Here is a 57671-nt window from a genome sequence, read left to right on the forward strand (position 1 = left end):
AGATTTATATAATAAGTACACAAACAAGATGACAATCGAATAACTAAAAATAGTTAGCCCTAATACTACAGTGCCATTTCCATACATGGCTTCGAGTTCGGCTCGATAATCGTCTGAAGCAAAATAAGGATAGCTATTTACTAGGACCCAAAATATAAGCTCTGCAATACTTATGTAAAATAATGTTTTAACGATGGAAGATGATTTCTTATGCATCATAGGATAAATCTCCTTGCTGGATAATTGGACCTCTTCTCTCGAACCACCAGACTGCCAGTCTTTTTTTAATAATTCTAATTCATCCATAGGTTTACGGATTTAATATTGTTTTTAATTTTTTCTTTACCCTATTCATTTTTACACGAGCATTAACTTCAGTAATACCAAGGGTTTCGCTTATTTCGCTATAATTCTTGTCTTCTAAATATAAAAACACCAAAGCTTTTTCAATATCATTCAACTGGTGTACCGCTTTGTACAGTAATTTGAGTTGTTGCTCTTCAGTATCGTCATAATCTTCAGACTTAATTTTAAATGAAACACTCTCAAATTCTTGTGTTCTGATGCTGCGTTTTGATTTTCTGTATAATGTAATTGCGGTATTTAAACCTACACGATACATCCAGGTGCTAAACTTAGCATCACCTCGAAATTTTGGATATGCTTTCCATAATTGTATGGTTATCTCTTGAAACAAATCATTATGCGCATCCTGATTATTGGTATATAATCTACAGACCTTATGCACAATGTTTTGATGCTTCTCAAGCAATTCGACAAAACTATGTTCGAGTTCTTTATTCAATGTTTTGATTAGTTAGTTGCCTATAAGTAGCATTATAATTTAAAATGTTACACTGCTATAAAATTTAATTCAAAAATACAGTTAAAAGCACTGTAAGTCGTATTTTTGTAATTATCATATTAAGCGGCTTTCTATATGAATATTCCTGAACCTAATGTCCCAAGAATTGTTATTATTGGCGGCGGATTTGCAGGTGTGAATTTAGCAAAATCACTGGCAAACAGCAACTTGCAGATTGTTTTGCTCGATAAGCACAACTATCATACATTTCAACCCTTACTCTATCAGGTATCAAGCTCAGGTTTAGAACCCGACTCCATTGCCTATCCGCTTAGAAAAATACTAAAAAAGCATAAAAATTCTTTTTTTAGAATGGCAGATGTCGAACAAATCGATGCCACACATAATCAAATCACTACTAGTATTGGTAAACTGCATTATGATTATCTAGTCATTGCAACCGGAACTACAACCAATTTTTTCGGAAACGCATCCATAGAAGCCAATAGTATGCCTATGAAAAGTGTGCCTCAGGCGCTTAATATCAGAAGTCTTATCCTTCAAAATTTTGAAAAAGCTGCCATTGCTAATTCTGAAGAAGCCCGAAAAGCCTACCTTAATTTTGTTATAGTTGGAGGAGGACCAACAGGTGTTGAATTGGCTGGAGCCATTGCAGAACTTAAAAACCATATCTTACCCAGAGAGTACCATGATTTAAATAGTGAGCATATGCAAATTCATCTTTTAGAAGGAGCAGACCGCGTACTTCCTCCTATGAGTAAGCATGCTTCAACAAAAGCAGAAGCTTTCCTCAAAAGCCTTGGTGTTAAGATACATACTAATGTGTTTGTTAAAAATTATGATGGAATAGAGGTGACGACCAATTCTGATTTGGTGCTAAAAACGGAAACCGTAATCTGGGCTGCAGGCGTTACTGGTGCACCAATTAATGGGCTTAATCCCGATTCTATTAAAGATAAAACCAATAGATATATCGTCAACCGATGTAATCAGGTTAAGGGCTATGATACCATTTTTGCTATTGGTGATATTGCTTATATGGCAACCGAAAATTTTCCTAACGGACATCCTCAGGTAGCACAACCTGCCATACAACAGGGTAAACTTCTAGGGAAAAACCTCATACGAATGACTACAAACCAGACGCCTAAACCTTTTACATATCACGATAAAGGTTCTATGGCAACTATTGGTCGCAATAAAGCCGTTGTCGATTTAAAACATTTTAAATTTGGAGGCTTTTTTGCTTGGTTCATTTGGATGTTTATTCACCTAATGTCGCTCGTTGGCTTTCGAAATCGTGTGATTGTCTTTTTCAACTGGACCTATAACTACATTAATTTTGATAAAGCTGCCCGACTTATTATTAGGCCTTTTAAAAAATAGGTTTTGGGCGTTTCCTTCCGCTGCGCTTCAGGCCAGGCTGTACACTATATCTTTTGTGAACTTTCAGTAGTCACAAAAGGATGCCGTTTCCATCCTTAACGCGATGTTTCGGCTAGCTTCAAAATTCCTAAAACAATCCCATATTGGGCTAAAGCATACGTAAGCATAATACTAATGTCTGAATAAGCTAATGGTGCATAAAATTTATTCAATGCCAGAATACTATCCGAAATCATAAATAAAAGGGCACCAAAAAATACAAGCAAGTAACTCCATTTAGGTACAGCTCCTTTGCGTAATAAAGCTGTAGTAGACATACTCAAAATAGCAATCATATACACTATTACTGGGAGTAACATATCTTTTAAACCATCTTTTAACAGGTAAAACAAACCCAAGGCATATAGTAACAAAATAATGATGAAAGTCAACGGGTTTACTGCCTTATTTCGATGTTTTAAGAAGGCGAATATATACATGATATGTGCTATTAAAAAAGCTACAAGTCCCAACATAAAGTAATGAGGAGAGTGATTTACAAACATGAGTAAAATATCACCTGCTAAAGAACATATAAGCGCTAAAGCAACCAGATATCGTAACACTGGCTTAATTGTTTTGCTTTGTATCCAAAAAAAGATTAGTAACGATAGTACAATAGCTGGTTTAGAAAAGTAATGTAGGTGTTCTAAAGCTGCTAAAGAACCACAAATCAGTTCTGCAATCACTAAAATAAAAAAGAGTACACTGAATGTTTTTTCTGAAGCGTTGAGCATAATTCATGAGGTTTTTTCAAAAATATGCAATTCGGTAATGATTTTTGACAATTCGGTAAAATAGAATTTCAGAAGCATCACATCTTACGCATCTTTGACCTATCAAAAAACGAACAGTTAATTCATCAACCATGACACATCTATTACAATACACATCAATGACGACTAAAAAGCGTCTCTTAAGCTCCCTTTTTAGAAAAGCAAACCTTAAAAAACTGAAGGTTCTAACCACCATTCTTATCTTTTTGGTTTCGACACTTGCGTTTGCTCAAACTACAATTAGAGGTAAAGTCACCGATACTAAAGGGCAGGCTATTATTGGAGCAAATGTGTATCTCGATGGTACCTATGATGGTGATACTACAGACGAGAATGGAGACTTTGATTTTTCCACCGAAGAAACAGGAACACAAGCCTTAATCATTTCCTATTTGTCTTACGAAACTAAAACTATGGTAGGCGATGTGTCAACGTTTTACAATCTTCAAATCAAATTAAAAGAAGATATGGAAGCTTTAGATGCTGTAGTTATCTCAGCTGGAACTTTTGAAGCTAATGACAATAGTAAGGTGTCTGTTTTAAATTCTTTAGATGTAGTGACAACAGCAAGTGCCTTAGGTGATTTTGTTGGTGCTTTGCAAACACTGCCAGGAACTTCAACAGTTGCCGAAGATGGCCGACTGTTTGTTAGAGGTGGAGATGCAAATGAAGCACAAATATTTATTGATGGTATTCGCGTGTTTACGCCGTATTCGCCTACGACGAATAATATTCCGACACGCGGACGCTATTCGCCATTTCTCTTTGATGGCATCACTTTTTCAACGGGTGGTTACTCTGCCGAATATGGTAATGCACTTTCAAGTGTGCTGCTTTTAAATACGATTGATGAGCCTGATCAAAACAAAACCGATATTGGGATTATGACTGTTGGTGGTAGTTTGGGACATACAAAAAAATGGGACAAAACATCTTTAAGTGTTAATGCGTCTTACATCAATTTAGCGCCTTACTTAGCTGTGTTTTCAGATCGTAACGATTGGCATAAGCCTTACGAAGGTGCACAAGGAGAAGCGGTATTCCGTCAGAAATTCACAAATGGAATGCTTAAGTTTTATGCAGCTTTTGATATTTCTAATTTCGACTTAACACAAGAGGATATTAATATTTCAGAGGGTGTGCGATTTAAGCTAAACAATAAAAACTTTTATGCAAATACATCCTATAAAGGTGTATTGGGTAATGGCTGGTCTCTACATTCAGGATTGAGTTATACCATTGCGAAAACGGATATAAATGTCATCGACAACGCTATTGAAGATGATGAAAATTCGGCGCACATCAAGTTGAAATTAAAAAAACGGTTTAATAGCCGATTTAAATTGAGTTTTGGTGCAGAGCATTTTGTAACTAAATTTGATGAATCATTTGCTACTGAAGGTTTTAATGCAGCATACGGATTTACAAATAATAATACTGCTGCTTTCGCTGAGTCTGATATTGTATTTAGTAAAGATTTAGCACTTAAACTAGGTGTTAGAGCGGATAACTATGTACTTTCAGATGAATTTAAAATTTCACCTCGAGTTTCTCTAGCTTATAAAACGTCAAAAAACGGACAACTTTCACTGGCTTACGGAAATTTTTATCAGAACGCTAATAATAACATTTTGAAGTTCAATTCTGATGTGAGAACACAAAGCACAAAGCACTACATTATGAACTATCAGCATGTCTCTGACGGACGCATATTTAGAGCTGAGGTATACAGAAAAGACTATGATAATTTAGTCAAGTTTGATACTCAAATGGAAAGTTTTAATTCTAATTATGATAATTCAGGTTCTGGTTTTGCTCAAGGCTTCGATATGTTTTGGAGAGATAATAAAAGCATTAAAAATGTCGATTACTGGTTGAGTTATTCATTTTTGGATACCGAGCGTGATTATCGTAATTATCCAACAGCTGCACAGCCTAATTTTGCAAACACACATAATTTGTCAGCTGTTGCAAAATACTGGATAGATGATTTAAAAAGTCAGGTAGGGTTTTCATATACTTTCGCCTCTGGAAGACCTTATGATAATCCAAATACTAATGAGTTTCTTGGTGAAATGACAAAAAGTTACAATAGTATTAGTCTTAACTGGGCGTATCTAATCAGTCAACAAAAGATTTTATACCTTTCTGTAAACAATGTTTTAGGGTTTAGAAATGTTAATGGGTATCAGTATGCAAATACTCCTGATGCCAGTGGGAATTTTAATCGACGCACATTACGACCAGCAGCAGATCAATTCTTTTTTGTTGGATTCTTTTGGACAATCAGTGATAATGGTACAGATAACCAGTTAGATAACCTGTAAATAGAAAACGAGTAGTGATTTGAGTTTTAAATCCAAATCACTACTCATTTATTTTTTAATTTTTATAGCCTCGTCCAGGAGTGTAAGGTGCTCCAGATGCCACAAGTTGCTCTTCTAATTGTTTTAAATCAATATTGTAAACACTTTCAGCTTGTTTTTTAATGGCTGAAATATCAGCTTTTGCTATGGCATAGCTGTCTTTATGTGTTTGCGTAGGAGCAGAGGTCGAATATTTTTGTTCGTAACTAATGATTCCTATTCTGGCTGCCGGACTTTTTGGTTGACTTATGTCTAATTCATTTTTAACAGGATCACCGTAAAGCGACATATTAATAGCTTTAAGTTTGTTTTCAATATCTAAAACAGCCTTTGAAAGTGGTGCGTATGGTAATTCAGAACGTTTTATAGCTGCTTTAATGTAGTCTAGCTTATTAGTTGCTTCACTGACAATTTTCTGGCAGGCTTGTAAATCGGCTTCAAGTTGTGACACTTGCTTTTGAAAAGCGACTTTAGCGGCTCTATTTTCAGCAGGCATTACAGTATTATTCAAACCTTCAACTTCAAATGCTACAGGACTAACAAGAGAACTTACTTCTCCATTGCGGTACAGTGTCATTTCTACAGTATAGGTTCCAGGCTCTACCAATGTGCCTTCGTCAACAGGTTCCCACGGATTATAAAATGAAGATGTACTCAAATCGACCGGATTAGGTAGCGTATAACGTAAATCCCAATGGAAACGTTGTAAACCTTCTTTAGGGGATTTAAATTCTTTTTTCACGACGAGTCCGTCACTGTTTTTTATAGTAAATACTAATGATGGCTCTTCTTCGTTCATTTCAGCTTTTAAGGCATCATAACTCGGATAATTTGCATCTTTTTTATTCTCGATGAGCTCCTTTTCTTTTTTAGAACGCTTGTCTTTTAAAGAAGTATAAGTGTCATTGTAATAATAGGTAATCATCGCTTCAGGTCCGAGATTAGGAGCTGTATAAAAATTATCACCCTGAAATGCTTTTCCTGGCAGTCCTAAAGGAAGACTCTTTTCCCATGATAATGCTTTACGAATCGGATATATTTTTGCTGTTTCGGATGGCATCGTATTTTCAATAGTTCTCAAGGCTGAATAATCATCCATAATGTAGAATCCTCTACCAAAGGTTCCTAGAACTAAATCATTTTCTCGTTCCTGTATAGCAATATCTCTAACAGCTATAGTAGGTAAACCAGCATTAAGTTGTTTCCAACGACCACCTTTATTTGGAGAGAAAAATGCGCCAAATTCAGTACCACAGAAAATTAAATCCTTATCGATATGATCTTCTTCAATAGCATAAACACTTCCTCTTTCTGGTAAGTTAGAACTTATAGAAACCCAGGTTTTTCCTTTGTCGTTAGATTTAAAAATGTAAGGTTTGAAATCACCGTATTTATGATGATTAAATGCTACATAAATCACATTGACGTCATGTTTTGAAAGATACACGCTATTAACATACGATTGATTTGGGACTCCTGAGATTTGTTTAATTGATCGCCAGGTTGCGCCTCCATTTTCAGTGATTTGTACAAGTCCGTCATCTGTACCAATTGCAATAAGATTTTCATCAATCGGAGATTCTGATAAAGCTACTATACTTCCATAAAGTGATGTAGAGCCATTTTTAGCTACAGCATCTATACTCACCACACGATCATAAACTTTAAGTTTGTTTCGGTCAATTTGCTGTGTTAAATCATCACTAATAACTTCCCAGCTATTACCATAATCGTTTGAACGAAAGACTTTATTAGCGGCAAAATACAAACGGCCAGAGGCGTGTTTGCTTACAGCCAGAGGTGCATCCCAATTAAATCGATAGCTATTTTCATTTTCACGCTCACTAGGTTGAATTCCAACTATTTCACCACTTTTCTTATCATAACGCACTAAAAAGCCATACTGGGATTGGGCATAAACAATATCTGGATTTTCAGGATCTACCTGAGATTCAAATCCGTCACCACCATTTGTGATAAACCAATCAAAATTGGTAATTCCATGACCAGTAAGTACTCTTGAAGGTCCACCAATACTAAAATTATCTTGAGTTCCTCCGTACACATTGTAAAACGGGTAATCATTATCAACAGCAACTTTATAAAACTGAGTAACCGGTATATTTTCTTTAAAATCCCATGTTTTTGCAGCATCAAAGGTTTCATACACACCACCATCACATCCAACCAGCCAATGGCTGTTATTTTTGGGGTCTATCCACATACAATGGTTGTCGACATGCTTGGTGACTTCTCCTACCATTTCAAATGTTTTTCCTCCATCATGGCTCACAGACATCCATGTGTCCATTGAATAAATGGTGTTTTCATCAACCGGATCTGCAATAATTTCCTGATAATAATTGCCACTGGTTTTATGATTGCCTCGTCTTTCCCAGCTTGCGCCTCTGTTGGTAGAAGCGTAAAATCCGCCTTTTCCATCTGCAGCTTCGACGATAGCATAAATGAGTTCAGGGTTAGCAGGAGAAATAGCCAGTCCTATACGACCTAACTCGGTTTTTGGTAGTCCTGTATTTATTTCTGTCCATGTATCTCCTCCGTCGGTACTTTTGTGCATTCCAGAACCTGGTCCGCCTCCAACATAAGTAAAAACATGTCTTCTACGTTGAAAAGTAGACGCATATAAAACGTCTGGGTTTCTGGGATCCATTTGTATGTCATTTACACCAGTATGCTCATCTATCGTAAGAACAGCTTTCCATGTGTCACCACCATCAGTGGTTTTGTATAATCCTCTATCACCTCCTTTACTCCATAATGGACCAATGGCTGCAACATAGACAATATCAGAATTATCAGGATGTACGATAATTCGTCCAATATGTTCTGAAGTTTTTAATCCCATATGTTTCCATGTGCTACCACCATCGAGAGATTTATAAATCCCATCTCCATACGATACAGAGCGCTGGTTATTGTTTTCTCCAGTACCAACCCATACAACATTTGAATTATTAGGATCAAGAGTAATGCATCCAATAGAGTAGGAGCCTTCATTGTCAAATATTGGCTGGTAATCTATTCCTGCATTAATAGTTTTCCAGACACCTCCAGCCGATGAAGCGACATAATATTCAAAAGGGTTATTAGGATTTACAGCAATGTCAGAAATTCTGCCAGAAGTTAAAGATGGTCCAATAGTTCGCCATTTGAGTCCGTCAATTTTAATTTTGTCTAAAGGTTGTGAGTCTTCTTTCTTAGATTTTTGGGCTTGAATACATTGAAAGCCTATCAGAAAGATAGCGAATAAAAGAATGGTTGATTTCTTCATGTGAAGTGGTGTTAATTAGTGATAAAAAATACATCAGAAAGTAGTATAAAATAATTTATGCCTACATAATATGGTTATGCTGTTGTGAACTCAGACGAAGGTCGTCAATTATATTGATAAAATCAAGTGTTTTAAATTTTCAAATAAAACACTATCAGCTTATAATCCACCATTGTATTGACTCAATTCTAATAGCTCCTGACTGTTAGAACTGTCAAGCATAAACGTTATAGCTTTATTTTTATCTTCAGCATCGTTATAGAATTTTTCACAGATTTTAAAACCCATAAAATAGCCTAAGTCTGGAGGTATGTCGTTTCGGTCGTAATTGTAAAACCAATCGGTTTTAATATACTTATAATTGATGTCTAAATCGGTTTGGAATTTAATCCATAATTTAGCTTCATTGGCTTCTCCATAAGCATAGGTTTCCCTAAGTGAAGATGGAAATTTACCCGTTTGTAAATACATTAAAAAATCTGCTGAGCCTTCACAAATCGATTTTGATAGTAATGTTCTGGTATTAATGTTTTTCTGGTTGACATGTACTTGTTCATGAATCACTAACGGAATTAAAGAGGTATGGTCGTTGAGGTTGTTGAGTTGATCTATACTAAAAAGAAATGCAGACTTGGTATGCTCACTTTTTGCATTTTTTTCAAGTTCAATAATCATACTACTGTCAATTACAGTGCCAGCGCGTTTAAATTGTCCTATAACAAAATAGATGTCATTAAATGTTGCCTTTGGATACAATTGTGTGAAATCACGTAAATGTTTTCTAATTTTTAATGTGTCTTTTTTAGCATCTAAAGTCACCTGTTTAATAGAATTAAAAAATACAGTGTCCTTTAAGAACGTCGCATAATCTGCCGCAGTTAGTTTATCTTTTTTGATGAGTAATTTTAAGCCTTTACTACTTTGATCAATATAATCTTTTTGAATAATTTTAGTTCGCTCAGCATGACTTTGGATTGATTTTATTTTGTCATAGACTTTCCAGAAATTATCAATATCTGAAAAATGCATTTCAATGGTATCACTGTCTTTTGAAGTAGTATCACAGCTAGCTAAGCACAAGAATATTAAAAAAAAGAGGCTTAGTTTGAGACGTGATTTCATAGGCTGACTTTGAATACTAACGATAAGCTTTATTAATTATTTTAGTGTTACTTATTTCCATTTGATGTTACAACCAATACTCGGTTTTTGAATGTCTGAAATAGGCTTGTCGTTTAATAAATTTTCTAAAACACCTCGAATATCGTTTCCTGTAACCGGAATATCATTTCCTGGCCTGGAATCATCGAGCTGACCTCTGTAAATTAATTTTAAATCCTTGTCGAACACATAAAAATCAGGTGTGCACGCAGCATCATAAGCTTTAGCAACCTCTTGATTGTCGTCGTATAAATATGGAAAGATAAAATCATTCTCAATAGCATTAGTCTTCATATTTACAGGAGAATCTTCAGGGTAATTTTTTGCATCATTACTTGAAATGGCAATACAGTTTATACCTTTAGAAACATAATCTTTGGCTAACTGTGATAACTGCGAATTGACATGTTTTACGAAAGGGCAATGATTGCAAATAAACATGATGACAGTGCCTTGGATGCCTTTGGCACTGGTTAGAGAAACAAAGGTGTCGTCAACGGTGTTTTTGAGTTTAAATTCTGGAGCCTGTGTTCCTAAAGGAAGCATATTTGAAGGTGTTAATGCCATAGTATGGATGTAAATATTAATTTGTATGTTTAATGAATGGAAAAGATAATAACTTTCGAAGACTTCACAAAAGTCGATTTACGTATAGGAACTATTATTGAGGTCAATGATTTTCCTGAAGCACGTCAACCTGCATATCAACTTACAATTGATTTTGGGGATTTAGGAATAAAAAAATCATCAGCTCAAATTACAACACTCTATAACAAAGATACCTTATTACATAGGCAAATTGTTGCTGTAGTTAATTTTCCGAAGAAACAAATAGCAAAATTTATGAGTGAATGCCTGGTTTTAGGAGCAGTTAATGGGAAAGATGTGATACTTTTAAATCCTGAACATACCGTAAAAAATGGTTCAACGGTTGGTTAGTACATGGAGCAATTAGATGATGTTAAAATAAATTTTGAGAGTAACGGACTTTGGGTATTGAATATAGCTTTAGCTATAGTGATGTTTGGAGTCGCTCTAGGTATTTCATTACACGATTTTAAATCATTATTTAAGCAGCCAAAACTGGTTTTGGTTGGTCTATTATCGCAATTTATACTGTTGCCAGTATTAACATTTATCATCATTATTTTAATTAAGCCACAGGCTAGTATTGCTCTTGGAATGATGATGGTTGCTGCTTGTCCTGGCGGAAATATTTCCAACTTTATAACTCATATTGCTGGCGGAAATACAGCATTGTCTATAAGCCTCACTGCATTTGGTACAGTATTAGCTATTTTGATTACACCATTTAATTTTCAATTTTACGGACATTTATATGGTCCTACTGCTCAACTTTTAAAACATATAGAATTACGGCCTTTAGAGCTTGTGAAATTAGTACTACTTATTCTTGGAATACCTTTAATTATTGGGATGCTAGTTAGATCTAAAAACAGAAAACTTGCTGATAGAATGTCTGGAGTGTTAAAGCCAGTTTCAATTTTTGTGTTTATTGCGATTGTTGGTGTTGCTTTTTCTAAAAACATGGATGTATTTAACAACTATATTCATTATGTCTTACTTATTGGTATTGGTCATAATTTACTAGCTATAGTATTGGGCTTTTTTACAGCAAAGGGTTTCGGCTTGTCTTTTAAAAATCAAAAGACGCTGGCGATAGAAACAGGTATTCAAAATTCAGGTTTGGGGTTATTGCTCATTTTTACATTTTTTAATGGTTTAGGTGGTATGGCTATAATGGCGGCATTCTGGGGAATCTGGCATATTATTTCAGGATTGATATTGGCTTTTTACTGGAGTTCTAAGTCATCAAAAATAGTTGAAGGATGAAAGGGTTATGGTTACATATAGTAAGGACTTATTTGCGAGTGGGTTTGTTTTTTTATTTTAAAAAAATTGAAGTTGCCAATGCTAAAGTTGTACCTGAAAGTGGACCAGTTTTGTTTTTAGCAAATCATCAAAATGCTTTATTAGATGCTTTATTGATAGCAACAACAACCAAGCGTTTTTCTTACTTTTTAACTAGAGCTAGTGTGTTTAATAAACCCATAGTAAGTAAGGTGTTACAAAGCTTACAAATGCTTCCGGTGTATAGGGTTCGCGACGGTTGGTCTAACTTGAGTAAGAATAATTCAATATTTACAAAGAGTTCGAAGTTACTCAATGACGGAGAGGCTATCGTTATTTTTCCGGAAGGAAGCCATAATATAAAACGCACTATCAGACCTTTAAGTAAAGGGTTTACACGTATTGTTTTTGAAACATTAGACACGTTTCCTGATATCAAAATTTATGTAATTCCAGTAGGATTGAGTTTTCAGCATGCCGAAAAATTTAGTGATAGTACACTCATAAATTTTGGAATGCCCATACAAGTAGATGATAAACTTCTCCACGATAAAAACCAAAGCATGTTGCGATTAAAAGATGAGGTGTCCCGTCAATTACGTCAGCTTACTGTACATATTGAAGGTGATAATTATGATACTGTACTTGAAAAACTCAAAATCCTGCAAGTCGATTTTACGAAGCCTGAGGATGTCAATGAATGTATTTCTAAGGATTTTACATCCTGTAAAAAGAAACAGGTCAATAAGTATATAGTTCTAAAACGTCTAGCAAAGGCGTTGTTAATAATTCATCTTATTGTACCTTACGTCATCTGGAAAAAAGGAGTGCAACCAAAAATTAAAGAGGTGGAGTTTACATCCACGTTTAGGTTTGCAATAGCAATCACACTAGTGCCAATTTTTATGATAGTGATGCTGCTAATACTTGCAATGACACTTCATATTAAATTTGCAATGTTATATATACTGACAGTTTTTGTTCTGGCTTTATTAGCTGTAAAATTATAGTTCCTCTCTAAAGAATATAGCATTCATTAATAACTTGTTTGTTCCGTACCAAAAGGCTCTAAAATTTGTGTTATCTGTAAAGGCAACAACGCGCCCTTGACCTAAACGTTTTGAAGCATAAGGAACCGTTAAAGCCAAACTATCCAAATTAGGTTTAGAAATATAGCCACTCAACAAAGGGTTTTTACTATACCTGATAGGATTGTTATAGCTTTGCTTGTCAGGATTCATGTACATTGTATTGTTTCTGAAAAGCGCTATTTTTTCATTTTTGTAGCCGAAATTAACGGGGTGTGAGCGGTCTATGTCAGCTTCAAAAATAGCACCTCCAACAACTTGTGCGCCTCTAAAGTCGCCACGCTGTTCGAATGAAATGTTTTTAGCTGTAAGTTCCATTTTTTTGAAATCTAATTTGATAAATTTATTTGAATTCAACCAATTTAAGGCACTGCGATATCCAATCAATGTACCTCCATTTTGAACCCATTGCTTGAGGTCTTTTGCTACAGAAGCATTAGGAGAACCGCTAGGCAAAATAATTGTATTATAACGACTTAAATCAACTCTACTCAACGATCTGGTGTCTAGCTTTGTCAAACGCATATCATAGCGTTGGTCAAATAAGTGCCAGATTTCTCCAGCATCGTAACTTCTAATGCCATCACCGACTATTAGTGCCACTTTGGGTTGTTCTAAAGATCTAAATTGATTACTTCCTAAGTCGATACCTTGCGTTAATCCTGTAGCAACAGCATCAATATTGATATGACTGTCTTTAGCTACATCTTGTAAAAAGCGATAAAGGTCTTCAGGTGATTTATTCTGATTTTGAACCGGAATCAAGATTGTTCCGTAGTCATAGGATTTACCATTTGTACTAAATTGTTTCATCCCAACTTTGGCACGTAAACCAGATTCTAAAATTGCGTTTAGTGCTTTAGGCGAATAATATTCATGCCATTCCATCAGGTAAGCATAATTGCTTTTGGATGATACTGTGCCAGTTTTCATACTCAGACTTTCAACTTTCGTACCTGCGTTAGATGTTGAAACACCTTCAGAATAGTCTAATCCGAATGCTAACGGAAAAGTCCAAGCCGATACATCATAAAACAAGCTATCTTGAAAAGTTGTCCGTTTTTCAAACATGGCATTGATTAAGCGTGTATTTTTCTGATTTTTTGGAATGATAAATGCGTAGCCTTTTTTAAATCGTTTTCCGTTGCTGGTAAAATCGCTTTTAAGTTCATGAAAATCGATGTGCTGACGTTCTAATATTTCAGCTAAATGATAGGTTTTAGCAGCATCTTTTTCATCTCCGAATACGATAGCTTTTCCATTTTCTTTACTGGCCTCGTTTCTCGCATTTTTATAAAAGTCATGTTGGTAATTAAGAATGTCTTCGCGCATGCCTTTTGCAGCTTCTAATGTGGATAGTGCAGCAGTAAATTGATTGCGAATGGTAAAAGGGAAGGTCAAAATGCCGTTATCGCTCTCTTGAATATGTCCGCGAGAACTGGCCTGTTCAAAAAGAATTCCAATACCTCCGTTTATGTCGGGAAAAGTAGATCCTTTTCCGTAGTAAAAATCATCAAAACTTTCTTCGGTATAATACAGCGAACCAATTTTATCTAAGGCTTTGGCGTGATAATTTCCAATATTTTTAGTGAGTTCCTGATTGAGTTTTGGTGTAAGTGGATGAGTTCGGGACGGAATTCCTGGTTGAAAAAAGAAACTGGCATTAGTGCCCATTTCATGGTGGTCGGTTAAGATATTAGGTAGCCATTTATGAAAACTTGCAATGCGAGCACGAGACTCTGGTAATTGTACAGGAAGCCAATCACGATTCATATCAAACCAATAATGATTTGTTCGCCCTCCTGGCCAAACTTCCTGGTACTCTCTGTCATTTGGATCTGGATTTAAGTTTTCGCTTTTATTGGTGTTTGCCCAATATGCAAAACGTTGTAATCCATCAGGATTTAATGAAGGGTCAAATAATATGACGGTTTGGTCCAGTAAATCGGTGACATCTTTGCTTTCTGCTGCTGCCAGATGATAAGCTGCTAATAGCGCAGCATTGGAACCGCTTGGCTCATTTCCGTGAATTGAAAACCCTTGATACACGACTATAGGCATATCACTTGTATTGACTGAGTTATTTTCAGTAGAAGCTATATGGGATTGTCTGATTTGTTCAAGGTTGCTGTGGTTTTTAGGGGATGTTATGGTGAGTAGAAGTAGAGGTCTGCCTTCATAAGTTGTGCCTCTGTTTTCTATAGTAATTCTATTAGAAGCAGTGGCTAATGCTTGCATGTATTGTACAAGTTTGTCGTGTGTTATATGCCATTCTCCAACATCGTGACCTATGACAGATTGAGGTGTTGGAATACTTTTGTTATAGGTTGTGTTTTGCGGAAGGTAATACGATAAATCTGTTTGTGTTTGTGCATTTAAGTTTAAAATACTAAGTGCAAGTAGAAGGATAGTTAGTCTCATATCAAAATGTTGATTAGACTATAAAAATAAAAAAACCGCTACTCATAAAGTAACGGTTTTGTATAATTTAACACAAGTGAAGATTTATATGTCTTCAAAGTTGATGTCTGTAAATTTCTCTGCAGAATCAGAATCGCTAATTGATTCTCCGCCTTCGGCAAGATCATTATTAGATGAATAGTCTTCTTTTTTGAAATCTTTTTGATGGCGTTCACTAATTACTTCGTCTCCCTTTTCAGCAATTATATAATCTGTCATTTCTCTTAAAATCTCATTAAACTCAGAGAAATCTTCTTTGTATAAATAGATTTTATGCTTTTTGTAATGAAACGATCCATCGTCGTTAGTAAACTTTTTGCTTTCTGTAATGGTAAGGTAATAGTCTCCAGCTTTAGTCGCTCTTACATCAAAAAAGTAGGTTCGTCTTCCTGCTCGTAATACTTTTGAGAAAATTTCCTCTTTCTCCATCATTCCGTGATCACTCATAGCTAATTCTTTAAATTTTTGTTTGATTGTGCATCAAAAATCTAAAAAAAAAGATTAGTAAGCAACAAATAACTATAATTCTTTTGTGCTGAGTTGTTTCAAGTAAAGCGCTTTGTAGTACCCATCGGTGTTAACTAAGGTTTCATGTGTGCCATCTTGAATAATTTTACCATCTTCAAGAACTATAATCTTATCAGCATCCTTTGCTGAAGACACACGATGGCTTACTATAATGGTTGTTTTTCCTTTAGAAATTTCACGTAAACTCTTCAATATTTTTTCTTCAGTTTCGGTGTCAACTGCAGACAAGCAATCATCAAAGAGCATGATTTCAGGTTTTTTTATAATGGCTCTAGCAATAGAAATTCGTTGTTTTTGTCCGCCAGATAATGTAATGCCACGTTCGCCTAATTTGGTTTGATAACCTTTGCTGAATTTTTTGATGTTTTTATGAACATCGGCATTTTTGGCTGCAGTAATGATATCTTCTTCAGAAGCATCTTCCTTTCCAAATTTGATGTTATTTTCAATGGTGTCAGAAAATAAAAATGCATCTTGAGGGACATAGCCTATATGGTCTCTTAAACTCTTGAGATGCACCTGGTCAATTTTAACACCATCAATTGATATATGTCCTTCTTGAACATCATAAAGACGTCCGATTAAATCTAATATTGTCGATTTTCCTGAGCCAGTTTTCCCTAAAATAGCTAAAGTTTCCCCTTTTTTAAGTGAGAAGCTAACATTGTCTAATGCTTTAATATTAGTGTCAGGATAAATGTAAGTTACATTATCAAAAACGATATTTCCATCAATTTGAGAAGGCGTTGCATTAAGGTTTTTAATTTCAGGCTCTTGTTTCAAAAATTCATTAATTCGTTTTTGAGATGCTTCAGCTTGTTGCACCAAATTTGTAACCCAACCAACAGTTGCAACTGGCCATGTGAGCATATTAACATAAATTAAAAACTCGGCAATTGTTCCGATTTCTTCAATTTCACCATTGATGTATTGCATTCCTCCAATGTAAGCAACCAAAATATTACTGATACCTATTAAAAGGATCATAGATGGAAAAAATAAAGCCTGCACCTTTGTTAAATCGATTTGCTTTTGTTTGCTGGTTTCAGATAGCGTATTAAACTCATCATTATTACTGGCTTCTATGCCGTAGGATTTGATGACCGAAATCCCGCTAAACGACTCTTGAGTATAGGCAGACAAATGCGATAAATACTCCTGTACGATTCTACTGCGTTTGTTAATGATTCGACTTAATTTATAAATAATGAATGATAATACAGGTAAAGGTAAAACAGTGTAGAGTGTTAATTTAGGAGCAACACTTAGCATGTATATAAGCGCAACAACAAATAGTGTAATGGTATTTATGGTGTACATAATTGCTGGTCCGCAATACATACGAACTTTGGTGACATCCTCACTAATTCTATTCATTAAATCGCCTGTTCTATTAGATTTATAGAAATTGAGCGATAGGTTTTGATATTGTCGATACACTTCATTTTTAAGGTCGTACTCGATGTAACGAGAGACATTAATGATGGTTTGGCGCATTAAAAAAGTAAAAATACCTGTCACTATTGCTGCTCCTATAATATACAAAATGTATAGAGTAAGCAGTTCTCTAAAAACTGTTTCGGTAATTTCATTTTTGTAAGCTTTAGATATTACTGTAATGGCTTTACCTAAAAACCTTGGCATAAATAGAGCAAATATCTTAGAACAAATCGTTATTAATATTCCAAACAAAAGTCTATAACGATACTTGTAGAAGTATTTGTTAATGTGTTTTAGTTCTTTCATCCATTTTTTTGAGGCTTGATATTTAGCAATTTGTTATTTTAACTAACTTATTTTTGCTAATACTCCAATATTCATTTATTTTTGCACGCTATTTTACATATAATGAAAAATAGATTCTAAATCTAAATTCGAATGACATCAGATGTTATAAGTTCTAAAGAACTCTCAAAAGTTGACCCGGTTTTCGGGCAATTATCTTTTGATAATCACGAGCAAATCGTTTTTTGCAACGACAAAGATACTGGTTTAAAAGCAATAATTGGTATTCATAACACAGTTTTGGGACCTGCTTTAGGAGGAACAAGAATGTGGAATTATAATAATGAATGGGAAGCCTTAAATGACGTGTTGCGATTATCTCGCGGAATGACATTTAAATCTGCAATAACAGGACTAAATTTAGGTGGTGGAAAAGCTGTTATTATTGGTGATGCAAAAACACAAAAAACTCCTGAGCTTATGCGAAAGTTTGGTGAGTTTGTACATTCATTAAGCGGACGCTATATTACTGCCGAAGATGTAGGTATGGCAACCGAGGATATGGATACGGTTAGAGAAGTGACACCTTATGTTACAGGTATATCAGAAAGTAAAGGTGGTGCAGGTAATCCTTCTCCAATTACAGCCTATGGTGTGTTTATGGGAATGAAAGCTGCAGCCAAATTTAAATACGGAAGCGATATTTTAGAAGATAAGTCGGTTTTCGTACAAGGAATCGGACATGTAGGAGAATCTCTTGTAGAACATTTAATGAATGAAGGCGCTAGAGTCACTATTGCAGATATTAATCAAGAGCGATTAGAAGAAGTTCGAGCTAAATATGACGTTACGATCTACGGTGGACAAGATATTTATAGTGAACCTATGGATATTTATGCACCTTGTGCCTTAGGAGCGACCATAAACGATGATACAATCAATAAGTTACAAGCTTATATTATTGCTGGAGCCGCTAACAATCAATTAGCAGATGAAGTAAAACATGGTAAAATGTTACAGGATAAAGGCATATTATATGCTCCTGATTTCTTGATTAATGCTGGTGGAATTATCAATGTATATGCAGAATTAGAAAACTACGACAAGCAGGAAATTATTCGTAAAACTGAAAATATTTACAATACAACTTTAGAAATATTAGATCGTGCTAAAGCTAACAATTTAACTACAAATACAGCCGCATTGAGTATTGCTAAAGAACGAATTGAAACAAGAAAACGAGAACAAGGTAAATAAGATAAAATCATATTTAAATATTTTTATACCTTTAAAATAATAGTATTTTTGCAGAGCGAAAGTGTAAACCTTTCGCTTTGTTAATTTATAGCTCTTTGTAACCATGTTAAACAGACGACACATTCGTATTAAAGTTATGCAAACACTTTACGCTTCAAAAGGCAGTGAAAGTGATAATATTAAAACCAACGAAAAGTTTTTACTTCAGAGTCTGAACAGCATGTACGATTTGTTTATAGCACAATTGTCGCTTCTCATTGAAGTGCATAAAAAAGCAAAAGACCATCAGGAGAAAACTCAAAAGAAGCTTCTTGCGACTAAAGAAGAGAAAAATCCTAATTCAAAATTTATCAATAATGAAATATTGGTGATGCTAAGTACTAACGAAGCATTGCAAGAGTGTATTGAAGATCAAAAAGAGAATCTTTGGTATCTGGATTTTGAATATGTCGATGTCATTTTTAAATCATTATTAGACAGCGATATTTATAAGCAGTATATGTCTACCAAAACCTCAACATTTAAAGAGGATAAGAATTTTGTTATTGATATGTTTACTGAAATCATTGCGCCAAATGATAAGCTTTATGATTATTTTGAAGATAAGCGAATCACATGGTTAGATGATCTTCCTGTAGTTAATACAGCCATATTAAAGCTGTTGAAAAAAGTTAAGGTGTCTTCAGAAGGAAAGTTCTTTACACCAAAATTATTTAAGGATAACGAAGATCGTGACTTTGGTATCCACTTATTAAATAAGACCATTCTTAATCAAGCCGCTTTTTTAGAGGAAATTTCAGCAAAAACAAAAAACTGGGATGCTGAGCGTATCACACAAATTGATACTGTATTAATGCAAATGGCTATTTGTGAATTTCAGAAATTTCCATCGATACCTGTGAAAGTAACTATTAATGAATATTTAGAAATCGCAAAAGAGTACTCTACACCAAAGAGTAGTAATTTTATAAATGGTATCCTAGATAAGATCGTTAAAGAATATACTTCAGAAGGTAAATTGAACAAAATTGGCAGAGGTTTGATGTAGGACTTTAGGTTTTATCAGCAATAGACTGTTAATGTTTTGTTTGAAAATGGGCTAAAAATTTTAATTAGATGAAATAATTAGTACATTTGGCTTCTCGAATCAAAACAAATATTTAAAAAATCATAGTAATGAAAAAAGCAATTTTAGCGTTAAGCGCATTATGTTTAGTAGCTTTTACATCTTGTAAAGAAGATGCAACAAGCAAAATTAATCAAGACAACGTAGCAGCAGCTGCAGAAAGAGATGCAAGTGCTGCAGATTTTCCAGTGATTACTTTTGAAGAAACTGAGCATGATTTTGGAACTATCGTTAACGGTACTCCAGTAGAAACTAAATTCAAATACACAAACACAGGAAAAACACCTTTAGTAGTAAGTAACATCAAGAGTACTTGCGGATGTACTGTACCATCAGATTGGAATAGAGATCCTTTAGCTCCAGGTGAATCTGCTGAGTTTACAGTAAAATTTAATGGTAAAGGTTCTAACCAAGTTCAAAAGTCAATCACTTTAACAACGAATACTGAAAAGGGTTCTGAAATAGTGAAGATTAAAGCTTTTGTTGAGCCAGATCCAAACGCAGCAGCTCAAAAAGCTGGTAAAGCTGCAATTAAATCTGTAAAGTAATTTTATGGGTTCAATTGGAGATTTTTTGCCTTTTATAGCCATGTTTGCAGTGGTGTATTTCTTTATGATAGCACCACAGATGAAACGTGCTAAACAAGAAAAAGCATTTGCAGCTGAGTTAAAAAGAGGCGATAAAGTTGTAACTAAAAGCGGTATGCACGGAAAAATTGTTGACCTTAACGATAAGGACAATAGTTGTGTTATCGAGACACTTGCTGGAAAAATTAAGTTTGAACGTTCTGCTATTTCTATGGAAATAAGTAAGAAATTAAACGCTCCTGCAACTGTAAAATAGAATTTAAATACTATCTTAAAAAAACTCCGAAAGCATTTCTTTCGGAGTTTTTTTATGTTTTACAATCAGCAATTCTTGTATTTGTCATGCAAACCAATTCCTTGAATAATCATTGGTGTTATTTTTTCTAAACGTGATAGTTTGGTGGCCTCTCGTTTAGCTTCAGAAATATACTCGCAATACTCACGCTGTTTACCTGGAGTTAAAGCATTAAAGCTTGTGTCTAGAGTTGTGTTTGATTGTAATGCGGTTTTAAGTTCCTCCGGAATGACAACATCTTTAACCTTTCGGGTAGGTTTTATTTCTTTGCCCAACCTTTGGTTTTCTATGGCTTCTTTTACATACGTTAAAACAGCAGTTTTATTGATGTCCGCCTTTGTTTCAAAACGCATTTGCCGTAAGGCTTTTGTTTTGTTTTCTTGAGCATTAATCAATAAGTTATGCTCATCTTTTAAAAATACGCCTTGGTGAAACCATAAACAAAAATGCTGTTTAAAAGCACCTATACCAAGAACATTTTTTCCGTTTAAACAATAGGTAGGCATACTCCATTTGACAGTTTCTTCAAGCTCGGTTGTATTGATGATGTCTCTAAGTAATCTAAGTTCTTCTTCGTAATGTGGATTAGTCTCTATGTATTCTTCTACGGAATAAACTTTTTTCATTGGTCATTATTTTAATGCTTTTTCAGCAGTCAGTTCTGCAATTTTACAAATCACTTCAGTAGCCTTAATCATACTCTCTACAGGAACATATTCGTATCGTCCATGGAAATTATGACCTCCTGCAAAAATATTTGGGCAAGGTAATCCCATGTAGCTTAACTGGGATCCATCTGTTCCACCTCGAATAGGTTTGATTAAAGGTTCGATATCTAATAGTTTCATGGCTTCTTCGGCGATATCGACAATATGTTTAACAGGTTCTACTTTTTCTTTCATATTAAAGTATTGATCTTTAATATCTATAGTGATCACTTCACGTTCATATTGCGTATTAATTTCATTAGTAAGATTTTGCATAACCTCTTTACGAGCTTCAAAATGAGCCATATCATGGTCCCTTATAATGTATTGTAAAACGGTTTCTTCGACTTTACCTTCAACACTATGAAGATGAAAAAAGCCTTGATACTCTTCGGTATGCTCTGGTGTTTCAAGTCGAGGAAGAGAATTGATAAATTCGGTAGCGATATACATCGAATTCACCATTTTACCTTTCGCATAACCTGGATGCACAATTTTACCTTTTACTGTTACTGTTGCACCAGCAGCGTTAAAATTTTCATATTCTAATTCTCCAATCTGGCTACCATCCATTGTATAAGCCCAATCTGCTCCAAATTTTTCAACGTCAAATTTATGTGCGCCACGACCAATTTCTTCATCTGGAGTAAAACCAACTTTAATGTCGCCATGTTTAATTTCTGGGTGATTGATGAGGTATTCCATTGCAGAGACGATTTCAGTAATACCAGCTTTATCATCGGCACCTAATAGAGTTGTACCATCGGTTACGATTAAGGTTTGCCCTTTATATAGTAATAAGTCTTCAAAATAATCTGGTGATAAAATAATGTTGTGTTCAGCATTAAGTGCTATATCTTTTCCATCATAATTTTCAATAACTCGAGGTTTAACATTAGCTCCAGTAAAATCTGGAGAGGTGTCAAAATGAGAAATAAACCCAATGGTTGGTACGTCATGATCAACATTACTTGGTAATGTGGCCATAATGTATGCATTAGGATCTATAGTGACATCTTTCATTCCTATAGCTATAAGTTCTTTAGCGAGCGCATGCGCTAAATCCCATTGTTTTGCTGTACTTGGTGTTGTGTCACTTTTTGGGTCAGATTCGGTATCGATAGTAACATAACTTATAAATCGTTTTATGATAGCTTCTTTAGTAATCATTTAAATATGCTGTTTGTAATGGTATTGTGAATTTGAGTGAACTATTAGAAAAAAACCTTGAAGGTTTGTGGGATGAAAGTTAGCGATTTTAATTAAATCTGTAGTATTTTTGTGCCAGAAAAGATTTTCAATGTACAAGCTTCTATTAAGACCAATTTTATTCGCTTTTGATCCTGAAAAAGTGCATTATTTCACGTTTTCTCTAATTCGAAATATATCAAAATTACCAGGTATGCCTTCATTATTCCGAAGTTTGTACCAGTTAAACGATAAGTCTTTAGAGCGCGAATTATTAGGCTTGAAATTTAAAAACCCTGTGGGTTTGGCAGCAGGTTTTGATAAGAACGCGGTATTATATAATGAGTTGGCAAATTTTGGCTTTGGTTTTATAGAAATAGGAACTGTAACACCTAAAGGTCAAGAAGGAAATCCTAAAAAACGCTTATTTCGTTTAAAGGATGATAAAGGTATCATTAATAGAATGGGTTTCAATAACGAAGGCTTAGAAGCTGCAATTTCAGAATTAAAAAAGAATAAAGGCCAGCTGATTATTGGAGGGAATATTGGAAAAAACACCAAAACTTTACCTGAAGATTATACGAAAGACTATTTAGAGTGTTTTAATGGACTTCATCCATATGTCGACTATTTTGTACTCAATGTTAGTTGTCCAAACGTAGGTAGTCATGCTAAGCTTAATGACAAGGACTATTTATTAGAACTCATTTCAGAGGTTCAAAAAGCAAACGCAACATTTGAAAAGCAAAAACCAATTTTGTTGAAGATAGCTCCCGATTTAAATACTATTCAGTTAGATGAAATTGTAGACTTAGTTAACGAAACCAATTTAGATGGTGTGATTGCCAGTAATACCTCCATTGACAGATCAGGTTTAAAAGCTTCAGAAGATCGTCTCACAGCCATTGGTAATGGAGGATTGAGTGGCCAGCCCATCAAAACAAAATCGACACAGGTCATCAAATATCTAGCTGATAAAAGCAACAAATCTTTTGTTATAATTGGAGTTGGTGGCATTCATTCGGCAGACGATGCCATAGAAAAGATTGAAGCAGGAGCAGATCTGGTTCAAATATATACTGGCTTTATTTATGAAGGCCCTAAATTAATCCGTCATATAAACAAAGCACTTATAAAAAAAGCGAATTGAAATCAATCAATTCGCTTTTTTTGTGGGTTTATTGCTAGCTCTTTAATTCTTAATAAAAGGAATTGTGCTCGAATGTGTTCCTTTTGAAATTTTTACATAATAAACACCTCCGCTAAACGCTTTAGCTTGGATGCTCAAATCTTCTGGTTGAGTTACCATTTTTGTTGTAATAATTTGTCCTAATACATTGTAAACGGTAAAGCTATCAGGTAAATTGTTAGTATCAGATAGTTGTATGTGTAAGACATCATTTGTTGGATTTGGGTATAAAGAAATTTGATTGCTAATAAAATAGTCATCAACACTTAATACATCATTCCCAATGAAGGTCGTTTCAGTTGAAGTAAATACACCGTCAGATGCAAGAATACTAGCACCTTCTAAAGTTGTTAACTCATAGGCAATCGTACCTTCAAACCCACAACAAATTCCATTATTGGCGCTATCAAAAATCTCAAACGTATAACATTCACTTCCAGCGACATCAAAATCGTAAGAAAATGTTTGGAAATTGTCGCTTCCTGAGACATATGTCGGACTAGAATATAAAACTGTTCCTGAACTGTCTCTAAATTCCCATGAGGTTTCTTGTGGGAAATTATCTAAAGTAAGCGATAAATTAATTTCTGATGTAGACACATCTGTTCTTGGGAAATCAATATAGTTGTCAAAAACTTTAGTAATGGATTGTGTACCATCAGATATGGTGAGGGTAACATCAAAGGCACCACCATTAGTATAGGTGTGATTCGGATTTTGTGTCGTATAGTCGATTACATCATCGCCATCTACATCCCATTCCCATGAGGTTGCACCAATACTATTGTCTGTAAAATTCACGTCTAATGTTGAGCTACAAGCTACGGTATAATCAGCATCAATCTCAACACTAAAACTCGGACACGACATTACAGCTCGTGATGATTGATAAGTGGCATATATTCGAGCATACTGCTGTGGTGATAATTCATTTCGGCAGGACTGTCGAGAATAAGACATTATGTTTCTAGGGTTAGGATTAAAGAGTTGACCATTGGCATCAAACTCGGTTGCTATATACTCACAAGAGGTGTTTACTTTTGAGTTACTTAGTTGAGGATCGGCAGCAGTATCACAGATGAAATCACCTGTGGTTTGACAATTAGAACCATCAACAAGCTCTTCGGTTAGAGAACCATTTACATTTCCGTGAGTATGTGATAGAAAAAAGAAATGACCCATTTCATGCGTTAGTGTACTGCCGTTTGTAGTACAACCATTTGCCATTAAAATGGTTTCTGGTCCACCTGGAAAATAAGCATAGCCACATAATCCGCCTCCTTCTGAAGTTGTTATTGAGTTCACAAAATAAATGTTAATCACATTATCTACGTTTCCATTTGTAAGCGCAGCTTCTTGATCAAGGGTGTAATTGAAGTAATCATCACTATCTATATAGTTAATGCCTTCACACAAGAAAAATTCTAAATAAGCATTAGCAAAATAACTATTCATAGTTGCAATGGCATCATTTAGCTGTGGGATTGTAAGTCCGCCAAAACCAGCACTAGGTCTTACGATATGCGCTTTAATAGGTACACTTGTAAGAGCTGTTGAAGCACGTCTTGCATTTGCTAATTGAAAATATTCTTGCTCATATTGTTGAATTTGAGGCAAGAGTTCATTAAAAATTGCCTGAGATTCTGGAGACATGATTGTACCGCATTCAGGCTCGGTTTGAGCATTAAAGACCGAACAGGAGATTAATGCTACAAAAAGAAGTATTGTTTTTTTCATAAGTTTAGGTGTTACTGCAAAAATAGGTAGTTCAATTTTTCTTGTAAACATATCAAAAAACCGACTAAATACCTAATTTTATAGACCAAATGCATGCTGTAATTAGTTAATCACTATTTTTTTAGTCATAGATGTGGCATTCAGTAATTTAATTTTTACGATATAAATTCCAGCTTTTGCTTGTGTTAAATCTAATTGAAGTTGTCTTGTAGCATCCTTATTTACAAATCGCTCGATTTGTTTGCCTAATACATTATATACCTGAACTTCAATTAAAGGGTTAGAAGCAGAAGTCGTAATATTAAGCATTCCGTTAGACGGATTTGGATACAGGCTAACTTGCGCTAGGTCATTGTCCTGGATACTTAGTGTTTGATTAAAGGTAATGGTTAAAACTCCAATAGGTTTATCGTTAAACGGACTCACGTTGACTAAAGAAGTAATAGGTTGAGCAGGCATTGTAGTTTGATTGCCCGAATTGTAATTCACGCCACTGTCTGTACCTGCATCATAAGGAAATAGTGGTATAGAAAGGCTTTGTACCCAAGTATTTCCATCTCTGAGATTGATACTATTAACCGCTATCATCCAATCTGGGCTGGGAGCAATCATAGCAGCTAAACTTAAAAGCGGGAAATCTTCACTCACCTCAATATTGGAAAGTGTGGCTGTAGTTCTGGGTGCGAAATCATCAAAAGCCGCTTGTAAAAACTGATCGGCATGATTTGAGTTTATCAAAGCCTGAACTTCATTCATAATAGCAGTATTATTACCAAGTTCTGCAACATCTTTTATGCCTTCAGTTGCTAAGCTTCCCATTTCTAATAATCTTGCAGCATTATTATGTGTTGCTCCAACAAGATCTGACCAATGCGCATTTCCGGGTAAATCAACTATACTATTACCATTAATTGGGTCATTTGTTTCAGAATCCCAATGGCTTGTAAATGAGATTGTATATGATGCCCTTGATTGTGCATTAGTTTTTGTAACAACCGTACAAGCAAGGATTAATAGTAAGCATTGAAGAATTAAAGTAATTTTTTTCATAGCAAAAAGGATTAGTTTACAACCTTTTATGTCGTTTAAAAACACGAATGCTTACATTATTTTTTGATTATTTTTACAGAAATTTTATTCATCTGAATTACGACCTTCTCATATCATTTGTATTTGCAACTTCGGTCTTGGCCTTGTCTCCTGGACCAGATAATATCTATGTGCTCATGCAGAGTATTGTTAATGGTAAAACATATGGTTTGGCTACAGTTGCAGGATTAATTTCGGGCTGTCTGATTCATACAACATTGGTCGCTTTTGGTATTTCTGCAATTATAAAAGAAAACGACACACTCTTTTTTGTCATCAAAGTATTAGGTGCTATGTACTTATTATACTTGGCATATAAAGTATATAACTCTAGTTCCGAATTGAGTTTAGATTCTGGTCATGTTCCAAAGAAAAGTACAACTCAATTATTTCAACAAGGCTTCATTATGAATGTATTGAATCCCAAAGTGTCCATTTTTTTTCTGGCATTTTTTCCTGGATTTCTATTTAGTGATTCGATGAGTACTGTACTACAATTTTACGTTTTGGGTTTGCTGTTTATGTTAGTTTCGGCGATTGTTTTTTCGACCATTGCTGTATTAGCGGGTTTAATTTCAAACTATATTAAGACGCATAAAAGGGTTGGTGTTTATCTCAAATGGCTTCAAATTATTGTGTTTATTGGTATTGCGATAATCATTTTTACTTCGGAAAAATAACAGGTAAAGAATCATCTTAATTAGTATCTTTGGACAAGATGAAAAACCCTGTCAAAATAATAGAATGCCCTAGAGATGCTATGCAAGGCATCAAGGCATTTATTCCTACGGAAAAGAAAGTGCAATACATTCAGTCTTTACTTCGTGTGGGTTTTGATACAATTGATTTCGGAAGTTTTGTCTCGCCTAAAGCTATTCCGCAGATGGTAGATACAGCTGAAGTCTTATCGCAGCTCGACTTGAGTAAAACAACAAGCAAGCTTTTGGCAATAATTGCTAATACCAGAGGCGCAAATGATGCATGTCAGCATTCGGAAATTGATTATTTGGGCTACCCGTTTTCAATTTCAGAAAATTTCCAAATGCGAAATACACATAAGACTATAGCGCAATCGGTTGTAACGCTTTCTGAAATTTTAGAATTAGCCAACAAGCATGATAAAGAAGTAGTTGTTTATATCTCTATGGGTTTTGGAAATCCCTATGGAGATCCCTGGAATGTAGACATAGTAGGTGAGTGGACCGAACGTCTAAGCAATATGGGCGTTAAGATTTTATCCTTGAGTGATACGATTGGTAGTTCAAACCCAGAAAGTATAGATTATTTGTTTTCTAATTTAATTCCTAGTTATCCAGACATCGAATTTGGAGCACATTTACATACCACGCCTACAACTTGGTTTGAAAAAGTAGATGCCGCTTATAAAGCAGGATGCATGCGTTTTGATGGTGCTATACAAGGTTTTGGAGGTTGCCCAATGGCTAAAGATGACTTAACTGGTAATATGCCAACAGAGAAAATCTTATCCTATTTTACGTCTAATAAAAACAACAATCTTAATGCAATGAGTTTTGAAAGTGCTTATAATGAGGCGACAAAAATTTTCACAGCTTATCATTAAAAAAAGCCCTTACTTAATAAGTAAGGACCTTCACTCAAAATAATCAACAATAAAAAAAAGTTATTCTTGTAATAGGCTGTACACAAATTCTGGGTAGCCACGCTCGCCAGCTTCATTTGTTAAGGCTAAAAACTTAAGTTTGTATAGGTTGCCGTCTGTGTCATTCACAATATAAAATACATTGTCTTTTAAAGATGGTAGTGTTCCTGGACCACCTCCATTTCGCCAAGAACTTCCAATACTACGTTGATCGATTGTAAATTTAGTTTGGTCTACATCAGCAAGTAAAAACTCCTCATAAGACAATGCATCTTCTTCAGAATCTAACATGTAAACCAAGGCATTAGATTTAGAGTTATTGACTACAAAATCTGAATAACCATAAGAGCCAAAACCTTCAATCTCATTAGTAAACACAGTGAAGTTTAAATCCCATTGTGTGGCTTCAGGCTCAACATTTACAATAGATTCAGTATTAAAACTGAAAAATGTAAAGTGATATGCATTGTTTTTAGAGATAGTAATTTCTTCGTGAGTCGTATCGTCTAGGTCTGCATATTGCAATGTATAATCTGCACCATTTTTTAGAACTCTAATTTTTTTCCATCCACGACTATCATCAGATACATCAACGCTTCCAGTTGAAGGTGTTTCAGTACCAACTTCAAATCCAAGATTTACCAAATACACCTTATTATTGGTATTTGTATCTGAAATTTGCGCAATAGCTGTACTTGCTAAAGTCCCACTTGGCGCATCAATAAATGCCATATTAGCTTCATCAAAAGTTCCTACGGCAACCTGAGGCTGTAAATCAATGACTTCCTGGGTTGAAGAATTAACAGCATCAATATCTGTACTAGAAAGTTCTGCTGTTGCCATATAAATAGACCCATTGATAACAACTCTAAAATCGCTTCCAGAGTAAAACCCTAAATCCCAAGAATCTCTTTGAACGCTTGTTGTTGTATTGGTGCTTAAATCAATATAAACTTGATTTTGTTGATTTGGTCCACCAACTTCTGGAGACACTGCTGCGCCTTCAATTACAATTTCTATTGGTCCTTGCGGACTATCATCATCACTGCTACAGCTTGAAAAAGCGATAATGCATAAGCATAAAGTCAGTTTTAATAATTTGTTTGTCATAATAAATAGTGTTTAAAAGTTTAAATTATATAATAGTTTTAAGTAATATGATCGTCCGTATCCCAGTAAAAGTGAGCTGTTATTCGAGGTATGAGTTCCTCCGCTTGTAGCATTGCTAACATTGACATTAGTTAGATCTAATAGATTTCGCGCGCCAAGTGTAAGGTCTATGGTATTATTAAAAAATGATTTTTTAACCGAAGCATCAAGCCAACTATAGGCTTCTGTTGTAGCTTTTGAAAATAATGAATTGCCATTTTCATCAGTATCAGTTGCTATATAATTTTGCTGTTCACCGTTATACTTAAGTAGCATAGTAAATGAGGTATTCCATTTTTTATGGACATAGGAAGCACTGGTATTAATTTGAAAATTGTATAAATAGTCATCTTCTCCATGGACTTCATCTTCATTAATTCTTGAAATTCCTTGAAGCGTCGCGCCTAAATTAAAAGTGAAACCATTTGTTTTTAAGGTGTTATCAAGCGTGATACCCACTAATTTGAAATTGTCAATATTGATATATTGGTATTGTAAAGGTGTCGTATTTACAATGGCTAAATCAATTCTGTCAGACACATTTATGTAGCTTAATTTTAAATTGTTTATCAAAGAGGTATCATTAAACCAATGGCGTTTTTTTAAATTGACAAATGCCGAAAATCCATGTTCGGGATTGAGATTTTCATTGCCTTGAACATCATGATTGGAATCCACAAAATAATAGTAGAGTTCTTCAAAATTTGGAACTCTGTATGAGGTTCCTATATTACCGCGAAGTTCAAAATTATTAGGCATTAAATACCTGGCACTTATGGATCCCGTTAGTTTTGAATCAAATTGAGAATTGTGTTCATATCTAATACCAGGTCGTAATGATAATTTTTTTGAGAACTTTAATTCTGAAGAACCAAATAGCGCAATATTACTTTGTGTGTTTGTTTTATCTTCTTGGGTAACTTCACCAGAAGCTTGTGTGTCAAAGCCTTCAATATATCTGGCTTCATATCCTAATTGAAAATTATAAAAATCACTTTTTACTAAATTTCCGATGGTACCTTTAGAAAATAAAACTTTACTCGATTGATAGGTGTCATCGGTTTCATTACTTCTTTCTTGCGATAAAATAAAATAGTTAAATTCGTTTAAGTTGCGTTTTTGTTGCTGATACGACAGAGCAATATTATAATTGGCGCCTGAGTTCAAGTGACCATCAATATTTAAATTGTTGAGCCATCTATTGGTTTTAAAAATACGATCTGTAGCCGACGGATTGCTGGTTTGAGTTTCAGTATCAATATTTGCTCTAACAGCTGCATCGTAGTAATTTAAGCGTTCGTTAAAGTATTCGAATTTATAAAACAGTCTGAAGTTTTTAGCCTTATAATTGATTAAAACATTGGTTACTATTTGATGCTTTGGCAACCATTCATACCCTCTTAAACCATCATTTTGATAATAATCGCGACCTTGCCTGTTATTAAAGAAGCCAGCAAAATCATTTCGGTTAAAGCCTATTTTTGTAAACCAAGTATCAGATATGTTATGAGCGATGTTTATAGATTGTATATGTCTTCCTTTATCAAACCATTCGTACTCATCACTAACAGTTTCTTCTTTTAGGTAGGTCTGGATTTTCCAATTCTCACTAATTGATTTTTTAGTAATGATGTTAATGACTCCAGAAACCGAATTTGCTCCATATTCAACTCCCATAGAGCCTTCAACAATTTCGATACGTTCAACATCATCAAGATTTATTTGAGTTAAATCGATGTTATTTCCTAAGCCATTATCACTTACTAAAGGCACATTATCAATAAGAATATTAAAGTATTGCGCATCTAAACCAAAAAATGAAATGGTAGATTTCCCGGTTTGAGAATTCGGAATAATAGTGAGGTTAAGATTAAAGTTTAATAGGTCTGCTAAGTTGTTAGCCGCTTGTTGATCAATCTGCTTTCGGTTAATCACAATCACATTATGAACCGATTTTTTTATAGACTGCGGATTATATTGTCCTGTGATGACAACCTCTTCTAATTTTTCAGGTAGTACAGAATCTTTAGCTATCTCTTTGGCTTCCTGAGAAAAAGAAAGCCCGACGATAAAAAGTGAAAAATAAATACAGAAATTATTTTTATTTAGACTCATTCTTGATTAGATTTGCTGCAAATATAATTACTTATTTTAATTCAGTCTAAATAAGAACAAATAAATTTAAACTTTTTTCAATCATAAAAAACAAGCACTTAAAAATGAAACAAATAGCAGGTTTACTCGTATTAATTTTAACATGTTCATCACTTGGATATGCTCAAAACAAAAAAGAACAGGATAAAGAAGCCATCAAGAATATGTGTGGTTGTTTTGAGGTGACCTTCAATTTTACAGAAACTTTTTCTTACAGCGAGGATTCGCTTTATAAGCCTTCTAAAACTAAAGTCGATAAGGGTTTAGAGTGGGCACAATTGATAGAAGATGCCGATAACAAATTATCAATCCAGCATTTATTACAGGTTGGAAATCCTTCAAATCCTCACATCGTTAAACACTGGCGACAAGATTGGTTGTTTGAAAATACCAACTTCTACATGTTTAACGGTGATAATGCCTGGCTTTTTGAAACTAAAAAGCCTTCAGATGTAAAAGGACAATGGACTCAAAAGGTGTTTCAGGTAGATGATAGTCCGCGTTACGAAGGTTCAGCAACTTGGGTTCATTTGGATGGAAAAAGCTACTGGGAAAATACGACACCAGCACCTTTGCCGAGGCGTGAATATACGAAGCGTAGTGATTATAATGTAACGCTTAGAGGTAACAGACATGAAATTACAACTTATGGATGGGTTCACGATCAGGATAATGATAAAGTGATTCGTGAAGATGGAAAAGAGGATGTGATTTTAGCCAAAGAAAAAGGCTATAATACGTATGTTAAAGTTGATGACAGTAGATGTCAAGCTGCAGCAGATTGGTGGAAAGAACATCAAGATAAGTGGGCAAATGTCAGACATAAATGGGATGAGGTTTATAGCAGGAATCAGGATTTGACTTTAGCTTCTAAAGTCGACAATAAATTGTTGTTTAAGTATTTGTTTTCTGATGACATAAGTGAAGAAAAAGATATTGATAGTGTCATTGAATCCTTTGTAAAAAAATAAGATGAAACAGTTTAAAATATATACCATCCTTATGGTACTTTTAATAAGTGCCTATGGTTTTTCTCAAGATAATATTTTTTTAAGTCGCGATTATTGGAGTACTAATCCTTCCATTGAAAGTATCGATTTAAAAATTAAAGAAGGTCACGATATCGCTGAGGCGAATAGCAACAATTTTGATGCTGTGGTCTATGCTATCCTTCAAAATGCCCCAAATACTATCATTAAATATATTCAGTCTAAAAAAGGAAATGAGGTCAATAAGCTCACACATGATGGGAGAACTTACATCTTTTGGGCGGCTTATAAAGGCAATGTAGAGTTTATGAAATATCTGCTTAGTAAAGGCGCAAAAACAGATTTGACAGATGATAAAGGCTACACAATTTTGAATTTTGCAGCATCGTCTGGGCAACCAAACACTGAAGTCTATGATGTATGTCTGGCTAATGGCGCTGATCTAAAAAAAGACCTGACTCCAGATGGTGCTAATGCTTTACTGTTAGCTGCTCCAAGCGATAAGAATTTTAAACTGATTGATTATTTTCAATCGAAAGGTGTAGACCTTAATAGCGTAGATAATGAGGGTAATGATGCATTTAATTATGTCGCAAAAACAGGAAATATAAAGCTGATGAATACGCTACGCCATAAAGGCGTCAAAGGAAACCATCAGGCCTTTTTGTTTGCTGCCTATGGAACACGAGGAAAAGCTAATGGTGTCGAAGTTTATAAGTATTTAGAAACTGTAGGTTTAGATCCAAATATATCAAATGCTGAAGGTATATCGCCATTACATATTGTTGCGTCTCGAAGTAATGATCTCGAGTTGATTAATTATTTAATAGACAGAGGTTTGGACGTAAGCACCAAAGATTTCAATGGTAATACTGCTGTTATGAACGCTGCTTCAAGAAATACTATAGATGTGGTTAAAATTATGGTTGCTAATTTAAAGCGCATTAATGCGACCAATAAAAAAGGACAGTCGGCTTTATCGTTAGCCGTTCAAAACAATACTTCAGATGTTGTCGCATTTTTGCTTGACAAGGGTTATGATACCAAGATTGTTGATGCTGAAGGCAATAATTTAGCCTACTATTTGATTCAGTCGTATGCAGACAGGACGAAATCCGAATTTTCTAAAAAGCTTGAGCTATTAAAGGCCAATCATGTTGATGTATCTGCTGTTCAAAAGAGTGGAAACACCTGGTTTCATCTAGCGATTGAAAAGGAGAGTATGGCGATTCTAAATTTGGCACTACAAATGAATCAGGATATCAATGCTAAAAACAATGAAGGGTATACAGCTCTACATCTGGCTGCGATGAAAGCAAAAGATGATACGGTTCTTAAGTTTCTTTTAGAACACGGAGCAAAGTCAACTATAGTCACAGACTTTGAAGAAACAGCTTACGATTTAGCTAAAGAAAATGAGTTACTTCAACAGCAAAATATTTCAGTAGAATTTTTAAAATAGAAAACATCATATGAAAAATTTACGTTTAATACTGCCTTTATGTATTGTCGTTTTCGGACTCATGTCTTTTAAAACCTTAACTGAATCATCAAAGTATAAATGCATGATTCAAATGAAAAACTATTCAGGTGAAGGTGCTTATATCGTCATTTCTTTAATCAATCCTGAAGGTGAATACGAGAAAACCTTGTATGTGAAAGGTGATGATGATGAATGGTATAATACGGTGGAATCCTGGTGGGATTTCTACGGAAAAAGACGAACAGATATCGATGCGATTACGGGAGCTACAATTAGTGGTGGAGAACGCGCAGTTTCTGTGATAGAAATTGATGATGCTCAACTCGATAAAGGCTATAAACTCAGATTTGAATCGGCCGTTGAAGACCAGGAATACTATAAAAATGATGTCGAATTTGACCTAACATCTCAAAATGTGAAAAGCAAAATTGAAGGGAAAGGTTTTATTAGATACGTACGAATGATGCCTCAATAAATCCATTGCTAATGACCATGTCTATCTGGAGATTCAGTCATTTTTTACTGGCTTTAATATCTTCTGTTTTTATTGTTTTAGCTTCAGTAACTGGTATGATTTTGGCTTTTGAGCCCATTTCAAATCAGCTGCAATCTTATGGCTTTAACGATGAAGTTACAATTGCTACAACCATTGAAAATTTACAAGGTCGCTATGATGAAATCATTACTATCGAAATCGATGAAAATGATTTTGTCGTAGCTTCTGTAATAACCAAAGCGGGTGAAAGTGAGACCTTTTTTATCAACCCCGAAACGGGAGAAAAATTAGGTGATCTTATAGAAAAAGCACCACTATTTAGTTTTTCGACTAATTTGCATCGTTCCCTGTTTTTAAAATCAATAGGTCGTTTTATTGTTGGTTTAGTGTCCTTTTTTCTGGTACTAATGGCTATTTCTGGCATCATGCTCATCCTAAAACGACAAGGCGGAATACGTCGTTATTTTTCTAAGGTTGTCAACGAAAATTTCGAGCAATATTATCATGTTGTTTTTGGGCGATGGTTTTTAATTCCGATACTTATTGTTGCATTGACAGGTGTGTATTTATCCTTGGAGAAATTTTCAATGCTTCCAGAAACTCATCTATCACATCACTATCCTGAGGCTGAAGATTCGGAACTGGATACAACTACATTAATTTCAGATTTTGAGGTTTTTAAGACTTTAAAACTTGCCGATGTAAACAGTCTGGAGTTCCCGTTTTCTGAAGCTATTGATGATTATTTCTTTATCAAACTGAAAGATCGGGAGTTGTTGGTTAATCAATATTCTGGTGCGATTATAAGTGAACAAGCCTATCCATTAGTCACTTTGTTGTCACAATGGAGTTTATTGCTGCATACAGGACAAGGGACGATTTTATGGTCTGTTGTATTGTTTCTGGTTTGTGTGGCTTTACTGTTTTTTATCTATTCGGGTTTTGCAATGACATTAAACCGTCGGAAAAACACTAGGGTTTCAAAAAATAAATTCACTAAAGATACTTCAGAATATATCATTCTTGTAGGCTCCGAAACAGGAAGTACTTTTAGTTTTGCAAGTTTGTTTTATGAGGCCTTGATTGCTCAAGGCAAAACGGTATTTATGGCTTCAATGAATACTTATACCAGTTATAAAGAAGCTAAGCATTTCTTTATTTTCACGTCCACCTATGGCGAAGGTGATGCACCATCAAATGCCAGTAAGTTTGAAGATTTAGTAAAGCGAACCACTCAAAATCATACGATAGATTACGCTGTATTAGGTTTTGGTTCGTTGCAATATCCAGATTATTGTAAATACGCAGAAGATGTCGATATGTTGTTGACATCACATCAAAACTTTCAGAAGAAAATGGAAGTGTTTAAAATTAATAATCAGTCGTTTGACGCTTTTCAGAATTGGATACAACAATGGGAAAAAGCTTATGGGATTACGCTTCAGATTAAACCACCTAAATTAATTTCAGATTCAAAATTTACCAGACAATTCAGAGTGGTTGAACGTACCGAATTAAATGAAGATGCCACTTTTATGTTGCGATTACAACCAATAAAAAAAGTTGCATTTCAGTCTGGAGATTTGTTAGCGTTTCGACCAGATGACTCTCAAGCTGCACGTCAATATTCCATAGCTAGAATAGGAGATGAGGTGTTGTTGAGTATCAAAAAACATGAACAAGGCTTATGTTCTTCCTATTTAAGTCAACGACATACAGGTGATGTTATTACAGCAACCGTTCAACCCAATCCAGAGTTTCATCTATCGAAATCGTCAAACACCATTTTGATTGCCAACGGCACAGGAGTTGCTCCATTTTTAGGGATGATACACGACCCAAAAACTAAATACGACTGTCATTTGTTTTTAGGCTTAAGAACCCAACAATCCTTGCAACTCTATTCAATATATATTGATAAGGCTTTAGCAAATCATCATTTAAAAACATCTCAAGTGGCATTTTCACAAGACACTTCAGCAAAAGTCTATGTGCAAGATTTGATAAAACAAAACGATGAGTTTATTGCCAATCATCTAAAAAAGGGCAGCATCATTATGATTTGCGGTTCTATAATGATGCAAAATCAGGTATTTGAGGTTCTTGATGCTCTTTTACAATCTAAATTAAACCTGTCCATTCAACACTTTAAATCTCGTAATCAAATCAAAACCGACTGTTATTAAGTGGTTTTTCTATTCTTTTCTATAGTTAAAACCTATTGTGTTAATTGTTGATATTTAGAGTGCTATAATTTTTATTTAAATTTAATCTAAATAAAGTTTGAATATTTAATACTGTGTTTTATTTTTGCAGTCGAATTACATTAATTATTTGTAACAAGTCTAAATAAAAACAATATAACCTAAAATCAAATGAAAAGATTAGCTCTAAGTTTATGCGTCCTAGCAAGTATATTCACATCGTGTTCAAGTGACGATGATAATACTACTGGTGGTCAACAAATTGAAACACCAATCACCTACAGTTTTGAAAGAAATGGAGAATCTACAGTGAATTTTGGTGGTCAAACCACAAGAATTGCCATGGCTGGAGAATTAGCATCTGCCTTATTAGATAACACCAATACGGAAGCTCAATTAGATGGTATGTTTGCTCATGTTGAAGGGGAAGCTGATTTTTCTGATGCCGATTTAAACGCTTCTGATAAAAGTATCCGATCGAAAGTTGCTGCTTCTAAAGATTTTTTCTCTGCAAATGCTACACTTTCAGCTGCTATAAAAGCTGAATTTGACGCATGGATTGAAGATCAGGCGACAACGGTGTTTCCAAACTGGGATGCCACTGCTACTCCTGGTTCTGCAGGACAATTGCAACAAGCTGGAGGTGGTTCGATACGTTATATCAACGGAAAAGGTTTTGAATTAAATCAGGTAGTCGCTAAAGGATTAATTGGTGGTTTAATGACAGATCAAATGCTGAACAACTATTTAAGTCCGGCAGTTTTGGATGAAGGTTCTAACATCGAAAATAATGATAATGACATTGTTGAAGACGGTAAAACCTATACAACGATGGAACACAAATGGGATGAAGCTTATGGTTACTTATATGGAGCAGAAATTGATGCGACTATGCCAGTACTAGGTGCTGATAGCTTTTTAAATAATTATTTAAACCGATTAGAAAACGATGAAGATTTTGCAGGCATTGCGCAAACTGTTTTTGATGCGTTTAAATTAGGTCGTGCAGCAATTGTTGCTAAAGATTACAACTTAAGAGATGCGCAAGCTGAAATCATTAAAGCTCAAATTTCTAAAGTTAGTGCTGTAAGAGCTGTACATTATTTACAAGCTGGAAAACAAAAACTAGCCGAAAATGATATGGCGAGTGCTTTTCATCAGCTATCTGAAGGTTTAGGGTTTATCTATAGCCTTCAATTTACAAGAGAACCAAATTCAACACAACCGTATTTTACAAATGCAGAAGTAATGGCATTTATGAATACGCTTTCTGAAGGCAATGGATTTTGGGATGTTACTGCTGAAACTTTAGATACCATATCTCAAGAGATTGCTGATCGATTCGATTTTACAGTCGAAGCAGCTAATTAATATAAATTATTTGAAATGCCTTAGTGTTCATTAGGTTGAACTCTAAGGCTTGATTATCTTTGCAAACTGAAAATAAGATTAAGGATGATAAAAAAAGTTATTTTAAGTGTTTTAGTTATAGCCTTATTAGTGGCCTGCTCATCGTCTGATGATTCCAGCGGCAGTACTAACGATGATTTCAATCGCCAGGCGATGTTAACCAATTGGGCCGATCATATTATCATTCCAGCGTTTCAAGATTTAAGTTCAGATTTGTCAAGTTTAACCTCACAAAAGGATACGTTTTTAACGACACCTAATCAAACCAATCTCGATCTGTTAAGAACTGCTTGGCTTGAAGCTTATAAGACCTGGCAGTTTGTTGAAATGTTTAATATTGGTAAAGCAGAAGAAATCAACTACACATTTCAAATGAATATTTATCCGACTAACGTTAGCGATATTCAAAACAACATCAGTTCAGGAACTTACGATTTAGCTAATGTCAACAATAACGATGCTGTTGGTTTTCCTGCTGTTGATTATATGTTGTACGGCATTGCCGATACTGATGTCGAGATTTTAAATGCTTATACAACTGTTTCAAATTTTGAAGCTAATAAAACCTATTTATCTGATTTAGTTAATCAAATGCAAGCGTTGACAACGACAGTTTTAAATGACTGGACAGCGTCTTACAGAGATTCATTTGTTAATAGTACAGCTAATACTGCTACTAGTGCGACTAATAAATTGACCAATGACTTTATTTTTTATTACGAAAAAGGACTACGTGCTAATAAGTTTGGTATTCCTGCTGGAGTGTTTTCTTCGACGCCTTTAAATGATAAAGTTGAAGCATTTTATAATAAAGAGGTGTCTAAAGATTTAGCATTAGTGGCTTTACAGGCAGTACAAGATTTTTTTAATGGAAAGGCTTATGAAAGCTCAGCAAGTGACGAAAGTTTTGCGTCGTATTTAGAGTATTTAAATACCATTAAGGATGGTGAGGATTTGAGTACACTTATCAACAATCAGTTAAATACTGCAAGAACCAAAATTCAAGTATTAAATACTAATTTCTCCCAACAGGTAGAAACTGATAATACTAAAATGTTAGAAGCCTATGACGAGCTTCAACGCGCTGTTGTACTTTTAAAAGTTGATATGATTCAGGCCATGAATATTAGTGTCGATTTTGTAGATGCAGATGGCGATTAATTACATATAACATAATACAATCAGGATTCTTTAGTGGTGTGCCGCTAAAGAATCTTTTTTTATACTAACATTTCAAACAGATAAAGTATACAACACATTATATGATGGTTGCAAAACTAAAATCGTATTTCAATACCACTACAAATGCAGCACCTTTGGCTGTGTTTCGCGTGTTGTTTGGACTCATGATGTGCTTTAGTATTATCAGATTTTGGTATCATGGCTGGATTGAAAAGCTGTATATCGCACCAAATTTTCATTTTAAGTATTACGGATTTGAATGGGTGAAATCACTAGGATCTTATAACTATGTATTGTTTGCAATCTGCGGAATTGCAGCAGTTTTTGTAGCATTAGGTTTTAAATACAGAATCGCCATTGTTACTTTTTTTCTCAGTTTTACTTATATAGAGCTCATTGATAAAACTACGTATTTAAATCACTACTATTTTATAAGTGTCTTGAGTTTTTTGATGATTTTCCTGCCTGCAAATGCGCAGTTTTCTTTAGATAATTTACTTCGGAAGAAAAGCTACGCTCAAATCCCTAGATGGTGTATAGACAGTATTAAGTTGCTTTTAGGAATTGTCTATTTTTACGCAGGTATTGCAAAAATTAATAGTGATTGGCTATTTAAAGCCATGCCTCTAAAAATATGGTTGCCATCTAAATATGATTTGCCACTTATTGGTAATAATTTGATGCAACAAGACTGGTTTCACTATACGATGAGCTGGTCTGGAATGCTGTATGATTTATCAATTCCATTTTTATTGCTATTCAAAAAAACACGTACTTTTGCATTTGTTTTAGTGGTATTCTTTCATGTGTTTACGCGTATTTTATTTCCAATCGGTATGTTTCCGTATATCATGATTGTTGCCACTTTGATTTTTTTTGAAGCCAGTACACACGAAAAAATCATTGTAATTATAAAGCGACTATTGAGCCCTTTCCGAAGCCAATTAAATCCACCTAACCCACGAAAGGTGTATACATTTTATTATCCTAAGCCCACTAAAGCTATTATTATTGTGTTCTTTGCATTTCAGTTTATGTTTCCGTTTCGATATCTGTTATATCCAAATGAACTGTTCTGGACCGAAGAAGGTTATCGTTTTTCTTGGCGCGTTATGCTAATGGAAAAGGCAGGATTGACCACATTTAAAATTGCTAATGCTGAAACTGGACACTATTTTTATGTTGATAATACTGATTTTTTGACGCCTTTTCAGGAGAAACAAATGAGTTTTCAACCAGATTTTATTTTAGAATATGCTCATTTTTTAGGGGATCATTTTAAGGCACAAGGCCATGAAAATATTCAAGTTTTTGCCGATAGCTACGTGGCACTTAACGGAAGGTTGAGTCAGCAATATATCGACCCAACTATAGATTTATATCAAGAAAAAGAATCATTTAAACCCAAACACTGGATTTTACCATTTAAAGATGATATTAAAGGATTTTAAATTACAAATTGTACTGTTTTTAATGAGCTTGTCTGCATTCGGACAATATAAAGTTACTGGCTACATCACTCAGGGCACAACTAATGAAGCGGTTACTGATGTTCAGGTTTTTGATAAAAATTCAGGCTTATTAGCAACCTCTGATGCACAAGGCTACTATGAGTTGTCTACAGATAAGTCTGAACTCACCTTAGTGTTTTATAAATCCGAATTCGAAATTCTAGAACTGAAACAAACTCTGGATGGTAATAAGAGTCTTAATGTAGTTCTATTGCCCTTACAGGAGAACCTTTCAGAAATTATTATAAAAGCGAGAAGCGCTAAAATTTTTGAGTTGAACAGGTTAAAAGATGTTGAAGAAACGGCTATTTATGCTGGTAAAAAAACTGAAGTGGTACTTGTCGATCAATCACTTGCCAATCTGGCTACTAATAATGCCCGACAAATTTATAACCAAGTTGCAGGATTAAATATTTATCAAAACGATGATGCTGGGTTGCAACTAAATATTGGAGGTCGTGGTTTAGATCCTAATCGTACTGCAAATTTTAATACGCGACAAAACGGTTATGATATAAGTGCAGATGTTTTAGGCTATCCTGAAAGTTATTACACGCCAGCTGCTGAAGGTCTAAAAGAAATACAGGTGATTAGAGGTGCTGCTTCCTTACAATATGGTACTCAGTTTGGAGGCCTCATAAACTTTAAAACCAAAGCACCAAACCCAAATCAACCTATCGAGTTAATCACTAGAAACACACTTGGAAGCTATGGTTTATATACCAATTTTACGAGTCTGAGCGGAACGAAAGGAAAGTTTAGTTATTATACGTATTTTAATTATAAAACAGGCGACGGGTTTAGACCCAATTCGGAGTTTGAATCTAAAAATGTATTTGCACATTTAGGCTATCAGTTTAATGAGAAGACAAAACTCACAGCAGAATTCACACATTTACACTACCTCGCTCAGCAAGGTGGAGGTTTAACAGATGCACAGTTTAATGAAGATGCCTTTCAAAGTAATCGAGAACGCAATTGGTTTAAAGTTAACTGGTTGTTGTATAACTTGAAATTGAGCCATAAACTTTCAGAGAAAACCAACCTCACGTTTAATGCTTTCGGACTCAATGCATCTCGTGATGCGCTTGGGTTTAGAACCAATCGTGTCGATCAGGTAGATCCTAATACTGAACGTGATTTAATTAAAGGGGATTTTAAAAATTTTGGAGCCGAAGCACGTGTGTTAAGTCGCTATAAGTTATTCGGAAAGGATGCAACCTTCCTCATTGGATCCAAGTTTTACAAAGCAAATAATACCGAACAGCAAGGTCCAGGATCTGATGGACGTGGTCCTGATTTTAATTTTTATAATGACGATTTTCCGAATTATCCAGCGCAGTCAGAATTTGATTTTCCTAACCAGAATGTTGCCTTATTTGGTGAGCACATTTATTATGTGAATGATCAGTTTTCGATTACACCCGGATTTAGATTTGAATACATTAAAACTGAAAGTGAAGGCTTTTATAAGCGTATAAATACCGATGCAGCGGGCAATGTTATCTTCGAGGAAACCGTAACCGACAATCGTGATTTTAAGCGTGATTTTGTGTTACTCGGATTGGGTTTAAGCTACAAGCCCTCAACACGTTTAGAAATTTATGGTAACATATCTCAAAATTACCGTTCGGTGACCTTTTCTGACATAAATATCAATAATCCTGCTTTTGCTGTAAATCCAGATATTACAGATGAAAAAGGATTTACTGCAGATATTGGTTTTAGAGGAAATTACAAAAATCAGGTGTCGTATGATTTGGGCGCTTTTGCCTTATTTTATAATGGTAGAATTGGATTTATTCAGAAGTCATTTGATGATGGACGCGTAATTAGTGAACGTGGTAATGTTGGAGACGCAAGAATGTTTGGAATAGAGTCTTTAGTCGATTTTAATCTAAAGAAGATTTTGAAAATGAATAACGATTTCAGTTGTAACTATTTCATCAATGCCTCATTTATTTCATCTGAATACACATCTTCTCAACAAGCTGGAGTTGAAGGGAATCAGGTTGAATTTGTGCCTGAAGTCAATATAAAAACAGGAGTTAAATTCGGATATAAAAACCTTCTCGCAAATGTGCAGTATTCGTATTTAAGCCGGCAATTTACAGATGCAACCAACTCTGAAGACGCTAATTTAAGTGGTGTGATTGGAGCCATTCCTCAATACGATATTTTAGACGTCTCAGTATCGTATACCTATAAGCGATTTAAGTTAGAAGCTGGAATCAATAATGTTTTAGACGAAACATATTTTACGCGTAGAGCTACAGGATATCCTGGTCCGGGAATTATACCTTCAGCACCTAGAAACTGGTACACGACATTACAAATTAAACTCTAACAACATTTGCAATTTAGAGTGAGTCTTAATTTTATCAAGAACTCTTTTTCCTTTTAAAAGTTCATTATCTTAGTAAAAAAAAATAGGACTTATGAATTCTACGATTGAAACCTTACTTAATAGTCAGATTAAATATGAAGCGCAAGCATCAATGCAATACCTAGCTATGGCTTCTTGGGCTGATGCAACAGGTTATAATGGTGTTGCAGACTTTTTTTATAGCCAATCTGAAGAAGAGCGTGTACATATGACTAAGTTAGTCAAGTTTGTGAATGAAAGAGGCGGAAATGTTAGTATTCCAAAATTGGATCAACCTAAGCCTTCTTATCAGGGACTCAATGAGCTTTTTGAAAAGTTTTTGGAGAGTGAAATGTTTGTCACCGAACAAATTAATCATGTTATTTATGAATGTTTGCAGCATAAAGATTACAATGTTCATAATTTTATGCAATGGTATGTTACTGAGCAATTAGAAGAAGAAGCGATGGCAAGAACTTTACTTGATAAATTAAATATCATTGGTAATGATAAGTCGGGTCATTATTTATTTGACAGAGATATTAATACGATTGCTGCTAATCAAGACAATGCCTAATTTGGCTTTGTCTTTACTCCATATTTCAACTTCTAAATTTTATTTTGCTACCGGAAAATATTTCGTTTAAGATTTAATGTAGACTTAATACAATTCCCTATTTAAGTTGTATATTTGCTTGCAATTATAACTGTAATTGCATCATGACAGCACACGAAAACAAAATTGTTGGAGAAGGTCTAACTTATGACGACGTACTCTTAGTTCCAGCATTTTCAGAAGTTTTACCAAGAGAAGTTAATATTCAAACCAAATTTACGCGTAATATTACTATTAATATTCCTGTAGTTTCAGCAGCAATGGATACTGTTACAGAGAGTAAAATGGCTATTGCCATGGCGCAAGAAGGTGGGATTGGTGTACTTCATAAAAATATGACTATCGATCAACAAGCTGAAAAAGTTAGAAAAGTAAAGCGTGCTGAAAGTGGTATGATTATCGATCCAGTGACTTTACCGCTTACGGCTAAAGTTTTAGATGCTAAGCAGCATATGGCCGAGCATAGTATTGGAGGAATTCCAATAGTTGATGATAAAGGCATATTAAAAGGTATTGTTACTAATAGAGATTTACGATTTGAGCATGAAAATGATAGACCAATCATTGAAGTCATGACATCAGAGCATTTAGTTACAGCTGCAGTTGGTACATCCTTAAAAGATGCCGAAAAAATTCTTCAGCAAAATAAAATTGAAAAACTACTTATTGTTGATGATAACTATAAGCTGGTTGGGTTGATTACATTTAGAGATATCACTAAAGTAACTCAAAAACCAATGGCTAATAAAGATACTTATGGGAGACTTCGAGTAGCCGCAGCGATTGGTGTTACTGGTGATGCAGTTGAACGCGCTTCAGCTTTAGTGAAAGCAGGTGTAGATGCTGTGATTATCGACACTGCACATGGTCATACCAAAGGTGTCGTTATGGTACTTAAAGCAATAAAAGAAAAATTCCCTAAGTTAGAAGTTATTGTTGGTAATATTGCAACAGCTGAAGCAGCTAAATATCTAGTTGATGCAGGAGCAGATGCGGTAAAGGTTGGGATAGGACCTGGTTCAATTTGTACGACCCGAGTAGTGGCTGGTGTAGGTTTTCCTCAGTTTTCAGCCGTATTGGAAGTTGCTGAAGCTATCAAAGGTTCTGGTGTTCCTGTGATTGCTGATGGTGGAATTCGTTATACAGGTGATATTCCTAAAGCGATTGCAGCTGGAGCAGATAGTGTAATGCTAGGTTCTTTATTGGCTGGTACAAAGGAAAGTCCGGGAGAAACAATTATCTACGAAGGACGTAAATTTAAATCCTATCGTGGAATGGGATCTGTTGAAGCCATGAAGCAAGGTAGTAAAGACCGCTACTTTCAGGATGTTGAAGATGACATTAAAAAACTTGTTCCCGAAGGTATCGTAGGACGTGTTCCTTACAAAGGTGAATTGGTTGAAAGCATTCATCAATTTGTTGGAGGTTTAAGAGCTGGAATGGGCTACTGTGGCGCTAAAGATATTGAAACCTTAAAAGCAACAGGACGTTTTGTAAAAATTACAGCTTCTGGTATTAATGAAAGTCATCCTCATGACGTTACCATTACCAAGGAGGCACCTAATTATTCGAGATAAAACCAAAATTTGATATAAAAAAAGCTCAACATGTGTTGAGCTTTTTTTAGTGTCTCTAATTGTCTTCGGGTTCTACATCTACATAAAATACTTCGATGGAGAAATCTTCACCGTTTATAGATTGTTGTACAGTCATAGAACTATCATTAGCATCAGAAATTTTGAGGAAGACTTCAGATAAAGTCTGACCACTACCTGTCAGGTCTGTAACTTTAATTATTCCGGCACTTTCATCTTCCCATTCCCAATCTCCTGTTGAAGTAGCATTTAAACCAGAAAAATCGACATATTGTTCATAGTTTCCGTTCGAATTGAAATAGATGTCTGCTGCAAAATTATTGGAGTCATACCACCATTTATCTGTTATTGCAGAACTTCCAGGTCCACCATCATTATTACTGTCATCATCGCTACTACAGCTTGAAAACATTATAAAGCTAAAAATAAAAATTCCGATAAGTTTTAAGTACGTTTTGTTTGTCATGTATGTGTAAATTGGTTACTATAGTTTTGTGTTTGTGAATATAAAAAAAAGATTTGGTTATCAGGCTGTTGATGAGAAAAGAAGCTACAATGATCAACTTTCGGTAACAATATCCACAAGATGTCCTTGACTGTCAAATTTAAGTACGATGAGATACTGAGTGAATTCGCTACTTATTGTAAAGTCAAAAACAGCAAGGCTATCCCAGTATTCTGGATAAAGTCCGATACGTTTTAAATGAATTTTTGAAAGACATGTTTCGTAGATGCTTGCTTGGTCATCTTTGGGATTAATACCTAATGCTTTTAATTCTTCGTCATTAAACTCAGTCAGATGATGCCTGATGTAACCTTTAACAATCGTTCCGTTTGTATAATCGGTTATCAAATCTTGTTTAGCTTTATTCACATGTTTTTCAAGATTATTCAGAAACGTAGCAGTGGGCTTAATTTTAGCTTCGGAAATTTGATCGTAGTCAAAATTGATGTCTAATTCGATATCATTTCCATCGATATTAATCTGAACGTCTTGGTATTCTTCAGTTTGGTTTAAGTTGATGTTTCCGAAGTGTTTCAAATGAATACTCGTTTTAGCATTTGACTTAGTTTTAATTTCGGAATACTTAATTTTATTTACTTTAGCCCATTCTTTTACTGCCAATGGTTTCCATTGATCGTCAGAATAGATGTCGTAGATATAGTCATAAAGTGATTCAGTTAGAAAAACTAAGCCTCCATCATTACCTCCAGATATTAAATATATCTGCTCTTCAACGCCTTGCTTTTTTGATTCCGTATTAATTATTTGTGCAAAACGCATCACAGCTTCACCCCAGCCATAGCCTTTAAAGTTTTTAAATATTTCGTATTCTGTTCCGTTTACAGTAATGCTGTGATTAAGCCATTTATTGTCATCATCCCATGCTTCAGTATGGTTGGAGGTAGAAATCGTTAATCCAATTTTATCTAAAGTTGGTTGAATTTGTTGGAGCAAATCGGTGATACCACCTTGTTCAAAAACAGTTTCTCCATCACAAAAATAGTACCTGTAGTCTAAAGGTATTCCTGTATCATCATCCCAAATGGTCGTTAAAGTTGCTTCTGGGTCAAAGTATGCTGATTGGTCTTTTTTGAGAATATCAACTTGAACTTTATCTGTATATTTATAATAGCCTAACGAATCAAGGGTATCTATAAATTCTTCTGCTGAAACTTTTTTAGTTGGATTTATTAACTGATTAAGCGGATTTCCTTTTTCATAGATAGCAATTATGATTATGCCAATAAATAAAATACTAAATAAAACTATTTTCATAGTGAGGCTGTTTTGGTGATGTTTCCCCTAAGTTAGTAAAAAGATATTTACAAGTGACGTTTACTATAATGGCGCTAATTGTTTAACAATGAAATTAGATGATTTAGACTGTTGTTTATCGTAAGTGAGAATTTCTCTATTCTCATTTTAAGCTCCATGTTTTATTAGTTTATGCGAGCCATCACAATTAGGCATTCGTTTTGACAGTCCGCAAATACAATCGTTTAACCCGTTACCATCTAAGATTCGCTTTATGTTTTTTTCGATTCTGGAGATTCGGGTCTTTGCTTGTTTAGGTTTAGAAAAATGTAAAAGATAGCCTTTTTGTCTGCCTTTGGTTAAACTGTAGAAGGCGGTTTTAACTTCAGGATTTTTAGAAAACATATTAGTTAATTCATCAGGTATGTCATAATCTGAAATGGATTTCTTATTGACACTTAAGCCAGCTTTTTCAATTTCAACAGCTTCATATATATAAGCTTTGATTACAGGTTCTAGTTGTAAAATTTCAGACGTATTTGTAAATCGTATTTGCCGAGCCGATTGTGTGTGCTCAGTTTGCTGAATTAAAATTTTATTTGTGTCTTTAAGTAATGCGCCTTTATGGAAAAGAATGGCACAATAATTTTTAAACCCATGAATCAGGACTATGTTTTTTTTATCATAGGTATAGCAAGGATGCATCCATTTGAATTCTTCTGTCAACCCACAACCAGCAATCATTTGGTGAAGTATGGTTAATTCCTTTTGCCATTGTTTTAAATTGCCTAGGTAGTTGTCAATAGTTGCATTCATATACTCTAAAAATAAGGATAAAATTCCACCTATAAAACTAAGGTTTAATTGATTGAATTTTCATTTCAACTAGTTCAATTAAAATAGTAAACCTCCCGAATAATAAATATAAGAGAGGTTTACAGCTATTAATCAAAAGGGAATTTATGAAATCACACTGTCTTTGCTCCATTCAAATTTTTTGAAACCAGCATCAACAGGAGTATTAGCGATATGATTGACATAGTTGCTTATTGTTTTTTGAGACAATCCTAAGATGATATCTAATACATGTCTTTCTTCAAAACCTGCAGCATAGAAGGCATCTAAATCATTTTGAGTAACATGACCACGATTGCGAACAATAGTTAGCGTCATAGTTCGTAACGCTTCTAATTTTGAGTTTTTAAGAGGTGTTTCGTTGCGTAATGCCTCGGTGATATGCTCATCTACTTTCATCATTTTTGCAATCCCTGTATGTGCAGGAACACAATAATGACAAGCATGCTCAACGTTTATTGTTTGCCATACTACAGTTAATTCTTCTTCATTAAACGATGATTGTGTAAACAATTCATGTAAGGTTTGGTAGGCTTCCAGAATTTTTGGAGCACCAGCTAAAACACCATGCAAGCCAGGAATCATTCCATAGGCTTTTTGAGATTTCTCTAATAGAGGTTTACTCTCTTCAGGTGCAGTTTCGATGTTGTGAATTTTTAAAGTTGTCATATTTTCTGTGTTTAAATTTATTAAAAATGTTAATAATATCTAAACAATCGTTTAGATATTATATAAAAAAAATGTTAGATACTTTTGAAGGTCATTTCGATATAATCTTCAATTTCTTGTTGGCTATTAACTCTTGATGCTGCTGCTAATCCGTGTTTTGCCAGTAATAAAAAATTAGCTTGTTGCATTATTGTTTCTTTATCCTTAGTGCCACCTATTTCTAGTTTTTCAATAATTAACCCTTTAAGATTATCCATAAATGAACACATTTGTTCTTTAATTTCCTGAACTTCACTATCTGCAAATTCGTTATAAGTGTTTGTAACGAAACAACCTTTTTGGTAATCTCCATTGTAATTGACGGAAATAGAATCATAAAAGAATTGTTTGATATCATCTACGCCATTTGAAGCATTTTTAAACTTTTCAAAAATGGCACTTACTTTAGCTTTGTAGCATTTCAAACTCTCAAGAAATACGCCTTGTTTATTACCAAAACTCGAATAGATCGAAAACTTATTTATGCCCATTTCTTTTTCGAGCATTTGCATTGAAGTTGTTTCATAGCCATTTTTCCAAAACACATTCATAGCTTTTTCAATCACTTCTTGTTCATTATATGTTTTAGGTCTTGGCATGTAAAACTTAATTATGATACAAAACTAAACAATCGGTTAGATATGAGAAAACAATTAACAATTAATTAGAGTTTACAGAGGTGAACTATATCATTTGAAATAGTTACGTGTTCACTTTTCCGTAGTATTTATCACGTAACCAAAAGGAAACACGAACCAATAAGATTAGTGCTGGAACTTCAACTAAAGGGCCAATTACACCAGTAAAAGCTTGTCCGGAATTTAAACCAAAAACAGCTATTGCAACTGCAATCGCTAGTTCAAAATTATTTCCAGCAGCTGTAAATGCAACTGCCGCAGTTTTATCATATGTTGCTCCCATTGCTTTGGTGACAAAAAAGCCGATGATAAACATTAATGTAAAATAGATAAGTAGTGGAATCGCAATAATGACTACGTCCATAGGTATTTCGACAATGAGTTCACCTTTTTGAGAGAACATGACTACAATTGTAAATAATAGAGCAATCAAAGTCATAGGTGAAATTGCTGGAATGAATTTTTCTGAATACCATTGTTCGCCTTTGAGTTTGACTAAAATTAAGCGACTTAAAATTCCAAGGGCAAAGGGAATACCTAAATAAATGGCAACACTTTCGGCTATGGTTTCAATTGAAATATCAACAATAGCGCCTTCAAAACCAAAGTAGGGAGGAAGTACAGTGATAAAAAGCCAGGCATAAAAACTGTATGCAAAAACTTGAAAAACACTGTTTAATGCAACCAGGCCAGCACCATATTCGCTACTACCTTCGGCGAGATCATTCCAAACTAAGACCATTGCGATACAGCGTGCTAAACCAATTAAAATGAGTCCTACCATATATTCTGGATGGTCACTCAAAAAAGTAATTGCCAGAATAAACATTAATACAGGACCGATAATCCAGTTGAGAATTAATGAAATTGAAAGAATTTTAGTGTTTCTAAATACTTTTGGTAGAAGACTGTAATTAACTTTTGCTAAAGGTGGATACATCATTAGGATTAAACCAATGGCAATAGGAATATTAGTGGTGCCGCTATTAAATGAATTGATAATATTTGGAAAAGTGGGTAGAAAATAGCCAAGTCCAACACCAATTGCCATGGCTACAAAAATCCATAATGTTAAGTTTCGATCTAGAAAACTTAGTTTTTTCTTAGTCATAATGAAGTATTTTCTCTTAGGTAATAAGTTTAGTGATTCGTGTGGTTTTACTAGCAGCAATCATCAATTTTAGGAAGATCCTGATTTAAAAACTGAAGCATAATGTTTTTCATTTTAGCCCAGTTTACAGCGTCAATACAGTAACAAACGCTGGTACCTTCAACGTTTCCTTTGATTAATCCTATTTGTTTTAACTCTTTTAAATGCTGAGAAATTGTTGGTTGAGCAAGTCCAATTTCACTAACCAAATCTCCACAGTGACAGGTGTCTATTTTAAAAAGCTGTTGTAAAATAGCAACTCTTGCAGGATGTCCTATGACTTTAGCAAATGACGCAATTTCATTTTGTTGATCGTTAAATATTTCAGTTTTCGTTAATCCCATGGCGTGAGTATTTATTAATTGCAATATTACGATTAATATTTGAATAGCTAAAACATGACTGAAGATTTCCAGCTGGTATTTTAAACAGTATTTAAATGTTACTCTTGTAGGTCGATACGTCCAGGTGTGCCATGTAAACATTTAATGATTTGGTTATCTCCAGGAGCTCCAGCATGATAATGGTAGCCTCTTTCATTATCAGAATGTCCGCCACATTCGTCTAAATCTGAAGGCTGAGTTCCATTTTTATCCAGTAATGCATAGATACCAAAACCATCAATTGCATAGCCTATCATAGGCGCATGAGTATCAGATTGTGTAATTTCTTTAGTAGAACCAGTAACGGCATGATAATGATAGCCACCATGCGGATTCACATGTCCGCCATGATCGTCTAAAGGCGCAATGGTATGTGCAGCTAAAATAGCATGTGTTGGTGCAGGTGGGTCAAATTTAACACCATTAAAAGCGAGTCCGATACCACCTCTTCCAAACCTTTGTGAAGAATTTTGATAGGTAGGTGTTACTGGAATATAATAAGTTGTTATTTGATTTTTAAAGTATTCGGGAAGGCATTCAACGCAATAGTTATGATAGTCTTCATCTACATTTGGTTTTGCTGCGCTCAAACAGGCTTCCTCGGTGTCGGTTACTTTTATAGATCCATCGTCTTTATATAATTTCCATTTATCGTCATCATAAAATTCGTCTAGATTAGCAATAAAATGTCCAGATACATCATATACTTTTCCATTATCAAACCATATACCTGCTTTTTCAATTCCATCATCAATATGTCTTGGGCACCAAGGACCCATTTGATGTTCAGAAGCTTGAGAATTAGTTTTTATAACGTAACAAAGCGTTTCTATACCTCTTAAATCAACTTTTTCTTCACTAATCTCTCCAATAATATTTTCTGTTATAAAATAATCTGTATTAACAGGTTTTATTTTAATGGCTAGTTCCTTATTATCAGTGTTTTGTGTGGTTTGATTATCTGTCTTTTGGTTTGATTTACAAGAACTTATTATAAGGGATATTGCAACTATGGCTACTAAATGTTTCATTTTATGTAAAGATGTTGGTTATGTAATTCTTTTAGATGCTTTTATTGATAAAAACTTGTGTTTGAAAATGTTTGATTTTAGATTAGGCAATATCTTATAGCATTTATTTTAGTGCTTATTTATCATCATGTAATAGTTTTGCGTTTAATAGTTTTATTCCTTCCATATTGCGTTCTAAAACTTTTTGGACATCTTCTGTTTGGATATGCCCTAATACTCCCCAAGGACCATCATACCCTTCATCATACAAAGTTTTTACCATATCATATTCGTAATTGCCTTTTCCGATTGTAAGAATTTCTGGGCCTTCTTTTTGCATTCCATTTAAATTGACATAATCTAAATAGGGTATCATAGTTTTGAATAGTTTGGGATAGACGTCTAAATACTCATGGGCATGATGAAAATTATAAACCATTCTTAAAGAGTCTTCAGGTATTTTTTTAATGATTTCAATTTGATTTTCGGGATTGCCAAACCATCCACGGTGGTTATATAAAGCTAATTTACAACCGACATTGTCTGCCTTAGTTTTAATAAATTTGATATATCGAATAGCTAATTCAACGGATTCTTCCTGTGTTAAATTTTCAAAAAAATTAGGACTAAAACTCAACCACAACTTAGGCTTATTTTCTATGTCTTTAAGATTTTCAAATAATTTTTCATTTAAGGGACTTAGTTTCCCAATACTATCTCTTTCAGCATTAAGCCACAAAAAAATAGATACGATTTGCATATTATTTGCCTTGGCTAAACGAAACTCTTCTTTCATTTCTGGAAGGTGCTTTTCACGCCAATTGTAACCATATTTTGTAAAGCCCATATTTTTCAACATCGTAATACGATCCATAGGTTTTCTTTCTAATGCGTCAAATGAAACGATACACCATGGAGAGATATCATCAATTTGTATTTGATTTTCAGAATCTGAACATGATAAACAAATGAATAGTAGAAATGCCATGCTGATCACAACTATTTTATGGGATTGTACTTGTATTGAGTTGGTTAGTGCATACATAATTGTAAATTCTAATGTTATATATTATAGAAAGTTATATTATTTCTGTGCTTTTACATTTGCGTGTCATAATGAGTAGGAAATTGACTAGGGATTTCATCATTGGATTCGCCTAAATTTTGACGTAAATCAATTTCAATGCCTCTTGCTATGGTAGAAATAGGTACATCATTAGCTGAACCTTCAAAAGGATTTTCTCCCGTTCTCCCAATTCTTTCCATAGTATGAAAAACCCAGGCAACAATAACATAAAACGGAATGGATAACCATATAAATAACTTGCCAATCACTGTATTGTATGCCATAATATCGTTTCCTATTTCTGCGAATTGAGGTATAATGGCCAAGGGTAAGATTAATACAAATATCCACATGAAATAATGGTTAAGAGTCGCAAAATGACGTGGATAGGGGAAGTTTTTTATACGTTCTGATTTGCCTTGAAGTGTAAATAATTCTTCGAGTACTCCCTCTAATTCTAAAAACGAGAATTCCCAAATAGCACCTTTTTCTTTTAATTGTTTTAGATGATCAGACTGTAAATAGAGAAGTGCAGTTTGTTTATTGTTTTTACTCATCACATATTCTATATCTGAATCAGAAAGATAGAATTTCAAATCTTCTTCTAGAGTCGATTCCCATTCTGGTGGTTTTACCTTTTTATTCCATTCTTTATTGGTCTTTTCATGTACTACAGTTTCCCATGGTTTTGCTACTCTCATAGCGTGACGTAAAGCGGTCATCCATGCTATATGTCTGTAAGTGAGCGTTGTTATTTCTTTTTTTAATTCGTCATTTGATAATTTTTCAGATGTATGCTCATTAGTAATCATGTCTTTAACAAACATTCCAAAAGTTCTGGAGGTATTAACAATGCCACCCCAAATTTTTCGTGCTTCCCATATTCTACCATAGGAAGCATTATTTTGAAACCCAATTACAAAGGCGACAGCAGTACCAATCAAGGCTAAAGGCGTCCAAGGGATTTTAAGCCATTCCAAATTAAAGAAAACGTAAGTACTAACAAATACTGAAATGATAGCAAAAAATAAAAGGGTCTCAAAACGAGTCCATTTTATCATATCCTTGAGTTTAAAAACCTTTTTAGTATACATATTATAATAATGAAGTTAAACGATATTTAATGTGCCAAATTTCTAAAGCACTTTATGAATATTAAATATACATTAAAAGTTTATCTCTTCTTAAGAATTGATTTTCAGTCTTATAGATTGGGTGATTGAGTTTAATAACTTATTGTATTACAATTTACCATATCGCATTAGTGCATACAGAGGCTATGATGGCAGAAGTAATTTAAGTTCCTAGCACACGAATATAGGGTTATGGTGATCAAACTCAGAACCACAAAATCCTTTTCAGTATTCTGCTTTTTTAAGCTGAAATACTTAGGTGACAATACTAAAACTTAATTGTATCGTAGAACTTGGAGGTCTTTATTCGGTAACAGAACTCCAGTTTTCACCTGTTTTTATGCGATAAAGTTGCATTTCAGAAATCCCAAATTGTTTCGCAATCATTTTCAATCGCGTTCTTCGGTTTGGGTCATTTAATTTTCGCTTAATTAATTTAACCCTTGTTTCGGTAAGCTTAGCGGTGGAAGGTATTTTCCGAACAATATTTTTGAATTCAGGATTTGTAAACTGGTGGGTTTCTTTTTCTTTTTTTGTCGCCCACTTTAAATTTTTAACGTTGTTGTTTGTTTTATCATAATCCAGATGAATCACACAAACGCCATCGTTTTGTTCGAGAAAATGTTGCGCGACTAACTTGTGTACGTAGCGACTGGTTAATTTTCCGTTTACTTTTTGTCTAAGAGGAAGGTTTTGATAACCATTAATGTAATATTTCTTAACTAAAAATTCTTTTTCTCCTTTAAGGTTAATGATTCTTCCGTAGTTTGAAATTTTGAATTTTTCTTTTTCTGAAATTTTATCGTCAAATTGTATCTCTTTCCATTCCTCATTTCGATAGTTTCGTATCATTTTAATTGTTATTAATTTCTATAGGGTATATTAAATTAGGTTGTATTATAGCATCGTATAGAGGAGTTTGTTGCCTAATTATACCAAAGATAAGCAAAAATGAATTGAAAAACGATTTAGACAGCGCAGGCGTGGTATTTTGAATTTAATTTCGCCTATTGAAACAAAACATATCTGGGAGGAACGAGTCCGTTTAACCTCAGATATACAAGCATTTGGCCTCTGTGATGGGTGATATGATCGGAAAGCAATAGCAAAATTTGCCTTTTAGATCTGGTTAAGCCAAAATAGTCTAATTGGTCATTTAATTGGGTCGTATCAAAATGTTTAATAAAGTTGATGGTTTCATCAAATGTTTTATTGATGGTTGCTATCATATCTTTTTTTGATTTGTTTGCAACTTTAAAAATGGTATCCGTTTTCCAGTTTCTTGACTCGCGTCCACCTAGCAATGATTGACTATGCCAATCCATAGCAAATCCAATATGTAATAAATTCTCAGCAAAGGAGAGTGATTCTGGTGATGCTTTAAAGTTGTAATGATTTTCAGGCATCAGTTCAGCAACTTTAATTATGTACTTTTTAGAATTTTCTAATCGCTCCAGATAGTCTGTAATAAAATGGTCTTGTTGTGCACATAGTGGCGATGTAAATGTGCCACATAATATCATCAAAATAAGTATTTGTTTCATGGTTGCTGAGTTTTATAAAATAACGTTAAGTTTCGCCATTTTAATATTCATAAATTATGGCTTTCTTGCCTTTGGCTTCAGTATTAATTTCGTAGGCATAACTTTCGGTGGTCCAACCCAAGTCTGTAGTGTACATGACAAAAAGCCTATTATCGTTTGTTGAAAATGTTTTCCATTCAAGTACTGATTTTTCATCAAAATCGCAAGGCCATGATAAAGCAGGGTAGAAATACGAATCTTCATTTAACCAGTATTGCAGATGAACCTCTTTAATGTTTTTAAAAGCTTCGTCGGTGTCTATTACATTTTCATTATGAAGTTTATTGATTTTTAGTTTTTCATTGTGAAATTCTTTAATTAAATCAATGCTATTTTGTTCTTCTCGAACTGTAATATGACTTTTAGGCTGAAGGACTAAAATTTCCTCATTATTTTTAAAAATATGAACTTCTAATAAGGCATAATATATAATGGCATTGCCCTGACGTTTAGAGTCAAAGCCATTTGCGTTTAATTGAAAGCTAAAAAGTGATAAAAGATTTTTGCTGAAATCTGTAGTTGATTTAAACTTGTTTTTTCTGTACTTTTTCGGCAGTGTGTTTCTAAATGCATGAACTTTATCATTTAGTTTGCTATGAATCGAAGGGTTTTTATCAGACCATAAAAATGTTTTGTCGTCAAGATTAAACGTTCCTAAAACCTTAGGTTTTATTACAACTTCATATCCTTTTTCATCTACAATGTACCTAACTTCTCCTTTGTTTTGGTCAAAAAGGTATTCGTTGGTTGGTTGCATATTCCAAATAATTCTTTGGTACATATTTCTCAAGTTCATATCAGAATTTGCTTCAGAAAATCTATTCTCCAAATCTGACTGTCCGTTAGAAAAAAAAGAAAACATAGTTATTAGTAATGTTAAGGTTGTCTTTTGCATTTTATTTTTAGCTTCAATATAATGATTTCAATGCTTTTATTTATAGATTGTTAGTTCTTTAGGTCTAATTACAGATAATCTAAAAGCGATGTCTACTATTAGTTATATAAAATAGCATCATTTACTTCTATCCAGTAACCATTTGGGTCTTGAAAGTAAACTTGTTTAATACCATCTTTTCTGATATAGTCTTTATTTGGAGTGTTGAGCCAATCGGAATACTCTATTTTTAAAGCGTGAAGATGTTCAATAAAGGAACTAAAATCTCGTGTTGTTAAAGCAAAATGCACCGCTTTATTGGTTTTTATTTCAGCATTAGGCCTGGGAATGAGATGAAGTTGCTTGCCTTCACCTAATGACAACCACCTGGTTTTTGAGTCGGAAGCCGTATTCTTAATTTCTTTCAATTGAAATACCTTTTGATAAAATTCGGTAGACGCATTAACGTCTTTAACTGAAAGTGCTATATGATTAAATGAAAAGACAGACATGAATTATAATGTTTTACTTAAATAGATTGACCAAAGGTTAATAGATTATGATCTGGATCAAGTAAGGCAAACTCCTTTTGTCCCCAAGGCTTACTCTCTAGTGTGCCGTTTGGATGAATTTTGATATTCTTATCCAGTAATGACTTATAAAGCGCATCAATTGTATTCGTTCTAATGTAAACCTGTCCATAATTTTCGTGTGGATTAAGCTCTGTAAATTGAAAAAAATGAAGTTCTATATTGTCTTTTTTGACCATTAAATAGTCTTCATAATCGCCTATGTTTTGAAACCCTAGTTGATTAATATAATACGCTTTAGTTATAGATTTATTACGCATTGGTAATTTAGGATGTATTTCAGTTAGCATAATGACACTTTTTAGTATTATATTTTCAAAATTTCAATATACCAATTCATCTTTATTGTTCTGAATTGGGTAAAAACGAAACTAAATTAAATAGACGTTCAAAATAGTCAGGTTGTTCATCATAAACTATTTTAGGCATTTGGGCTGTTACTGTGTAAATATA

General features: G+C 34.3%; 53 protein-coding genes (2 of these 53 cut by a window edge). 22 read left to right on the plus strand and 31 right to left on the minus strand.

Translation table 11 applies throughout. The features are described from left to right. Both H7350_RS13945 and H7350_RS13950 read right to left on the minus strand, forming a co-directional pair. On the minus strand, positions 1-306 hold the beginning of the coding sequence (locus tag H7350_RS13945; protein ID WP_204346538.1) for a hypothetical protein. It extends 333 nt beyond the left edge of the window; 306 of the gene's 639 nt are visible here — the first part of the coding sequence; it begins with the start codon at positions 304-306; its stop codon lies off the left edge, out of view. 4 nt (positions 307-310) lie between these two features. Next, entirely contained in the window at positions 311-805 is a 495-nt protein-coding gene (locus tag H7350_RS13950) for an RNA polymerase sigma factor (protein ID WP_204346539.1), read from the minus strand. Between the two features lie 135 nt (positions 806-940). Here H7350_RS13950 and H7350_RS13955 point away from each other — a divergent pair, with 135 nt between their 5' ends. Beyond that, positions 941-2212, plus strand: a complete 1272-nt coding sequence (locus tag H7350_RS13955) for an NAD(P)/FAD-dependent oxidoreductase (protein WP_204346540.1) — start codon at positions 941-943, stop codon at positions 2210-2212. 95 nt (positions 2213-2307) lie between these two features. Here the strand turns inward: H7350_RS13955 and H7350_RS13960 are convergent, their stop codons facing one another. Further along, positions 2308-2988, minus strand: a complete 681-nt coding sequence (locus tag H7350_RS13960; RefSeq protein ID WP_204346541.1) for a lysoplasmalogenase — start codon at positions 2986-2988, stop codon at positions 2308-2310. A 215-nt stretch (positions 2989-3203) separates the two neighbouring features. Between H7350_RS13960 and H7350_RS13965 the strand changes: the two genes are divergently transcribed. Continuing rightward, the gene (locus H7350_RS13965; protein WP_204346692.1) at positions 3204-5354 is read left to right on the plus strand and encodes a TonB-dependent receptor; all 2151 of its coding nucleotides are present in this window, start codon (positions 3204-3206) and stop codon (positions 5352-5354) included. Positions 5355-5409: 55 nt separating this feature from the next. Here H7350_RS13965 and H7350_RS13970 read toward each other — a convergent pair whose 3' ends face one another. The 3 genes from H7350_RS13970 to H7350_RS13980 form a co-directional block, all read right to left on the minus strand. Continuing rightward, positions 5410-8685 (minus strand): WD40/YVTN/BNR-like repeat-containing protein, encoded by a 3276-nt coding sequence (locus tag H7350_RS13970; protein WP_204346542.1) that lies wholly within the window; start codon positions 8683-8685, stop codon positions 5410-5412. Between the two features lie 159 nt (positions 8686-8844). After that, positions 8845-9807: a gliding motility protein GldB-related protein gene (locus tag H7350_RS13975; RefSeq protein ID WP_204346543.1), complete on the minus strand. Its 963-nt coding sequence runs from the start codon at positions 9805-9807 to the stop codon at positions 8845-8847. A 51-nt stretch (positions 9808-9858) separates the two neighbouring features. Further along, positions 9859-10413, minus strand: a complete 555-nt coding sequence (locus H7350_RS13980) for a thioredoxin family protein (protein ID WP_204346544.1) — start codon at positions 10411-10413, stop codon at positions 9859-9861. A gap of 36 nt (positions 10414-10449) precedes the next feature. Here H7350_RS13980 and H7350_RS13985 point away from each other — a divergent pair, with 36 nt between their 5' ends. Genes H7350_RS13985 through H7350_RS13995 form a run of 3 tightly spaced genes read left to right on the plus strand, consistent with a single transcriptional unit; the run spans position 10450 to position 12728 of the window. Beyond that, on the plus strand, positions 10450-10785 hold the full coding sequence (locus tag H7350_RS13985) for a tRNA-binding protein (protein ID WP_204346545.1): 336 nt from the start codon (positions 10450-10452) through the stop codon (positions 10783-10785). A gap of 3 nt (positions 10786-10788) precedes the next feature. Continuing rightward, positions 10789-11700, plus strand: a complete 912-nt coding sequence (locus H7350_RS13990) for a bile acid:sodium symporter family protein (protein WP_204346546.1) — start codon at positions 10789-10791, stop codon at positions 11698-11700. Next, entirely contained in the window at positions 11697-12728 is a 1032-nt protein-coding gene (locus H7350_RS13995; RefSeq protein WP_235989357.1) for a lysophospholipid acyltransferase family protein, read from the plus strand. The genes H7350_RS13990 and H7350_RS13995 overlap by 4 nt, the downstream gene beginning before the upstream one ends. Here the strand turns inward: H7350_RS13995 and H7350_RS14000 are convergent. The 3 genes from H7350_RS14000 to H7350_RS14010 all read right to left on the minus strand — a co-directional run bounded on the left by H7350_RS14000 (position 12723) and on the right by H7350_RS14010 (position 17540). Continuing rightward, positions 12723-15227, minus strand: coding sequence for a M14 family metallopeptidase (locus H7350_RS14000; protein WP_204346547.1), 2505 nt, complete (start codon positions 15225-15227; stop codon positions 12723-12725). The genes H7350_RS13995 and H7350_RS14000 overlap by 6 nt on opposite strands. Before the next feature lie 84 nt (positions 15228-15311). Next, positions 15312-15713, minus strand: coding sequence for a PUR family DNA/RNA-binding protein (locus H7350_RS14005; RefSeq protein WP_204346548.1), 402 nt, complete (start codon positions 15711-15713; stop codon positions 15312-15314). A gap of 72 nt (positions 15714-15785) precedes the next feature. Then, positions 15786-17540: an ABC transporter ATP-binding protein gene (locus tag H7350_RS14010; protein WP_204346549.1), complete on the minus strand. Its 1755-nt coding sequence runs from the start codon at positions 17538-17540 to the stop codon at positions 15786-15788. 132 nt (positions 17541-17672) lie between these two features. On the opposite strand from H7350_RS14010, the gene H7350_RS14015 reads away from it, so the two are divergent. The 4 genes from H7350_RS14015 (at position 17673) to yajC (ending at position 20745) form a co-directional block, all read left to right on the plus strand. Beyond that, positions 17673-18776, plus strand: coding sequence for a Glu/Leu/Phe/Val family dehydrogenase (locus tag H7350_RS14015; RefSeq protein ID WP_204346550.1), 1104 nt, complete (start codon positions 17673-17675; stop codon positions 18774-18776). A gap of 136 nt (positions 18777-18912) precedes the next feature. Further along, positions 18913-19824 (plus strand): transcription antitermination factor NusB, encoded by a 912-nt coding sequence (gene nusB / locus H7350_RS14020; protein ID WP_204346551.1) that lies wholly within the window; start codon positions 18913-18915, stop codon positions 19822-19824. A gap of 128 nt (positions 19825-19952) precedes the next feature. Continuing rightward, entirely contained in the window at positions 19953-20450 is a 498-nt protein-coding gene (locus H7350_RS14025; protein ID WP_204346552.1) for a DUF1573 domain-containing protein, read from the plus strand. Positions 20451-20454: 4 nt separating this feature from the next. Beyond that, positions 20455-20745 carry a preprotein translocase subunit YajC gene (gene yajC / locus H7350_RS14030; RefSeq protein WP_204346553.1) on the plus strand — a complete coding sequence of 97 codons (291 nt, stop codon included), beginning with the start codon at positions 20455-20457 and terminating at the stop codon, positions 20743-20745. A gap of 65 nt (positions 20746-20810) precedes the next feature. On the opposite strand, the gene H7350_RS14035 is transcribed toward yajC, so the two are convergent. After that, a complete protein-coding gene (locus H7350_RS14035) occupies positions 20811-21410 on the minus strand; it encodes a YdeI/OmpD-associated family protein (RefSeq protein ID WP_204346554.1) in 600 nt (199 codons plus the stop codon). A gap of 6 nt (positions 21411-21416) precedes the next feature. Beyond that, positions 21417-22661, minus strand: a complete 1245-nt coding sequence (gene pepT / locus H7350_RS14040) for a peptidase T (protein WP_204346555.1) — start codon at positions 22659-22661, stop codon at positions 21417-21419. Positions 22662-22791: 130 nt separating this feature from the next. Between pepT and H7350_RS14045 the strand changes: the two genes are divergently transcribed. Then, positions 22792-23829, plus strand: coding sequence for a quinone-dependent dihydroorotate dehydrogenase (locus H7350_RS14045; protein WP_204346556.1), 1038 nt, complete (start codon positions 22792-22794; stop codon positions 23827-23829). A 42-nt stretch (positions 23830-23871) separates the two neighbouring features. On the opposite strand, the gene H7350_RS14050 is transcribed toward H7350_RS14045, so the two are convergent. Both H7350_RS14050 and H7350_RS14055 read right to left on the minus strand, forming a co-directional pair. Next, positions 23872-25605: a zinc-dependent metalloprotease gene (locus tag H7350_RS14050; RefSeq protein ID WP_204346557.1), complete on the minus strand. Its 1734-nt coding sequence runs from the start codon at positions 25603-25605 to the stop codon at positions 23872-23874. Positions 25606-25707: 102 nt separating this feature from the next. Then, complete coding sequence (locus H7350_RS14055; protein ID WP_204346558.1) at positions 25708-26655, minus strand: T9SS type A sorting domain-containing protein; 948 nt, start codon at positions 26653-26655, stop codon at positions 25708-25710. Positions 26656-26702: 47 nt separating this feature from the next. On the opposite strand from H7350_RS14055, the gene H7350_RS14060 reads away from it, so the two are divergent. Beyond that, entirely contained in the window at positions 26703-27374 is a 672-nt protein-coding gene (locus tag H7350_RS14060) for a LysE family translocator (RefSeq protein ID WP_204346559.1), read from the plus strand. A 38-nt stretch (positions 27375-27412) separates the two neighbouring features. Continuing rightward, the gene (locus H7350_RS14065) at positions 27413-28276 is read left to right on the plus strand and encodes a hydroxymethylglutaryl-CoA lyase (RefSeq protein ID WP_204346560.1); all 864 of its coding nucleotides are present in this window, start codon (positions 27413-27415) and stop codon (positions 28274-28276) included. Between the two features lie 60 nt (positions 28277-28336). On the opposite strand, the gene H7350_RS14070 is transcribed toward H7350_RS14065, so the two are convergent. Together H7350_RS14070 and H7350_RS14075 are read right to left on the minus strand one after the other, a co-directional pair. Continuing rightward, positions 28337-29425 (minus strand): HmuY family protein, encoded by a 1089-nt coding sequence (locus H7350_RS14070; protein ID WP_204346561.1) that lies wholly within the window; start codon positions 29423-29425, stop codon positions 28337-28339. Between the two features lie 12 nt (positions 29426-29437). Continuing rightward, a complete protein-coding gene (locus H7350_RS14075) occupies positions 29438-31579 on the minus strand; it encodes a TonB-dependent receptor plug domain-containing protein (protein WP_204346562.1) in 2142 nt (713 codons plus the stop codon). Between the two features lie 104 nt (positions 31580-31683). On the opposite strand from H7350_RS14075, the gene H7350_RS14080 reads away from it, so the two are divergent. The 10 genes from H7350_RS14080 (at position 31684) to guaB (ending at position 45451) form a co-directional block, all read left to right on the plus strand. Then, positions 31684-32589, plus strand: a complete 906-nt coding sequence (locus tag H7350_RS14080; RefSeq protein WP_204346563.1) for a DUF6607 family protein — start codon at positions 31684-31686, stop codon at positions 32587-32589. Position 32590: 1 nt separating this feature from the next. Next, complete coding sequence (locus tag H7350_RS14085; RefSeq protein ID WP_204346564.1) at positions 32591-34069, plus strand: ankyrin repeat domain-containing protein; 1479 nt, start codon at positions 32591-32593, stop codon at positions 34067-34069. A 10-nt stretch (positions 34070-34079) separates the two neighbouring features. Next, positions 34080-34565: a DUF2271 domain-containing protein gene (locus tag H7350_RS14090; RefSeq protein WP_204346565.1), complete on the plus strand. Its 486-nt coding sequence runs from the start codon at positions 34080-34082 to the stop codon at positions 34563-34565. Between the two features lie 11 nt (positions 34566-34576). Next, the gene (locus tag H7350_RS14095) at positions 34577-36772 is read left to right on the plus strand and encodes a PepSY domain-containing protein (RefSeq protein WP_235989358.1); all 2196 of its coding nucleotides are present in this window, start codon (positions 34577-34579) and stop codon (positions 36770-36772) included. A gap of 189 nt (positions 36773-36961) precedes the next feature. Beyond that, positions 36962-38161, plus strand: coding sequence for a DUF4856 domain-containing protein (locus H7350_RS14100; protein ID WP_204346566.1), 1200 nt, complete (start codon positions 36962-36964; stop codon positions 38159-38161). Positions 38162-38245: 84 nt separating this feature from the next. Then, positions 38246-39361, plus strand: coding sequence for an imelysin family protein (locus H7350_RS14105; protein ID WP_204346567.1), 1116 nt, complete (start codon positions 38246-38248; stop codon positions 39359-39361). A 104-nt stretch (positions 39362-39465) separates the two neighbouring features. Further along, positions 39466-40833: an HTTM domain-containing protein gene (locus tag H7350_RS14110; protein ID WP_204346695.1), complete on the plus strand. Its 1368-nt coding sequence runs from the start codon at positions 39466-39468 to the stop codon at positions 40831-40833. Then, positions 40814-43240: a TonB-dependent receptor domain-containing protein gene (locus H7350_RS14115; RefSeq protein ID WP_204346568.1), complete on the plus strand. Its 2427-nt coding sequence runs from the start codon at positions 40814-40816 to the stop codon at positions 43238-43240. The genes H7350_RS14110 and H7350_RS14115 overlap by 20 nt, the downstream gene beginning before the upstream one ends. Positions 43241-43331: 91 nt before the next feature. After that, on the plus strand, positions 43332-43835 hold the full coding sequence (locus tag H7350_RS14120) for a ferritin (protein ID WP_204346569.1): 504 nt from the start codon (positions 43332-43334) through the stop codon (positions 43833-43835). Positions 43836-43978: 143 nt separating this feature from the next. Beyond that, complete coding sequence (gene guaB, locus H7350_RS14125) at positions 43979-45451, plus strand: IMP dehydrogenase (protein WP_204346570.1); 1473 nt, start codon at positions 43979-43981, stop codon at positions 45449-45451. A gap of 55 nt (positions 45452-45506) precedes the next feature. On the opposite strand, the gene H7350_RS14130 is transcribed toward guaB, so the two are convergent. From H7350_RS14130 to H7350_RS14205, 16 genes are all read right to left on the minus strand, one after another. Further along, on the minus strand, positions 45507-45935 hold the full coding sequence (locus H7350_RS14130) for a hypothetical protein (RefSeq protein WP_204346571.1): 429 nt from the start codon (positions 45933-45935) through the stop codon (positions 45507-45509). 93 nt (positions 45936-46028) lie between these two features. Next, positions 46029-47249 (minus strand): DUF2004 domain-containing protein, encoded by a 1221-nt coding sequence (locus H7350_RS14135; protein ID WP_204346572.1) that lies wholly within the window; start codon positions 47247-47249, stop codon positions 46029-46031. Between the two features lie 147 nt (positions 47250-47396). Then, positions 47397-48044 carry a DUF1801 domain-containing protein gene (locus H7350_RS14140; RefSeq protein ID WP_204346573.1) on the minus strand — a complete coding sequence of 216 codons (648 nt, stop codon included), beginning with the start codon at positions 48042-48044 and terminating at the stop codon, positions 47397-47399. A gap of 144 nt (positions 48045-48188) precedes the next feature. Continuing rightward, positions 48189-48752, minus strand: coding sequence for a carboxymuconolactone decarboxylase family protein (locus tag H7350_RS14145; protein WP_204346574.1), 564 nt, complete (start codon positions 48750-48752; stop codon positions 48189-48191). A 74-nt stretch (positions 48753-48826) separates the two neighbouring features. Further along, on the minus strand, positions 48827-49390 hold the full coding sequence (locus tag H7350_RS14150) for a TetR/AcrR family transcriptional regulator (protein ID WP_204346575.1): 564 nt from the start codon (positions 49388-49390) through the stop codon (positions 48827-48829). Between the two features lie 103 nt (positions 49391-49493). Then, entirely contained in the window at positions 49494-50540 is a 1047-nt protein-coding gene (gene arsB / locus H7350_RS14155) for an ACR3 family arsenite efflux transporter (protein ID WP_204346576.1), read from the minus strand. Positions 50541-50590: 50 nt separating this feature from the next. Continuing rightward, positions 50591-50923, minus strand: coding sequence for an ArsR/SmtB family transcription factor (locus H7350_RS14160; RefSeq protein WP_204346577.1), 333 nt, complete (start codon positions 50921-50923; stop codon positions 50591-50593). A gap of 98 nt (positions 50924-51021) precedes the next feature. Beyond that, entirely contained in the window at positions 51022-51993 is a 972-nt protein-coding gene (locus tag H7350_RS14165) for a YHYH protein (RefSeq protein WP_235989359.1), read from the minus strand. 115 nt (positions 51994-52108) lie between these two features. Then, on the minus strand, positions 52109-52960 hold the full coding sequence (locus H7350_RS14170; protein WP_204346578.1) for a sugar phosphate isomerase/epimerase family protein: 852 nt from the start codon (positions 52958-52960) through the stop codon (positions 52109-52111). A gap of 110 nt (positions 52961-53070) precedes the next feature. Continuing rightward, the gene (locus tag H7350_RS14175) at positions 53071-54099 is read right to left on the minus strand and encodes a bestrophin family protein (protein WP_235989360.1); all 1029 of its coding nucleotides are present in this window, start codon (positions 54097-54099) and stop codon (positions 53071-53073) included. A 375-nt stretch (positions 54100-54474) separates the two neighbouring features. Next, a complete protein-coding gene (locus H7350_RS14180) occupies positions 54475-55023 on the minus strand; it encodes an NUMOD4 domain-containing protein (protein ID WP_204346580.1) in 549 nt (182 codons plus the stop codon). Between the two features lie 155 nt (positions 55024-55178). Next, positions 55179-55715, minus strand: coding sequence for a DinB family protein (locus H7350_RS14185; RefSeq protein WP_204346581.1), 537 nt, complete (start codon positions 55713-55715; stop codon positions 55179-55181). Positions 55716-55755: 40 nt separating this feature from the next. Continuing rightward, positions 55756-56616: a DUF6882 domain-containing protein gene (locus tag H7350_RS14190; RefSeq protein ID WP_204346582.1), complete on the minus strand. Its 861-nt coding sequence runs from the start codon at positions 56614-56616 to the stop codon at positions 55756-55758. Positions 56617-56747: 131 nt separating this feature from the next. After that, a complete protein-coding gene (locus H7350_RS14195; RefSeq protein ID WP_204346583.1) occupies positions 56748-57140 on the minus strand; it encodes a VOC family protein in 393 nt (130 codons plus the stop codon). Between the two features lie 17 nt (positions 57141-57157). Then, positions 57158-57508, minus strand: coding sequence for a bleomycin resistance protein (locus tag H7350_RS14200; RefSeq protein WP_204346584.1), 351 nt, complete (start codon positions 57506-57508; stop codon positions 57158-57160). Positions 57509-57560: 52 nt separating this feature from the next. Next, on the minus strand, positions 57561-57671 hold the end of the coding sequence (locus H7350_RS14205; protein ID WP_204346585.1) for a hypothetical protein. It continues 549 nt past the right edge of the window; 111 of the gene's 660 nt are visible here — the last part of the coding sequence; the start codon falls outside the window, past its right edge; its stop codon occupies positions 57561-57563.

Source organism: Psychroserpens algicola (genome assembly GCF_014526325.1).
Taxonomy (GTDB): Bacteria; Bacteroidota; Bacteroidia; order Flavobacteriales; family Flavobacteriaceae; genus Psychroserpens; species Psychroserpens algicola.

What these genes read in the sequence shown, in the direction of transcription:
- H7350_RS13960 (WP_204346541.1), bottom strand. Translation starts at nt 2,988, where the DNA reads ATGCTCAACGCTTCAGAAAAAACATTCAGTGTACTCTTTTTTATTTTA.
- pepT (WP_204346555.1), bottom strand. Translation starts at nt 22,661, where the DNA reads ATGATTACTAAAGAAGCTATCATAAAACGATTTATAAGTTATGTTACT.
- H7350_RS14115 (WP_204346568.1), top strand. Translation starts at nt 40,814, where the DNA reads ATGATATTAAAGGATTTTAAATTACAAATTGTACTGTTTTTAATGAGC.
- H7350_RS14195 (WP_204346583.1), bottom strand. Translation starts at nt 57,140, where the DNA reads ATGTCTGTCTTTTCATTTAATCATATAGCACTTTCAGTTAAAGACGTT.
- H7350_RS14150 (WP_204346575.1), bottom strand. Translation starts at nt 49,390, where the DNA reads ATGCCAAGACCTAAAACATATAATGAACAAGAAGTGATTGAAAAAGCT.
- H7350_RS14140 (WP_204346573.1), bottom strand. Translation starts at nt 48,044, where the DNA reads ATGAATGCAACTATTGACAACTACCTAGGCAATTTAAAACAATGGCAA.
- guaB (WP_204346570.1), top strand. Translation starts at nt 43,979, where the DNA reads ATGACAGCACACGAAAACAAAATTGTTGGAGAAGGTCTAACTTATGAC.
- H7350_RS14100 (WP_204346566.1), top strand. Translation starts at nt 36,962, where the DNA reads ATGAAAAGATTAGCTCTAAGTTTATGCGTCCTAGCAAGTATATTCACA.
- H7350_RS14180 (WP_204346580.1), bottom strand. Translation starts at nt 55,023, where the DNA reads ATGATACGAAACTATCGAAATGAGGAATGGAAAGAGATACAATTTGAC.
- H7350_RS14015 (WP_204346550.1), top strand. Translation starts at nt 17,673, where the DNA reads ATGACATCAGATGTTATAAGTTCTAAAGAACTCTCAAAAGTTGACCCG.
- arsB (WP_204346576.1), bottom strand. Translation starts at nt 50,540, where the DNA reads ATGACTAAGAAAAAACTAAGTTTTCTAGATCGAAACTTAACATTATGG.
- H7350_RS14005 (WP_204346548.1), bottom strand. Translation starts at nt 15,713, where the DNA reads ATGAGTGATCACGGAATGATGGAGAAAGAGGAAATTTTCTCAAAAGTA.
- H7350_RS14170 (WP_204346578.1), bottom strand. Translation starts at nt 52,960, where the DNA reads ATGGCATTTCTACTATTCATTTGTTTATCATGTTCAGATTCTGAAAAT.
- H7350_RS14145 (WP_204346574.1), bottom strand. Translation starts at nt 48,752, where the DNA reads ATGACAACTTTAAAAATTCACAACATCGAAACTGCACCTGAAGAGAGT.
- H7350_RS14075 (WP_204346562.1), bottom strand. Translation starts at nt 31,579, where the DNA reads ATGAGTCTAAATAAAAATAATTTCTGTATTTATTTTTCACTTTTTATC.
- H7350_RS14010 (WP_204346549.1), bottom strand. Translation starts at nt 17,540, where the DNA reads ATGAAAGAACTAAAACACATTAACAAATACTTCTACAAGTATCGTTAT.
- H7350_RS14135 (WP_204346572.1), bottom strand. Translation starts at nt 47,249, where the DNA reads ATGAAAATAGTTTTATTTAGTATTTTATTTATTGGCATAATCATAATT.
- H7350_RS14000 (WP_204346547.1), bottom strand. Translation starts at nt 15,227, where the DNA reads ATGAGACTAACTATCCTTCTACTTGCACTTAGTATTTTAAACTTAAAT.
- H7350_RS14035 (WP_204346554.1), bottom strand. Translation starts at nt 21,410, where the DNA reads ATGAAAAAAGTTTATTCCGTAGAAGAATACATAGAGACTAATCCACAT.
- H7350_RS14200 (WP_204346584.1), bottom strand. Translation starts at nt 57,508, where the DNA reads ATGCTAACTGAAATACATCCTAAATTACCAATGCGTAATAAATCTATA.
- H7350_RS13970 (WP_204346542.1), bottom strand. Translation starts at nt 8,685, where the DNA reads ATGAAGAAATCAACCATTCTTTTATTCGCTATCTTTCTGATAGGCTTT.
- H7350_RS13990 (WP_204346546.1), top strand. Translation starts at nt 10,789, where the DNA reads ATGGAGCAATTAGATGATGTTAAAATAAATTTTGAGAGTAACGGACTT.
- H7350_RS14130 (WP_204346571.1), bottom strand. Translation starts at nt 45,935, where the DNA reads ATGACAAACAAAACGTACTTAAAACTTATCGGAATTTTTATTTTTAGC.
- H7350_RS14070 (WP_204346561.1), bottom strand. Translation starts at nt 29,425, where the DNA reads ATGACAAACAAATTATTAAAACTGACTTTATGCTTATGCATTATCGCT.
- H7350_RS14025 (WP_204346552.1), top strand. Translation starts at nt 19,953, where the DNA reads ATGAAAAAAGCAATTTTAGCGTTAAGCGCATTATGTTTAGTAGCTTTT.
- H7350_RS14045 (WP_204346556.1), top strand. Translation starts at nt 22,792, where the DNA reads ATGTACAAGCTTCTATTAAGACCAATTTTATTCGCTTTTGATCCTGAA.
- H7350_RS13980 (WP_204346544.1), bottom strand. Translation starts at nt 10,413, where the DNA reads ATGGCATTAACACCTTCAAATATGCTTCCTTTAGGAACACAGGCTCCA.
- H7350_RS14060 (WP_204346559.1), top strand. Translation starts at nt 26,703, where the DNA reads ATGCTTACATTATTTTTTGATTATTTTTACAGAAATTTTATTCATCTG.
- H7350_RS14105 (WP_204346567.1), top strand. Translation starts at nt 38,246, where the DNA reads ATGATAAAAAAAGTTATTTTAAGTGTTTTAGTTATAGCCTTATTAGTG.
- H7350_RS14090 (WP_204346565.1), top strand. Translation starts at nt 34,080, where the DNA reads ATGAAAAATTTACGTTTAATACTGCCTTTATGTATTGTCGTTTTCGGA.
- H7350_RS14120 (WP_204346569.1), top strand. Translation starts at nt 43,332, where the DNA reads ATGAATTCTACGATTGAAACCTTACTTAATAGTCAGATTAAATATGAA.
- H7350_RS14055 (WP_204346558.1), bottom strand. Translation starts at nt 26,655, where the DNA reads ATGAAAAAAATTACTTTAATTCTTCAATGCTTACTATTAATCCTTGCT.
- yajC (WP_204346553.1), top strand. Translation starts at nt 20,455, where the DNA reads ATGGGTTCAATTGGAGATTTTTTGCCTTTTATAGCCATGTTTGCAGTG.
- H7350_RS14175 (WP_235989360.1), bottom strand. Translation starts at nt 54,099, where the DNA reads ATGATAAAATGGACTCGTTTTGAGACCCTTTTATTTTTTGCTATCATT.
- H7350_RS13985 (WP_204346545.1), top strand. Translation starts at nt 10,450, where the DNA reads ATGGAAAAGATAATAACTTTCGAAGACTTCACAAAAGTCGATTTACGT.
- H7350_RS13975 (WP_204346543.1), bottom strand. Translation starts at nt 9,807, where the DNA reads ATGAAATCACGTCTCAAACTAAGCCTCTTTTTTTTAATATTCTTGTGC.
- H7350_RS14065 (WP_204346560.1), top strand. Translation starts at nt 27,413, where the DNA reads ATGAAAAACCCTGTCAAAATAATAGAATGCCCTAGAGATGCTATGCAA.
- H7350_RS14095 (WP_235989358.1), top strand. Translation starts at nt 34,577, where the DNA reads ATGACCATGTCTATCTGGAGATTCAGTCATTTTTTACTGGCTTTAATA.
- H7350_RS14190 (WP_204346582.1), bottom strand. Translation starts at nt 56,616, where the DNA reads ATGTTTTCTTTTTTTTCTAACGGACAGTCAGATTTGGAGAATAGATTT.
- H7350_RS14050 (WP_204346557.1), bottom strand. Translation starts at nt 25,605, where the DNA reads ATGAAAAAAACAATACTTCTTTTTGTAGCATTAATCTCCTGTTCGGTC.
- nusB (WP_204346551.1), top strand. Translation starts at nt 18,913, where the DNA reads ATGCAAACACTTTACGCTTCAAAAGGCAGTGAAAGTGATAATATTAAA.
- H7350_RS14185 (WP_204346581.1), bottom strand. Translation starts at nt 55,715, where the DNA reads ATGAAACAAATACTTATTTTGATGATATTATGTGGCACATTTACATCG.
- H7350_RS13995 (WP_235989357.1), top strand. Translation starts at nt 11,697, where the DNA reads ATGAAAGGGTTATGGTTACATATAGTAAGGACTTATTTGCGAGTGGGT.
- H7350_RS14160 (WP_204346577.1), bottom strand. Translation starts at nt 50,923, where the DNA reads ATGGGATTAACGAAAACTGAAATATTTAACGATCAACAAAATGAAATT.
- H7350_RS14085 (WP_204346564.1), top strand. Translation starts at nt 32,591, where the DNA reads ATGAAACAGTTTAAAATATATACCATCCTTATGGTACTTTTAATAAGT.
- H7350_RS14080 (WP_204346563.1), top strand. Translation starts at nt 31,684, where the DNA reads ATGAAACAAATAGCAGGTTTACTCGTATTAATTTTAACATGTTCATCA.
- H7350_RS13955 (WP_204346540.1), top strand. Translation starts at nt 941, where the DNA reads ATGAATATTCCTGAACCTAATGTCCCAAGAATTGTTATTATTGGCGGC.
- H7350_RS14165 (WP_235989359.1), bottom strand. Translation starts at nt 51,993, where the DNA reads ATGAAACATTTAGTAGCCATAGTTGCAATATCCCTTATAATAAGTTCT.
- H7350_RS14110 (WP_204346695.1), top strand. Translation starts at nt 39,466, where the DNA reads ATGGTTGCAAAACTAAAATCGTATTTCAATACCACTACAAATGCAGCA.